General features: G+C 58.5%; 48 protein-coding genes (2 of these 48 running past the window's edge). 23 read left to right on the forward strand and 25 right to left on the reverse strand.

Annotation, left to right across the window (positions count from 1 at the left end; all coding sequences use genetic code 11):
* From R84865_RS08990 to R84865_RS09030, 9 genes are all read right to left on the reverse strand, one after another.
* Positions 1-751: the 5' portion of a MetQ/NlpA family ABC transporter substrate-binding protein gene (locus R84865_RS08990; protein WP_435639440.1), read on the reverse strand. It extends 107 nt beyond the left edge of the window; the window shows 751 of its 858 coding nt (coding positions 1-751); its start codon is at positions 749-751; its stop codon lies beyond the left edge, outside the window.
* Positions 748-2,127, reverse strand: coding sequence for an LLM class flavin-dependent oxidoreductase (locus R84865_RS08995; RefSeq protein WP_435639441.1), 1,380 nt, complete (start codon positions 2,125-2,127; stop codon positions 748-750). Before R84865_RS08995 ends, R84865_RS08990 begins: the two co-directional genes overlap by 4 nt.
* Before the next feature lie 84 nt (positions 2,128-2,211).
* The gene (locus tag R84865_RS09000; RefSeq protein WP_435639442.1) at positions 2,212-3,450 is read right to left on the reverse strand and encodes an SfnB family sulfur acquisition oxidoreductase; all 1,239 of its coding nucleotides are present in this window, start codon (positions 3,448-3,450) and stop codon (positions 2,212-2,214) included.
* Between the two features lie 377 nt (positions 3,451-3,827).
* Positions 3,828-4,982 carry a sigma-54 interaction domain-containing protein gene (locus R84865_RS09005; protein ID WP_435639443.1) on the reverse strand — a complete coding sequence of 385 codons (1,155 nt, stop codon included), beginning with the start codon at positions 4,980-4,982 and terminating at the stop codon, positions 3,828-3,830.
* A gap of 125 nt (positions 4,983-5,107) precedes the next feature.
* A complete protein-coding gene (gene pdxY / locus R84865_RS09010) occupies positions 5,108-5,995 on the reverse strand; it encodes a pyridoxal kinase PdxY (protein ID WP_435639444.1) in 888 nt (295 codons plus the stop codon).
* A 100-nt stretch (positions 5,996-6,095) separates the two neighbouring features.
* Positions 6,096-7,508: a sugar porter family MFS transporter gene (locus R84865_RS09015; protein WP_435631256.1), complete on the reverse strand. Its 1,413-nt coding sequence runs from the start codon at positions 7,506-7,508 to the stop codon at positions 6,096-6,098.
* Positions 7,509-7,956: 448 nt separating this feature from the next.
* Positions 7,957-8,907 carry a transaldolase gene (gene tal / locus R84865_RS09020; protein WP_435631255.1) on the reverse strand — a complete coding sequence of 317 codons (951 nt, stop codon included), beginning with the start codon at positions 8,905-8,907 and terminating at the stop codon, positions 7,957-7,959.
* Positions 8,908-9,454: 547 nt separating this feature from the next.
* Positions 9,455-10,954 (reverse strand): xylulokinase, encoded by a 1,500-nt coding sequence (gene xylB, locus R84865_RS09025; protein ID WP_435639445.1) that lies wholly within the window; start codon positions 10,952-10,954, stop codon positions 9,455-9,457.
* Positions 10,955-11,203: 249 nt separating this feature from the next.
* The gene (locus tag R84865_RS09030) at positions 11,204-12,691 is read right to left on the reverse strand and encodes a mannitol dehydrogenase family protein (RefSeq protein WP_435631253.1); all 1,488 of its coding nucleotides are present in this window, start codon (positions 12,689-12,691) and stop codon (positions 11,204-11,206) included.
* A gap of 447 nt (positions 12,692-13,138) precedes the next feature.
* On the opposite strand from R84865_RS09030, the gene R84865_RS09035 reads away from it, so the two are divergent.
* The 3 genes from R84865_RS09035 (at position 13,139) to R84865_RS09045 (ending at position 15,603) form a co-directional block, all read left to right on the forward strand.
* Positions 13,139-13,384 (forward strand): hypothetical protein, encoded by a 246-nt coding sequence (locus tag R84865_RS09035; RefSeq protein ID WP_435639446.1) that lies wholly within the window; start codon positions 13,139-13,141, stop codon positions 13,382-13,384.
* A gap of 267 nt (positions 13,385-13,651) precedes the next feature.
* Positions 13,652-14,362 carry an MgtC/SapB family protein gene (locus R84865_RS09040; protein ID WP_435631251.1) on the forward strand — a complete coding sequence of 237 codons (711 nt, stop codon included), beginning with the start codon at positions 13,652-13,654 and terminating at the stop codon, positions 14,360-14,362.
* A 239-nt stretch (positions 14,363-14,601) separates the two neighbouring features.
* Positions 14,602-15,603 (forward strand): LLM class flavin-dependent oxidoreductase, encoded by a 1,002-nt coding sequence (locus R84865_RS09045; RefSeq protein WP_435639447.1) that lies wholly within the window; start codon positions 14,602-14,604, stop codon positions 15,601-15,603.
* 166 nt (positions 15,604-15,769) lie between these two features.
* Here the strand turns inward: R84865_RS09045 and glnE are convergent, their stop codons facing one another.
* The gene (gene glnE / locus R84865_RS09050) at positions 15,770-18,796 is read right to left on the reverse strand and encodes a bifunctional [glutamate--ammonia ligase]-adenylyl-L-tyrosine phosphorylase/[glutamate--ammonia-ligase] adenylyltransferase (RefSeq protein ID WP_435639448.1); all 3,027 of its coding nucleotides are present in this window, start codon (positions 18,794-18,796) and stop codon (positions 15,770-15,772) included.
* Between the two features lie 287 nt (positions 18,797-19,083).
* Here glnE and R84865_RS09055 point away from each other — a divergent pair, with 287 nt between their 5' ends.
* The 11 genes from R84865_RS09055 (at position 19,084) to R84865_RS09105 (ending at position 32,135) form a co-directional block, all read left to right on the forward strand.
* On the forward strand, positions 19,084-19,317 hold the full coding sequence (locus tag R84865_RS09055) for a hypothetical protein (RefSeq protein ID WP_435631248.1): 234 nt from the start codon (positions 19,084-19,086) through the stop codon (positions 19,315-19,317).
* 470 nt (positions 19,318-19,787) lie between these two features.
* Positions 19,788-22,160, forward strand: coding sequence for a 3-hydroxyacyl-CoA dehydrogenase/enoyl-CoA hydratase family protein (locus R84865_RS09060; RefSeq protein WP_435639449.1), 2,373 nt, complete (start codon positions 19,788-19,790; stop codon positions 22,158-22,160).
* A 24-nt stretch (positions 22,161-22,184) separates the two neighbouring features.
* Positions 22,185-23,393: an acetyl-CoA C-acyltransferase gene (locus R84865_RS09065; RefSeq protein ID WP_435639450.1), complete on the forward strand. Its 1,209-nt coding sequence runs from the start codon at positions 22,185-22,187 to the stop codon at positions 23,391-23,393.
* 23 nt (positions 23,394-23,416) lie between these two features.
* The gene (locus tag R84865_RS09070) at positions 23,417-25,894 is read left to right on the forward strand and encodes an acyl-CoA dehydrogenase (protein WP_435639451.1); all 2,478 of its coding nucleotides are present in this window, start codon (positions 23,417-23,419) and stop codon (positions 25,892-25,894) included.
* A 356-nt stretch (positions 25,895-26,250) separates the two neighbouring features.
* Positions 26,251-26,514: a hypothetical protein gene (locus R84865_RS09075; RefSeq protein ID WP_435631244.1), complete on the forward strand. Its 264-nt coding sequence runs from the start codon at positions 26,251-26,253 to the stop codon at positions 26,512-26,514.
* Positions 26,515-26,872: 358 nt separating this feature from the next.
* Positions 26,873-27,346, forward strand: a complete 474-nt coding sequence (locus R84865_RS09080) for a nucleoside 2-deoxyribosyltransferase (RefSeq protein WP_435639452.1) — start codon at positions 26,873-26,875, stop codon at positions 27,344-27,346.
* A 130-nt stretch (positions 27,347-27,476) separates the two neighbouring features.
* Positions 27,477-28,553 carry an AbrB family transcriptional regulator gene (locus R84865_RS09085; protein WP_435637940.1) on the forward strand — a complete coding sequence of 359 codons (1,077 nt, stop codon included), beginning with the start codon at positions 27,477-27,479 and terminating at the stop codon, positions 28,551-28,553.
* Positions 28,554-28,779: 226 nt separating this feature from the next.
* Complete coding sequence (locus R84865_RS09090) at positions 28,780-29,559, forward strand: 3-oxoacyl-ACP reductase (protein WP_435639453.1); 780 nt, start codon at positions 28,780-28,782, stop codon at positions 29,557-29,559.
* A gap of 4 nt (positions 29,560-29,563) precedes the next feature.
* Entirely contained in the window at positions 29,564-30,871 is a 1,308-nt protein-coding gene (locus R84865_RS09095) for an LLM class flavin-dependent oxidoreductase (RefSeq protein WP_435639454.1), read from the forward strand.
* 59 nt (positions 30,872-30,930) lie between these two features.
* Positions 30,931-31,344, forward strand: coding sequence for an NUDIX hydrolase (locus tag R84865_RS09100; protein ID WP_435639455.1), 414 nt, complete (start codon positions 30,931-30,933; stop codon positions 31,342-31,344).
* 83 nt (positions 31,345-31,427) lie between these two features.
* Entirely contained in the window at positions 31,428-32,135 is a 708-nt protein-coding gene (locus R84865_RS09105; RefSeq protein ID WP_435639456.1) for an SMUG2 DNA glycosylase family protein, read from the forward strand.
* A gap of 361 nt (positions 32,136-32,496) precedes the next feature.
* On the opposite strand, the gene pdxT is transcribed toward R84865_RS09105, so the two are convergent.
* Together pdxT and pdxS are read right to left on the reverse strand one after the other, a co-directional pair.
* Complete coding sequence (gene pdxT, locus R84865_RS09110) at positions 32,497-33,069, reverse strand: pyridoxal 5'-phosphate synthase glutaminase subunit PdxT (RefSeq protein WP_435639457.1); 573 nt, start codon at positions 33,067-33,069, stop codon at positions 32,497-32,499.
* Positions 33,066-33,998, reverse strand: a complete 933-nt coding sequence (gene pdxS / locus R84865_RS09115) for a pyridoxal 5'-phosphate synthase lyase subunit PdxS (RefSeq protein ID WP_435639458.1) — start codon at positions 33,996-33,998, stop codon at positions 33,066-33,068. The genes pdxT and pdxS overlap by 4 nt, the downstream gene beginning before the upstream one ends.
* 163 nt (positions 33,999-34,161) lie before the next feature.
* Between pdxS and R84865_RS09120 the strand changes: the two genes are divergently transcribed.
* Entirely contained in the window at positions 34,162-35,571 is a 1,410-nt protein-coding gene (locus tag R84865_RS09120) for an aminotransferase-like domain-containing protein (protein WP_435639459.1), read from the forward strand.
* Between the two features lie 54 nt (positions 35,572-35,625).
* Here R84865_RS09120 and R84865_RS09125 read toward each other — a convergent pair whose 3' ends face one another.
* The 3 genes from R84865_RS09125 to trmB all read right to left on the reverse strand — a co-directional run bounded on the left by R84865_RS09125 (position 35,626) and on the right by trmB (position 38,538).
* A complete protein-coding gene (locus R84865_RS09125) occupies positions 35,626-36,012 on the reverse strand; it encodes a diacylglycerol kinase (RefSeq protein ID WP_435631234.1) in 387 nt (128 codons plus the stop codon).
* Between the two features lie 280 nt (positions 36,013-36,292).
* Positions 36,293-37,768, reverse strand: a complete 1,476-nt coding sequence (gene dacB / locus R84865_RS09130) for a D-alanyl-D-alanine carboxypeptidase/D-alanyl-D-alanine endopeptidase (RefSeq protein WP_435639460.1) — start codon at positions 37,766-37,768, stop codon at positions 36,293-36,295.
* A 95-nt stretch (positions 37,769-37,863) separates the two neighbouring features.
* On the reverse strand, positions 37,864-38,538 hold the full coding sequence (gene trmB, locus R84865_RS09135; protein ID WP_435637947.1) for a tRNA (guanine(46)-N(7))-methyltransferase TrmB: 675 nt from the start codon (positions 38,536-38,538) through the stop codon (positions 37,864-37,866).
* A 348-nt stretch (positions 38,539-38,886) separates the two neighbouring features.
* On the opposite strand from trmB, the gene R84865_RS09140 reads away from it, so the two are divergent.
* The 5 genes from R84865_RS09140 to R84865_RS09160 all read left to right on the forward strand — a co-directional run bounded on the left by R84865_RS09140 (position 38,887) and on the right by R84865_RS09160 (position 44,024).
* The gene (locus R84865_RS09140; RefSeq protein WP_435639485.1) at positions 38,887-40,764 is read left to right on the forward strand and encodes a beta-ketoacyl synthase; all 1,878 of its coding nucleotides are present in this window, start codon (positions 38,887-38,889) and stop codon (positions 40,762-40,764) included.
* Between the two features lie 104 nt (positions 40,765-40,868).
* Positions 40,869-41,354, forward strand: a complete 486-nt coding sequence (gene coaD / locus R84865_RS09145; RefSeq protein ID WP_435631231.1) for a pantetheine-phosphate adenylyltransferase — start codon at positions 40,869-40,871, stop codon at positions 41,352-41,354.
* Complete coding sequence (locus R84865_RS09150; RefSeq protein ID WP_435631230.1) at positions 41,355-41,606, forward strand: YfhL family 4Fe-4S dicluster ferredoxin; 252 nt, start codon at positions 41,355-41,357, stop codon at positions 41,604-41,606.
* 24 nt (positions 41,607-41,630) lie between these two features.
* The gene (locus tag R84865_RS09155; RefSeq protein WP_435639461.1) at positions 41,631-42,986 is read left to right on the forward strand and encodes an MATE family efflux transporter; all 1,356 of its coding nucleotides are present in this window, start codon (positions 41,631-41,633) and stop codon (positions 42,984-42,986) included.
* 27 nt (positions 42,987-43,013) lie between these two features.
* Entirely contained in the window at positions 43,014-44,024 is a 1,011-nt protein-coding gene (locus tag R84865_RS09160; RefSeq protein ID WP_435639462.1) for an ion transporter, read from the forward strand.
* A gap of 127 nt (positions 44,025-44,151) precedes the next feature.
* Here R84865_RS09160 and R84865_RS09165 read toward each other — a convergent pair whose 3' ends face one another.
* Together R84865_RS09165 and R84865_RS09170 are read right to left on the reverse strand one after the other, a co-directional pair.
* Entirely contained in the window at positions 44,152-44,886 is a 735-nt protein-coding gene (locus R84865_RS09165; RefSeq protein ID WP_435631227.1) for an alpha/beta hydrolase, read from the reverse strand.
* A 148-nt stretch (positions 44,887-45,034) separates the two neighbouring features.
* A complete protein-coding gene (locus tag R84865_RS09170) occupies positions 45,035-45,529 on the reverse strand; it encodes a hypothetical protein (protein WP_435639463.1) in 495 nt (164 codons plus the stop codon).
* 508 nt (positions 45,530-46,037) lie between these two features.
* Here R84865_RS09170 and R84865_RS09175 point away from each other — a divergent pair.
* Positions 46,038-47,111 carry an acyltransferase family protein gene (locus tag R84865_RS09175; protein WP_435631225.1) on the forward strand — a complete coding sequence of 358 codons (1,074 nt, stop codon included), beginning with the start codon at positions 46,038-46,040 and terminating at the stop codon, positions 47,109-47,111.
* Positions 47,112-47,188: 77 nt separating this feature from the next.
* Here the strand turns inward: R84865_RS09175 and R84865_RS09180 are convergent, their stop codons facing one another.
* From R84865_RS09180 to trpB, 3 genes are read right to left on the reverse strand one after another with little or no spacing between them, the layout of a single operon-like run.
* On the reverse strand, positions 47,189-47,674 hold the full coding sequence (locus tag R84865_RS09180; RefSeq protein WP_435631224.1) for an I78 family peptidase inhibitor: 486 nt from the start codon (positions 47,672-47,674) through the stop codon (positions 47,189-47,191).
* A gap of 22 nt (positions 47,675-47,696) precedes the next feature.
* Positions 47,697-48,521 carry a tryptophan synthase subunit alpha gene (gene trpA / locus R84865_RS09185; protein WP_435631223.1) on the reverse strand — a complete coding sequence of 275 codons (825 nt, stop codon included), beginning with the start codon at positions 48,519-48,521 and terminating at the stop codon, positions 47,697-47,699.
* On the reverse strand, positions 48,521-49,798 hold the full coding sequence (trpB, locus tag R84865_RS09190; RefSeq protein ID WP_435637952.1) for a tryptophan synthase subunit beta: 1,278 nt from the start codon (positions 49,796-49,798) through the stop codon (positions 48,521-48,523). Before trpB ends, trpA begins: the two co-directional genes overlap by 1 nt.
* Before the next feature lie 343 nt (positions 49,799-50,141).
* Here trpB and R84865_RS09195 point away from each other — a divergent pair, with 343 nt between their 5' ends.
* Complete coding sequence (locus R84865_RS09195) at positions 50,142-51,071, forward strand: LysR family transcriptional regulator (protein WP_435639464.1); 930 nt, start codon at positions 50,142-50,144, stop codon at positions 51,069-51,071.
* 68 nt (positions 51,072-51,139) lie between these two features.
* On the opposite strand, the gene R84865_RS09200 is transcribed toward R84865_RS09195, so the two are convergent.
* The 3 genes from R84865_RS09200 to R84865_RS09210 all read right to left on the reverse strand — a co-directional run bounded on the left by R84865_RS09200 (position 51,140) and on the right by R84865_RS09210 (position 53,120).
* A complete protein-coding gene (locus tag R84865_RS09200; protein WP_435631220.1) occupies positions 51,140-51,358 on the reverse strand; it encodes a hypothetical protein in 219 nt (72 codons plus the stop codon).
* A gap of 327 nt (positions 51,359-51,685) precedes the next feature.
* Positions 51,686-52,450, reverse strand: coding sequence for a formate dehydrogenase accessory sulfurtransferase FdhD (locus R84865_RS09205; RefSeq protein ID WP_435639465.1), 765 nt, complete (start codon positions 52,448-52,450; stop codon positions 51,686-51,688).
* Positions 52,443-53,120, reverse strand: coding sequence for an HAD family hydrolase (locus R84865_RS09210; protein ID WP_435631218.1), 678 nt, complete (start codon positions 53,118-53,120; stop codon positions 52,443-52,445). Before R84865_RS09210 ends, R84865_RS09205 begins: the two co-directional genes overlap by 8 nt.
* Before the next feature lie 199 nt (positions 53,121-53,319).
* Between R84865_RS09210 and R84865_RS09215 the strand changes: the two genes are divergently transcribed.
* Positions 53,320-54,168, forward strand: a complete 849-nt coding sequence (locus R84865_RS09215) for a siderophore-interacting protein (protein WP_435639466.1) — start codon at positions 53,320-53,322, stop codon at positions 54,166-54,168.
* A 127-nt stretch (positions 54,169-54,295) separates the two neighbouring features.
* Here the strand turns inward: R84865_RS09215 and R84865_RS09220 are convergent, their stop codons facing one another.
* Entirely contained in the window at positions 54,296-56,533 is a 2,238-nt protein-coding gene (locus R84865_RS09220; RefSeq protein ID WP_435639467.1) for a TonB-dependent siderophore receptor, read from the reverse strand.
* Positions 56,534-56,909: 376 nt separating this feature from the next.
* Positions 56,910-57,671: the 3' portion of a nickel/cobalt transporter gene (locus R84865_RS09225; RefSeq protein WP_435639468.1), read on the reverse strand. It continues 261 nt past the right edge of the window; only the last 762 of its 1,023 coding nucleotides appear in the window; the start codon falls outside the window, past its right edge; it ends in the stop codon at positions 56,910-56,912.

Genomic DNA, 57,671 nt, shown 5'->3' on the forward strand with positions numbered 1-57,671 from the left:
CCGGCGCTGTCTGATAGATATGAATGAATTTTTCGATGCGCGGGTCGTCGCGATTGTCGCGGCGCGTCACGAAGGCTAGCGCGTACTTGCCGCTGGTATCGCCATTGCAGGTCAAATAGTGCTGAGGGTCGATCGTGTGGGCGGCGCGAACGTGAATGGAGTAGCTTTGTGCCACGTCGACATCGGGAATGGCGCGCGCCAGCTGCGGCCCTTGCATCTCGACAAACGACAGCCGCCGAGGATTCTCAGCAACATCGAGCAGTGTGCCTTGATCACCCACGCCGTCGCGCAGCTTGATCAGGCCAGCCTGCTGATACAGCAGTAGACCACGCCCCTGATTAACCGGATCGTCGGCCACCGCTGCCTTGCCGCCTTCAGGAATCTGCGCCAGCGAAGCGTGGCGCGTCGAATACAGGCAGGTTTTATCTTCGATACCCAAAGCGATGGGCACTAGCGACAGACCCTGCTGCTGGTTGGCGTTAGCCAGAAACGGCCGATGCTGGAAGTAGTTCAGGTCAACGTCATCGTTGGCGAGCGCGGTGTTAGGCGTTATCCAATCGGTGAATTCGACGACCTTGACGTCGAGACCTTCGCGCTTGGCTACGTCGACAGCGGCATACACGGAATCTGCCTTGGGATCACTGTTGATGGCAATCCGCAGCGGTGCCGCCAGCGCTTGGGAGACGCTCAAAACGCCGCTGAGCGCCATCAGCGTGAAGGCCATAGCGACGTTACGTAATCGACGCCTCATGACACTGCCCCCGCACGCTGAAACGCGGCGCCCGGATGCGGCGCGCTGAGTCGATCACCTGCGCCGAACAGCTTGTGACGCAGGCTGCCTTGACGATACTGGCGTTTATAGCGGCCGCGTTTGGTCAGCTCTGGCACCAGCAGATCACTCACCGCTCCGAAGGTTTCGGGCGTCACCGCATAGGCAAGATTGAAACCATCGATACCGGTTTCCTCGACCCACTCCTCCAGCTCATCCGCGACATGCTCGGCACTGCCCACCGTGACCGGCCCCTGTCCGCCAATGCCTACCCAGCGAGCGATTTCAGCGGGCGTCCAGACCTTGTCGGGGTCCGCTGTCGAATAGGCTTCTACCGCCGACTGAATCGCGTTGGTATGCACATGGGTTAGCGCTGAATCCGGCTGATACTGCGACATATCCAGCCCCGTCCAGCCTGAGAACAGCGTGAGTGCGGCGTCTTCATCGATATAGCGCTGGTAGTCGTGCAACCGCGCCTGCGCCTCAGCATCGCTGTCATCGACGATCACCGTGTGCAGGTTGTATATCTTCAGCGCGGCAGGATCGCGTCCGGCGTGCTGTGCTTCTTGGCGAAGCCCTTCAACTACCTTGCGCAATACGGTTTTCGACGGCGCGGCGGTAAACACGCACTCGGCATTACGCGCGGCGAAGGCGATACCGCGACGCGATGCTCCGGCCTGAAACAGCAGCGGCGTGCGCTGCGGGGATGGCTCCCCTAAGTGAAACCCGGGCACGTCGAAAAAGCGCCCGTGATGCGCAATGTCATGCACTCGAGAAGGATCGGTATAAATGCCGCGCGCGGCATCGTTGATGACTGCATTGTCTTGCCAGCTGCCTTCCCACAGTTTGTAGCAAACCTCCAGATACTCCTCGGCAAGGTCGTAGCGCTGATCGTGATCGAGTTGCCGTTGCTCACCGAGATTGCGCGCGCCGCTCTCGAGATAGGAAGTGACGATATTCCACGCGATGCGGCCCTCGGTGAGGTGATCAAGCGTAGTGATGCGACGCGCGAAGGGATAGGGATGCTCAAATGACAGCGACGCGGTCAGGCCAAATCCCAAATGCTCGGTCACGGTCGCCATCGCTGACACCAGCGGCAGCGGATCATTGACCGGCACCTGCACTGCGCCCCGCAATGCTGCTTCCGGGCCATGGCGAAACACGTCGTAAACGCCCAATACATCAGCAATAAACAGCGCATCGAAGCGCCCTCGCTCGAGGGTTTTCGCCAAATTCAGCCAATAATCCAGACGTTTGTAGTCGCGCGACTTGTCACGCGGATGGCGCCACAATCCCGGTGACTGATGCACGATGCAGTTCATGTCGAACGCGTTAAACCCTATCTCCGAACCCGCCATGTCTTCTCCGTTTGATCAACCGACCAATGGTCGGCTTAGGCTTGGTACCTGCCTAGCGCGGCGCTCTCTTGATGGGAGCGCTGATCAGTTCCACGCGTGGCGGTTAGGCGGTGTGCCATTCAGCGAATAATTTCCTACCAAATGCAGCTTCCAGCGCACCGGGTCATGCAGGGTATGCACTCGCGCATTGCGCCAATGACGGTCGTAACCGAACTCGTCGAGCGTCGAGCTGGTTCCGCTTAACTCAAACAGCCGATTGGCCGCCTCCAGCGCAAACTCGGTGGTCGCGATCTTGGCTTTCGCCACCGTCACCGACGCCTTGTCGACGCTTGCGTCTGATCCTTCGTGCTCGGCTAGCTGAATCGCTAATGCCGCTCGCTCAAGCAAAGCGTCGGCTGCTTCATGCTGGGTTTCCAAACGGCCCACCCGCAATAAGGTAAGCGGATCGTCCGTCGCCTTCTCCACTCCGCTATCGACCCAAGGCCGAGCGCGATGACGCAGATAGTCCAGCGTATCGGCCAATGCTGCTTCGCCAATCCCCAGGTCGATGGCGGCCTGCAGCAGCTGCGAGACTGCGCCATTGGGCGACGCTGCGCCGGGAATCTCAGCGGCCAGTACCCGCGAGCGCGGCAAGATAGCGCCGTCGATTTCCACCGTACCGCTGAAGGTGGTGCGCTGCCCGAAGCTGCTCCAGTCATTGATTACCGTTAAGCCGTCGGTGTCGCGGTCAAAAATGGCAACCTCAACACCTCCCACTTCGTTGGTGGCCATCACCGGAATCAAATCGGCGAACAGCGCACCGGTCGAATAAAACTTGGTTCCATCCACGCGTGCACGTTTCGAATCCAGCACGGTAATCAGCGTTTTGAACACGCCAACATGTTCACGCTGCGTCTGATCACGCTGATTGCGTTTTTCGCTAAGGGCATTGCCGATTCGCGCCCCGTTCAAGATCAGCTCGAAGAGTTCGCGCTTATGCGCTTCGTTACCGTTGCGCGCAATCACATCGACGAAGCCAAAGTGGTTCTGCGCCAATTGACCAAGCGATGGATCGGCTTGGCTAATCACCGTAAACAGCCGCGCGACCGTGAGCCAGGAAGCGCCAATGCCTCCGTACTCGCGTGGCACAGTAATCGCCCATAAACCGCTGCCTGAGTAGGCATCCAGTTCTTCCAGCGGCGCTTCGCGCTGCCGATCTCGCTGCGCAGCGCCTTGCGCGAACTGCTGGGCTAACGTACGAGCAACCTCGAGCGCTTGCTGCTCGGACTCGATACGCTGAGCGGTGGTATGACGAGGGGAAGAAGCGGCTGATATCGTGGACATGGAACACTCCTGCCAAAGTCGAATTCGATAAACAACGTTATCTGCTATTACGCAAAACACGCGCCAACACCCAAGACACTGATTTAAAAGGATTAATGTGCAGGAAACACTGATCGAATGTCGGAATACCGCCTTTCACATGGGTAGACCGTTGGTTATCCAGCAGCGAGACAGTAGCGTTTCAGGCAATGGATGGCGTGGGCGGTTTGGGCGGTTTGGGCGGTTTGGGCGGTTTGGGCGGTTTGGGCGGTTTGGGCGGTTTGGGCGATCCAGTGTGACTGCCGCATAAACGAAAACACCAGCCGCGAGGGCTGGTGTGGCATTGGAGGGACACGCTGAGAAACAGTCGAACGCCAGCGCCGAACGGGGCCGAAACGCTACAGGTAACCGAAGTGGCTAAGCTGAGTGCGCAGCGTGTTGCGACTGATACCAAGCAGTTTGGCGGCCTGCACCTGATTATTGCCGGTTCGCTGCATGGCAAGGCTGACCAGTTGGTGAAGTACCTGAGCAAACACGCCTTCTGTACCACCATCGCCGCCGCTATCCGACGCGCTAGAAGATGCGTTGAGCAGCTGCCCAAGCGCGTTTTCAAGCTGGGCACCAGGGGTACTGGTGTCTTCTCCCTGGTGGCTTGTGCCCGCCAGCATCAGGTCTTCTGCTTCAATTACACCGTCGCGGGCCAGCAGCACCCCGTGATGAATTGCGTTTTCCAGCTCGCGAATGTTGCCGGGCCATCCATACAGGTGGAGCCTTTGCCGCGCGGCTTTGCTCAGACGAGTGGGCGGAAGGTTGCTGCGCTGCACGTAGAGCTGCAGGAAGTGTTCTACCAGCGGATCGATATCGCCGGGGCGTTTGCTAAGCGGCAGCACATCCAGACGCGCCACATTAAGACGGAAATAGAGGTCTTCACGAAAACGCCCCGCCGCAACTGCACGCTCAAGATCCACGTTGGTAGCAGCGACAATACGCACGTCCAGTTGACGCGGTGCACGGGCGCCCAAACGCACCACTGAACGTTCCTGAAGCACCCGCAGCAGCTTGATCTGCATGGGCAGGCTTAGATCACCAATTTCATCGAGAAATAGCGTGCCTTTATGTGCCGTTTCGAAATAGCCAGCGCGCGCCTCGTTTGCACCGGTAAAAGCACCGCGTTCGTGACCGAACAGCTCGGCGTCGGCAAGTGATTCAGGCAGCGCCGCACAGTTGATCGCCACGAAAGGGCCACTGGCACGGCGTGAGCACGCATGTACGTGACGTGCCACCAGCTCTTTGCCGGTGCCTGTCTGCCCGACAATCAGCACGCTGGCTTCGCTCTGCGCAAAACGTTGGATACGCTCTTCCAGTGCCTGTGAACGCGGGTCATTGAAGACCAGCGCTGTAGCACGAATGCTGGGGGGTGCCAGGCCATCAGGGCTGCGTTTGAGCTCTAGCACTTCGCCACGTCCGCGCGCCGGAGTCGAGGGCGCAGCGGAGTCTAGCGCCAGCGATGCTCCGTCCATGCCAAAATAATGATCGTCGCGGGTGTAGGCCATGATCCTCTCACTGTTGGATTCTCAACACCCGTCTATTAGAACTGTCTGCGACCTATTTATTAAGAAATAAAAAACGATGGCTTTATTCCACTGAAACATATGCCACCTTTATCTCTCTCCTTGCCCTACTCGGCCAGCTTGAAGTGATAGCGTCCACTCGGCGCTACTAGCTGCTGCTGGGCCGCAATCAGCGGTAGATCGCGCATGCCCGCGCGGGTGTGCTGCAACAACTCCGTTAAGGTGCCCGTCGCATGTACCAAGGCCTGCCCAATATCCTGATGCCGCAGGTAGTCGCCCAGCAACACTGCCGAAAAGGTATCGCCCATGCCATTGGGAAGCGGCTCGAGCACAATGCGCGGGGCTTCTACATAGCCCGCCTGATCACGCGACACCGCCAGCGTACGCAACCGGCTATCAGCAACATCCGGCGTTACCAGACTGGTGATCACTACGTGCCTAAGCTGCTGTTCGCGCTGTAGCAAGTCGCGCGCAGCGGCAATGGCATCGCCGGTATCGGCCAGCGAACGACCGATCAGGTATTCGAATTCGAACTGGTTAGGCGTAATGATATCGGCGCAAGGCACTGCGCGACGCTGCATGAATTCGGGGATTCCCGGACGCACGAACATGCCACGCCCGACATCGCCCATCACTGGGTCGCACAGATAGAGCGCGGCCGGCTGGCTGCGGCGAATTTCAGCGACAACGTCGAGAATAGCCTCGCCAGTGCCCGCATCGCCCTGATACCCCGACAGCACCGCACTGCACTGCTCCAGCACGCCGCGTGCGCGCAAGCCTTCGAGTACATCCTCGATATGCGAGGCCGCAAATACCTGACCGCGAAACTCGCCATAGCCAGTATGGTTGGAGAACTGCACCGTGTTGACCGCCACCACTTCGATGCCCAGCCGCTGCAGCGTAAACACCGCCGCCGAATTACCGACGTGACCGTAGGCCACATGCGACTGGATCGATAGCACCACGGGCGTAGACGGCGCGCTTGCATCACTCACGATGATTCTCCCTGAAAAACGAAAAACGGTCGCAGCCATAAGGCTGCGACCGTCGAGTATAGCCCTCGAGAGGCGCTGGAAACACTGCTTACACAAGCGATCAGTGCGTACGTTTTTTGCTCGAAGGGAAGAAACGATGGTGGCGTAGGTCATTCTCAATTTCTTCCAGAGAACGGCCCGAGGTTTCTGGCACCATAAAGATGACGAACAGCACCGCCAGTACCGATATAACCGCATACACCCACATCGCGTAGCTAAGCCCGATATGCGCAATCATCGACAGCGTGGTAAGACTGACAATCAGGTTGAATGCCCAGTGGCTGAAGGCACCGATGCTGGCCCCCTTGCTGCGCACGTACAGCGGGAAAACTTCCGAGATAATCAGCCAGATGCACACCCCGAAACCGCCACAGTTAAGCGCCAGATAGGCAATCAGACAGACCACGATCAGCGACTGTTGCGCGGTGCTGAAGTCGCCGGTACTGCCGTGGAATAGCCAGCCCAGAATCACCAGCGCGATCACCGAGCCAGGAATCATCGTCAGCAGATAGCGGCGACGCCCTACCTTATCGATAATCAGCGATCCCACCAACGTGGTGATGGTAATCAACACTGCGCCACCAGCCGGCGCCAGTACCGAGGCCGTATCGCTGAAGCCTGCATCATGAAGAATGGTAGGCGCGTAGTAGATAATCGCGTTGTTACCGGTAATCTGCGAAAACATCGCGATACCGAAACCGACGATGACCGCCGGACGCAGCCATTTGGTCGATAGCAGGTCCTTCCAGCTGCCCTGCGGCTGGTTGGCGACTTGTTCGATTTCCTTTAACTCGTCGCGCGCCGATGCCTCTTCGCCACGGACACGCGTCAGAATCCCAAGCGCTTCTTCATTACGCTTTTTGCTGACCAGCCAGCGCGGGCTTTCCGGCAGCACAATCATGCCGATCATCAGAATGGCCGCAGGGATCACGCCAAGAAAGAACATCCAGCGCCACGCGTGGCCCAGAATATAGCCCCATAGATAAGCGAAGCAGATGCCCAGCACCACCATGAACTGGAACATCACCACCATGGTGCCGCGATACTTGGGCGGCGTTACCTCGGCGATATACACCGGAATGATCTGACTGGCGCTACCGGTGGCAAGCCCTAGCAGGAAGCGCGCGAAGATCAGCACCGCAATGGAGGGCGTTGCCGCTGACAGCAGCGAGCCGATTACAAACACCAGCCCTACCAGCATCGTAGCGCGGCGGCGACCTAAACGGTCGGAGATAGGCCCAGTGCCGATACAGCCCACCAGCGCCCCGGCGACGATGGCGGAAGTGACCAGTTCCTTGCTTTGCGCGCCAATCTGAAAATCATCGCCCAGTCCCAGCAGCGCCACCCCGATAATGCCCGTGTCGTAGCCAAACAGCAGACCACCCAGCGCGGCGATCACCGAAATGACGGCCACCAGCGCTCCGCCCGTTAGCCCTTTGCGGGCAGAGGCAGAAGAAACAGAATTCGTATTCATAGTAAGACGACCTTTACCGACCACCTGCCTACGTCGGGTCAGGTGCGAAATGTACTTATGCTTATGCAATTGAACGAGCGCAGCATGCTACAGGCCGTGACGGCGAGATATACAACCAAAGTTCAAGTACGTAAGTTTACTTATATAAGTGGCTGTTTTGTCCGCTAGATACTGGCAGAACACCTCTATAACTCACTGTTTATTCATAACTAATAACGTGTCACCAAAATACCGGTGAAAAAGTAGTAAACCTTCGTTAGTCGAGCGGGAAATAACGTTGATATAGATCATCACGCCAGACCGCCACGCTTAATAAACGCCGAGCATCCACCTATTCTGGGTACGCAGCGCGCACAAAAAAACGGCCCCTGAGTCATCTCAGGGGCCGTTGCGTTAGCCGTGATGCAAGGCGACCTCTGCCGCCAAAATGGCGACAGGGCCTCAAGCGTTACAGCTTCTGGCGGATCAGCTCAGCCAGTTTTTCGGTATCTTTGGCGAAGTTGCGGATACCTTCGGCGAGCTTGTCGTTCGCCATCGGATCAGCGCTGTGCTGCCAGCGGAACTCGGCTTCAGTGATGCGATCGCCGCGCTCTACTTTCTGCACGTCAGTGGCGATACCGGATTCAACCTCACCTTCGGTATTGCTCATTTCTTCGAGCAGCGCAGGAGAGATGGTCAGACGGTTCAGACCGGCCAGCGCCAGAATCTCGTCGGTGTTACGGAAGCTGGCGCCCATCACGATAGTTTCGTAACCACGCTCGGAGGCGTATTTAGCGACACCGCGCACGAACTTCACGCCCGGATCTTCGTCAGCGCTGTAGGACTCGGTGCCGGTTTCCTTCTTGTACCAGTCGAGTACGCGGCCAACGAACGGCGAGATCAGGAAAACGCCGGCTTCGAAACAGGCGCGCGCCTGAGCGTCGCTGAACAACAGCGTGAGGTTACACTGAATGCCTTCCTTCTCGAGGATTTCGGCAGCCTGAATACCTTCCCAGGTAGACGCCAGCTTGATCAACACCTTGTCAGACGAAACGCCGGCTTTCTTGTACAGATCGATCAGCTTGCGCGCTTTAGCGATACTAGCGTCCTTGTCGTAGGACAGTTTCGCTGCCACCTCGGTAGAGACACGGCCAGGCACGATCTTGGAGATTTCAGTACCCATTGCCACCGAGAGACGATCGATAATGTGGTCGATCTGGCCTTCACCGGTTTCTTCAGCAGCCGCTTCCTTCACAACAGTGTCGATCAGCTCTTTATAGCCGGGAAGATCGAAGGCTTTGAGAATCAGTGACGGGTTGGTGGTGGCATCAACCGGCTGATATTTCTTAATCGCTTCAAGATCGCCGGTGTCGGCAACCACTTTAGAGAACTTCTTGAGTCCTTCCAGCTGCGTCGTCATATCTGTCTCCTGTTTAAGGTACGAATACCTGTTCGGCCCGAGAGGCCTAGTACTCTCGGCTGCCTAATGCGAGTTGCGCTTCGAGCTGAGTGTCGGCAAATCAGGTCAAATGGCCCTATACCGACGCGAAACAGGAAGCACTGCAAAAGAGGATTCTCATCCTACCGCATCAGCGGCGATGTTGCTCGCTCTGTGCAACGCTTTGCCACTATTTGTGTATTTTTACCACGTTCTTTTACCACCTCCGCATCAACACCCTGGCTGCCACCCCTCTGAAGACACGCCGTGCGCTTGCATCGGCGCTGCCGCTTCAGCAACACTCAATGGCAATTACTCCTATCACTGCGGGCGATACCCACGATAATCAACACCTGCCCCGCAATTAAGTGATACAGCGTTATTACCATAAGCGCGAACCTGTGCCACAAGCCCTCCGCTGCCTGAATACGCGCCCCCAAGAACTAACCACAAGAAGCATAGCGCACCGCCACCACAACATCCCGATAGAGAACACCGCATCGCCCCACGCGCTACCATCAGCGCTCAATCATGGCACGTCGGGATAGCGCTGGCGCAGCACCTTCAGATAACGCTGGTAGAGCTCACGATAGCGCGCGCTGTGCTCGGCGTGCGGTACGCTGCGGGTCGATTCGTCGAGGCGCACCGCTTCACCACATAGCGCCTCCAGCGACACCGTGGCACCCGCTAGGCGACCACGACACCACTGCGCTTGCAGCGCAGCACCCAGCGCTGCTGCTTCAGGGCTTTGCGGACACACCAACTCGCAGTTCATCACATCGCTGACCATCTGACGCCACAGCGCACTTTTCGCTCCACCGCCAACCAGACGAATATGCTGCGGCGCCTCCTGCTCGGCGGGAAGCAGTGCGTCCAGGCCGTAGCGTAGCCCAAAGGTCGCTCCTTCCATGACCGCGCGAGCAACGTTAGACGGCGATGCGTTAAAGCTCGACATGCCATCGAAGCTGGCCGTCGCATTAGGCAGCGCAGGAACACGCTCACCATTGAAGAACGGCAGGCAGGTAATGTCTCCCGCTCCCGGCTCGGCAGTCGCGGCCGCCTGATTGAATTCGCTGAGCGACATACCTAGCATGGTGCGAATTTGGGTGGTGGCCGAGGTCACGTTCATGGTGCATACCAGCGGCAGCCAACCGCCGCTCGACGAGCAGAAATTGGCGGCCAAACCGTTGCGGGTAATCACCGGCTGATCGCTGTAGCCAAACAGCGTTCCCGACGTTCCTAAACTAACGGTGGTAATACCGGCGCTAATCGCTCCGGTGCCGATGGCAGCCATCATGTTATCGCCGCCGCCGCTTGAGACCACCACGTCGCGCGGTAAGCCCAAGCGGTCAGCGATATCGGGCAGCACATAGCCGGCAGGCTGATGCGATTCGATCAGCTTGGGCAACACCTTCGCGCTATCCAATTCTGGCGCAACCAGCGTGAACACGCGCTCTGACCATTGCCGCGAACGCGTATCGAAGTAGCCTGTTCCCGAGGCATCCCCCGCTTCCGTGACACGTTCGCCGGTCAGATAGAAGTTCAGATAGTCATGCGGCAATAAGATCGTGCGAATGCGGTCGTAAGCAGCGCGGTGATGGCGGCGCAGCCAAGCAATCTTGGACGCCGTGTAGCCGGTTTGCAGCACCACGCCCAGCTTATCCAGCGCGCCCTCTGGTCCGCCGAGCTGTTCGAGCAATTCGGCGTTTTCAGCCGCGGACTCGGTATCGCACCACAGTTTGGCCGGATATACCGGCTGCCCTTCGGCATCAAGCGCTACCATGCCGTGCTGCTGACCGGATACTCCCATGCCCTTTATCTGCTTGCCCGACACACCGGCAGCGTCGAGTGCCTGTGCCAGCGCTTGCTCGAAGGCGCTTACCCACTGCGCAGGCTGCTGCTCTCTGCGCCCATTGTCGGCCTGCACCAGCGAGTGAGCTACCGCTGATGTGCCTAAAATCGACAACGAATCGGCGCTCATTATCACTACCTTGGTACTTTGCGTACCGCAGTCCACACCGACGTACATGTTGCCTTCCTTCGCGTTATGTTGTGGTTATGCCATGCGCCAACCTGCGCCAGATCCGGGCACTATCAGCTAAATGGAATATGCCGGCAAAGCGCCAGCGGTTGGGCCTGTCTGACGAGGCGCTAGCGAGGCAGTGCGGATGGACGCCGAAGCATCCTCCGACAGGCGCGCATCAGTCAGCGCTGTTCTGAGCATTATCGATAAGCGATGTACCGGCGCGCGCCCGAACGCCGAGCGCGCGCTGCAAGGTTACTGGTCGCGATACACGTAGGCTTCCAGGGTCGCTCGCGCGCCCTTGCTGTGCAGCGACTCAAGCATCTCGAGATAAAGCGAATGGAAGCGTTCGTATTCGGCTAGATCACCGAACCAATGCACGTTTTTAAGGAAGGCGTCAGGCTTGGACTCGTTCAGACCAGCCATCGCCGAGACCATGTCGCTCTGACGATCGACAATCTCGTACTGCTCGCCCTGATCATCAACACCTTCGGCATAGCGCGCCCAGCCCGCCACAATAATGGCGCACATCTCCAACTCGCCATCGGACGCCAGTTGATCGCGAATCACCGGCACCAGCCACTTGGGCAGCTTCTCCGATGACTCGGCGCACAGCCGCGCCAGGGTGTCGCGAATCTGAGGGTTGGCGAAGCGCTCAATCAACTCATTGCGGTAATCATTCAGATCAATGCCGGGCACCGGTGCCAGCGTCGGCGACGCCTCGCGCTCCATGTAGCGCTTCAGAAAATCAACAAACAGGGTGTCATCGCACACATCGTGGACATAGCGGAATCCCGCCAGATAGCCCAGCAGGCCAATCGCCAGATGGCCGCAGTTCAGCAGTCGCAGCTTCATTAGCTCGTAGGGCACCACGTCATCGACGTACTGCACGCCCACCTGCTCAAGGGCCGGTCGCCCTTGAGTGAAGCTGTCCTCGACCACCCACTGCTTGAACGGCTCACACACCACCGGCCAGGCGTCTTCGATACCGAACTTGTCGCGCACCAGCCGACGGTCCTCGTCAGTGGTTGCGGGGGTAATGCGGTCGACCATCGCGTTGGGGAACTTCACGTGCCGTTCCATCCACTCGGCCAGCGCTTTCGATTTTCGCTCGGCGAAGGCCAGAAATGTTTTGCGCGCGATATCACCATTGTTGTGGATGTTGTCACACGACATCACGGTGAAGGGCTCCAACCCCGCTTGGCGCCGAATATCCAGTGCCGAGCAGATCAACCCGAAGGTAGTGCGCTGCGGATACCCGTCGAGATCGCTGATCACGTTGGGATTATCGAAATCGAACTGCGCCGTCGCCGGATCGAAGTTATAGCCACCCTCGGTAATGGTCAGCGACACAATGCGGGTACTCGGGTGTGCCATACGCTTGACCACCGCGAAGGGGTCATCAGGCGCGTAGAGATACTCGCACAGGCTGCCAATCACGCGTGCATCGATATCACCGTCAGGCTTTTTGATCAGCAGCGTGTAAAGCCCCTGCTGGTGATCAAGCACCTCTTGCATGCGGCGATCGTTTTCCATCAGCCCGACCCCGCAAATGCCCCACTGCAGCGCTTCTTCGCTCTGACACATCAGGGTATCCAGATACATCGCCTGATGGGAGCGATGGAATCCGCCTACCCCAAAGTGAACAATCGAGACTTCGAGCTTGGTGCGATCATAGGTAGGAAGCTGTACATCGGGATGGTTGGCGAGCGTGGCGAGAATATCGTTGTTCAGATAGCGCATGAATGACCTCTCCAAAATCCCGTAGCGGGTGCGGTTGCCTAGCACTGGCAAGCCTTATCATCGAGCTTGCCAGCGTAAGTATGAATGCGCGTAAACCGCGCCGCTGAGTCTGCCAGCGTTATTGGCGCTGCGTGACTTCACGCCCAAACAAGAATGGCGCGAAGACGTTGTCAGCTGCGCTGAGCAGGGTTACATGGTCATCATGCAGGCGCACAATGCAATGCAACCAATGGCGCATATGGCTGTTCTGCCATTTAACCGCGTATCATGAGCGATCGATCTATACGGTCTTGCGCACGCGCCCTGTTCATTCAGACGGAAAATTGTCATCATAGGCCCATCATGACTGCTGACGGCGCAGATACTCCTTAACACTGCGCGGCTCAGCCAACCGTTTGAATCGCCCGACGACAGAACCACACGCCGCCGGGCCACGAGGTAACCACCATGTTGATGCTTGATATCGAAAGCACCCTGATCTGCATCGCGGTAATGATTTTGCAGCTGGTGATACTGCGCTGGGTCGATAAGCGACTCGATTACGCGCAAATGAACCACGCTTACGCGTCGGACTGGGGCAACGGTGCAAGCTCTACCGCGCCAGGCGCTGCGGCAGTAGGTAGCGCGCTGCGCAAGCACCGCAAAAACGTCGGCGGTGCCGCCAACGACAGCAGCGAAGATCAACTGCCGTAATACGACTGTTACGCTGCTGACATTAAAAAAGCCGAACATTCACGTTCGGCTTTTTTATTGGGCTGAAACAGCGCCCCTTGAGAGCGCGCTTAAAATCTACAACACTGCTAACTATCTGAAGATATATGCTGAACGGTCATTCTGTTGCAGCCACCGCCGCCGCCCCTGACCGCCTGTCGCGAGGTCGTCTGATGGCATCAGTTAACATCACCGTCAGCACGATAGAAAGACAACATAACAACGTACACACCAAGGAACACGCACCTCATGCCAACGATTGAAGGCCAATTTGGCTTAGGAATACAGCTAGCCGCTTTAACACTCGCTTTTGTGCTCTCGGCATTAATCGGGCTGGAGCGAGAAATTCGTCACAAAAGCGCCGGGCTACGCACCTGTACGGTGGTGGGCTTCTCTTCTGCGTTGATTATGCTGGTGTCGAAATACGGCTTTAACGATATGATCGGCGATCCCAACGTGTCGATCGATCCCTCGCGTGTGGCAGCCCAGATTGTGTCCGGCATCGGCTTTATTGGCGGCGGCGTAATCTTCATGCGCCGCGACAACGTGCAGGGGCTGACCACCGCCGCGTCAGTGTGGCTTACCTCGGCCATCGGCATGGCCTGCGGCGCAGGACTATTCAGCATCGCGCTGTTCGTAACGGCCGGACACTTCGTCACCATGCTGCTGTTCCCACGGCTATTCCGCACCCTGCGCAATAACCAATTGCTACCGGTACGGCTTTCGATCTCCTACTACAACGACGCCGGAGTGCTTGGCAACATACTCGCCCGCTGCACCAACATGGGCTTCACCGTCGAACGCTTCAACGTCAATAAAGGCAGCGAGACCGATGGCAAACAGCGCGTACGCGTTACCCTCGATCTACGCGGTAAGCAACGGCTACCGAACCTGGTCGGCCAGCTTGGCGAAATCGACGGCGTGCTCAACGTTCACAGCGCCGAAGACGACGATATGTAGGGCGTTCAACGCCGCGTCACTGAGCGCAGCCCTTCCCAGGAAGGTCGCCGAGCGATAGTCAGGCAAGGCGAACTTCGACAAAAGAGCGGAGTTTACATGGGGTAAATGAGCATCTTGCGGAGATGTTCAACGCCGCATCACTGAGCGCAGGCACCTTCCAGCTTGCAGAGACCTCGAAACATCCCCACATGTAACAGCATACCCGCGCGTTTTACGCGCGAAGCTTCGAGGATTTTGTCATGTCACGTTTAACCAACACCCCGCTCTCTGTGCTCGATTTAGCGCCGATTCGAGACAGCGGCAGCGCGGCCGAGAGCTTCCAGAACTCGGTGGCGCTGGCACAGCGCGCTGAAACGCTTGGCTATAAGCGCCTGTGGATGGCTGAGCACCACAACATTGATGGCATCGCCAGTGCCGCCACTGCAGTGCTGCTGGGGCACGTTGCCGATCACACCGAGTCTATTCGGCTCGGCAGCGGCGGCATTATGCTGCCCAATCATGCGCCACTGGTGATCGCTGAGCAGTTCGGCACTCTGGCGACCCTTCACCCCGGCCGCATTGATCTTGGGCTGGGCCGCGCTCCCGGAACCGATGGCGCGACCCTACGCGCCTTACGCCGTGACTACAGCGCTGCCGACACCTTCCCCGATGATGTCATCGAGCTGCTTAACTATCTCGGTGAACCGCATCCGGCACAGCGCATTCGCGCCATTCCTGGGCAAGGCACGCAGGTACCGATCTGGCTGTTGGGCTCAAGCGGCTTCAGCGCACAGCTTGCCGCACGTCTGGGCCTGCCTTTTGCCTTCGCCAGCCACTTCGCCCCGGCCTATATGCATCAGGCGCTGCGCCTTTACCGCGAGCAGTTCACGCCTTCCGACTATTTGGCCGAACCCTACGCGATGCTATGCATTCCGGTGGTCGCTGCGGAGAGTGACGAACAGGCCGAGTACCATGCGAGCGTCGCGCAGCAGAAGTTTCTCAACCTGCGACGCGGCCGCTCGACGCGCGCACGCCCACCCGTTGCCTCATTGGACTGGTCACCCATCGAACGCGCACAGGTGCAGGAGCATCTTTCAGCGGCGGTGATTGGCGGCCCCGAGCGCGTGCGCGATGGACTGAATGAACTGCTCGAGCAAACCCAGGCCGATGAGCTCATGCTCAACGCCGACTTTTACGCTCTGGAAGATCGCCTGCGCTGCTACGACATCGTGGCGGATATCGCCAATTTGCAAGGAAGGTAAGCGCACAGCTCGCACCGCCGCTGCCACTGGTAATAAAGTGGCTGCTAGCGGCGTATGCGTATCCCAAAAAAAGCCCGCTCAATGCGGGCTATTTCGTTTTGCAACAAGGGGCACGGCGCGATGTAGAGCGCTCGGTCTCACACATGACCATGAAGGGTGTGAAATATCAGCGACACCCTGCCTCGACGCTGCCTTCTTCCATCCAGTGCTGCCAGCAGGCGGTAACGCGCTCGCGGTCCTTGGCAAACGCCGTGGCTGCCACCCGTGCGCCGCGCTTGGCTAGCGCATTCAAGTGATTGGCATCGCGATAGCGAAGATAGGCATCGTGCAGCGCCTCGATGGCGTCGCTGGGCCAGCAGCCGCACTCACTCAGCGTCTCAAGAATACGTACGTTATCGCTCCACTCGCACAATGCCGGATGTTCACTGGCGAAGGCCAACACCGCGTACTGATCGATAAATTCGATATCCACCATGCCGCCAGCGTCTTGTTTCAGATCGAAACCATCCGCGTGGGTTTTCGAGGAACTCAAGTGCTCGCGCATTTTGTGCCGCATGCTCACTACTTCCTGGCGCAGCGCCGAGCGATCACGCGGTTGCTGCAAAATATCGCGGCGTAGTTGCTCAAAGTCGCGCTGCAGCTGCGAATGACCGGCAATGGCGCGTGCCCGTACCAGCGCCTGATGCTCCCAGGTCCAGGCGTGCTGGCGCTGATAGTCGCCAAACGCGCTCAGCGATGACACCAGCAACCCCGAATTGCCCGAAGGCCGCAGCCGCATATCCACCTCATAGAGCACCCCGCTGGGGGTAACGACGGTCAGCATATGAATGATGCGCTGCCCAAGCCGAGTGAAGAACACGTTGTTATCAAGCTGACGTGGGCCATCGGTAACGCCACCGGCAGTGCCATTGTGGATAAACACCAGATCGAGATCCGAGCCATATCCCAACTCTATGCCGCCCAGCTTGCCATAGCCGATCACCGCCATACCCGGCGCATCGCCCGGCGCGTCTGACTGGACCAGCGCGGCCTGCGGCTGCCCATAGCGTCCCACCATGCGGCGCCAGGCGATCTGCACCACACGCTCGACAATCACTTCTGCAATCAGCGTTAGCGCGTCGCTCACCTGCATCAGTGGGCGTAGCCCGGCCAAATCAGACGCCGCCACCGACAGCACTTGAGCATGCTTAAACATGCGCAGCGCTTCGAGCTGCGCTTCCTCATCGTCTTCGGCAATCCGCAGCAGCGCCATATCCAGTGCGGTGGTCAGACTCTCGCGGTCGGGCGGGGTATAGAGCGTCTCGGGGGTCAGCAGCTCATCGAGCAGGTGGGGATAGCGTGCCAGCTCTTCGGCCACCCACGGGCTCGCTGCACATAGGCGAATCAACTGGGTGCGCGCGCCGTCGCTTTCACGCAGCAGCGACAGATACGCGGTGCGCCGTAGCACTGCTTCGATTAGCGGTAGAACACGCGCCAGCACCACGTCGGGAGGCTGATCACGATAGTGCACACGCAAGCGTGCGCTGCTAGGAGCATGCTCGGCGGGCTGGCTGTCGGCATCGATGGTTTGCCGATACTCGCTAACGATGGACGCCAGCAACAACGGCATCAGCGCATCCAGCCGCTGCTGGCCAATGCGCTGCATCGCGCGAGCCGCATGGGAGTTTGCCAGCCCCCTCAGCAGCGATAGCGACCGTGCCGGCTCTACAAAACCATACTGCGATAGCGTGGCGCAGGCTTCTTCATTGTCGAGATCGCCTTGCCACAGCGCATGCCACTCCGGCACATCAGGACCATTAGCATCGTCAGCCTGCGGCTCGTCGTCACTGGAAATAATCGCGTCGAACACGCTATGAATGCGCTGGCGCAGTGCGTCCAACTCAGCCTCCAGCTGCGGCCAACCAGCACGTCCTAGTGCCAGTGCCAGGCGCTCGCGGTCGGCATCATTATCAGGCAGGTCCTGGGTCTGACGGTCATCCATCGCTTGCAGTACATGCTCAACGTCACGCAACAGCAGGTAGTCGGACTCCAGCGCGGTGAGCTGCTCGCTTGGCAATAGCGCCAAAGCGCTCAGCGTCTCCATCGCACGTCTTAACGACGCGGTTTGCAGCTCGGTATCACGCCCGCCTCGCACCAATTGGAACACCTGCACGACGAATTCCGCTTCGCGAATACCGCCCGCGCCCAGCTTGATATTGTCGTGCAGGCCGCGCCGTCGCACCTCGCGATTAATCATCGCCTTGGTATCGCGCAGCGACTGAATGGCCCCGTAATCGATATAGCGCCGATAGATAAACGGCGCCAAACGCTCAAGCAGCGCTTCGCCTGCCTCGATATCGCCTGCAATCGGGCGAGCCTTGACCAGCGCAAAGCGCTCCCATTCGCGGCCCTGTTCGAGATAGTAACGATCCAGCGCCGCGAAACTCGCCACCAGCGGGCTACCTTCGCCCAGCGGCCGCAGTCGCATATCGACGCGAAAGACAAAGCCATCGACGGTGGTGCTATCAAGGGCACGAATCAGCTTCTGACCCATTCGAGTGAAATAATCGAGATGCGCCAGCGAGCGCTTACCGCCTTGAGTATCGCCGTCGTGGGTATAGGCGAAGATGAGGTCGATGTCGGACGACAAATTAAGTTCACCGGCGCCCAGCTTGCCCATGCCCAGCACAATCAGCGACATGGCACCGCCATCCTTGTACCAGGCGCGTCCCCAGCGCGGCGCCAGAAATTCTTCCAGCCAGCCTAGCGCCCCTTGCACCATCACTTCCGCTAACTGAGACACCGCCGCTGCGGTATCCCACGCGCTTTTCACGCTGCCTTCAGACGAAGCACACTGATCGCGACACAGATCGCGCCAAATAATACCGACCATCCACTCGCGGCGCAGAGTGCGCAGCGTCGTCGCAAGGGCTTCTTCACTGTTACACGCACTGAGCGCCTCATGCAGCCGCATATGCATCTGTTCGCGTGAAGGAGGACGCCGCAGTTCGTCATGCTCCGCCAAACGCTCGAGCAGCGCCGGATCGCGCTGTAGCGATTCGAGCACGAAGCGCGACACCGTTGTCACGTGCAGCAAACTGGGCAGTCCACGACACCGAGAGGCCAGCGGAATATCAGCAAGTGCATCACGCGCGGCGTCGATGAGCTGCTGACGCTGCGCACCAGATGCGCTGGAAGAAGGAGAAACGGACACCGCAAAAACCTCCGAAGACAAACCAGCCTGGAACAACGACCAGGAATACCGGCCCAGTGTAGCGAACCCGCCGCCATGCTGCTTGGCGCAATCGCCATAACGGCGCTTGATCACGCGAGCCGTTTTGGCCCGCTATAAGCGGGGACTATGGCGTACTGCTGTCACGATACGGTCATAGCGGCGCGCTAATGTACCCACCGTGACCGCGAGCGGCCCTACCGCACTCGCCCATTTTGTAAGGATACACAGCGCATCTTCGCCGCTGTCGAGCAACGAAGGAGCAATTCATGCCTCGTTTTCGTCATCTCCCAACGCCTGCGCATCGCGACACCCGCTACCGTATCGAAGTGTTTGAACGGCTTCCCGAAAAGAATACGTATCGTTTTCGCGCCTATATGGGTGAACGCTGCGTCTATACCCACCAGTTCTTGCCCGCCGTTGCTGCTGGTCGTACCCCTGAACAGCTCACCGAGCTGTTTATCAAGGCGGCCGAACGCGAAGCAGAAGCAGCGATCGCATAACGGCTGAACGGGCGGTGGTGTGCTTAACGCCACCGCCCGCGTGCTATTCATACGGACTGATCATTACTCAGCGGCTCATCGGCCCGCACCAGCGTCAATGCACGCTTCTGATCGAGTCCCCTGTGCCTGAGTAACCTCAGCAGCGCCCGGCCACCCGCACCCTCCTATCTCGTTTCTCTATCGCCCTTTCCGTCGCCAGTCGAATGCTCGCTACGCGTTTCGCGCCTGTAGCTGCTTATGCCGTTGTGGCACCTCGCGTGTTGGGCCCCAAAATGCCTGCGCTCATCACGCTTGCCGCACGTATTCGCTCGCCAGAATTGCCGAATATCAGCGCCGGGGCGGGGTTCAGGCCTCTACACCTTTCGGCTATTAGCCATAAGACCACTATCGCTTGAGAAGCCAACCGACTAGCTTTTAAACGATCGTTTGAATCTTTCCGTTTTCACTGTCCGATCGTTGTGGAGGCTTCTATGTCGGTGCCCCTTTCCATTCGCTCTGCTGCGGTTCTCGGTGCTGGCGTAATGGGCGCGCAAATTGCCGCGCACCTTGTTAATGCGGGTATTCCCACCCGGCTTTACGACCTTGCTGATCACGAAGGCAAAACGTCCAGCAAGATCGCCATCGCGGCGATCAAGCGGTTATCCAAGCTGTCGCCGAAACCGTTGGCTCTGGCGTCGCTGGCCGAGGCCATCGTCCCCGCCAACTATGATGATGACCTGGAGCAATTGCGCGACTGCGATCTGATTATCGAAGCGGTTGCCGAGCGCGCCGATATCAAGCACTCGCTCTATCAGAAGATCACGCCCTATATCAGCGATCACGCCATTGTGGCGTCGAATACCTCGGGGCTGTCGATCAACGACATGGCGCGAGGCCTACCGGAAAGCCTCAAGCCGCGCTTTTGCGGCGTGCACTTCTTCAATCCGCCGCGCTACATGACGCTGGTTGAGCTGATTGCGACCCACGACACCGACCCAGCGCTGTTGGACGCGCTGGAAAGCACCTTGGTCAGCACGCTTGGGAAAGGCGTGGTACGCGCACGCGACACGCCCAACTTCATTGGCAATCGCATCGGGGTTTTCTCGCTATTGTCGGTGGTGCACCACGCGCAACGTTTAGGCCTCGCATTCGATGAGGTCGATGCGCTGACCGGTAAGGCGCTTGGGCGTCCTAAATCCGCCACCTATCGCACCCTCGATGTGGTAGGGCTGGATACTACCAGCCACGTGATTGCGACCATGCGCGACGGCCTGCCGAACGATCCCTGGCATCGCTACTTCGTTACCCCCGACTGGGCGCAGAAACTCATCGATGCCGGCGCGATGGGGCAGAAAAGCGGCGCAGGCTGCTATCGCAAGCGCGGCAAAACCATCGAAGTGCTCAACCCGGCCACCTTCGATTACGCCGCAGGTGAGGGCAAGGTAGCGCCGCAAGTCGCTGAAATTCTGGCGATCAAATCGCCCCATGAACGGCTCGCAGCGCTGCGCAACAGCGACCAGCCGCAGGCGCAGTTGCTTTGGTCAAGCCTGCGCGATCTGTTTCATTACAGCGCGGTGCAGCTTGAACACATCGCGCACAGCGCCAGCGATCTTGATCTTGCTATACGCTGGGGTTACGGCTGGCAGCAGGGCCCTCTGGAAAGCTGGCAAGCCGCTGGCTGGCGTGAGGTTGCACAGTGGATTCGCGACGATATCGCTGCCGGCAACAGCATGAGCGATACCCCGTTGCCTGACTGGGTCGATGAGATAGACGGCGTTTACCAGCATGGCAACAGTTATGCCCCCGGCGAAGGAAACTACGTAAAACGTCAGCAGTTGCCGGTCTACCAACGCCAGCGCGCGCCTGAGCGACTGCTTGATGATCCGCTCAACGCAGGCGAGACGGTGTTCGACAACGGCGCAGTACGCGCCTGGCACGATGGCGACGACGTGCTGGTGGCCAGCTTCACCACCCATGGTCACGTGATTTCGCCGGACGTTCTTAAGGGCGTGGAAGAAGCGGTGGCGATTGCCGAGCAGCGCTTCAAGGCGCTGGTGATCTGGCACCCCACCGCGCCCTTCTCCTATGGCGCTGATCTGAAAAATGCGGTGAAAAGCCTGAGCAGCGGCGACCGCGACACCTTTAGCCATCTGGTCGCCAACTTCCAGAAAGCCAGTCACACCATCAAGTATTCCCAGGTGCCAGTGGTGTCGGCCATTCAGGGTGCCACGCTGGGCGGCGGCTGCGAAATTCAGATGCACTCAGCGCTGACGGTCGCCGCGCTGGAAAGCTATCCGGGGCTGGTGGAAGCAGGCGTAGGGCTGCTGCCCGCAGGCGGAGGGCTGAAGGAATTCGCGCTGCGCGCGGCACTTACTCAAGGCGACCAAGGTGACCTGATCGGCGAACTTAAACGCGCCTTCGAATGTACCGCGATGGCCAAGGTCGCTACCTCGGCGCGCGAGGCTCAGCAGCTTGGCCTGCTGCGCCATTCCGATACCGTGATTCTCAACCCCTTCGAGTTGCTCTACGTAGCTCGCCAGCAGGCACTAGCGCTGGCCGCTGCCAACTATCGCCCGCCGCTGCCAGCTCAGCGCATTCGCGTTGCGGGGCGCGACGGCATTGCGCTATTCGATGCACAGATCGTCAATCTGCTGGAAGGCCGCATGATCTCGGAACACGACGCCAACATTGCCCACCGCATTGCGACCGTTTTGTGCGGCGGCGATGTCGATGCCAACGAGCGCGTTGACGAGGCGTGGCTGCTGCGCCTTGAGCGTGAAAATTTCGTCGCGCTGGGAATGAGTGAGAAAACCATCGCCCGCATTCAGCACACGCTGACCACTGGCAAACCGCTGCGCAACTGATTGCCGCGATCAGGAGATATAAGCATGACTACTTCACTCAAGGACGTTTACATCGTCGCAGCGTGCCGCACACCAGTGGGCAAGGCGGGGCGCGGCGTATTCCGCAACGTGCGCTCGGACGATCTGCTCGCCCACTGCCTGCGTGGCGTTATCGAGCAGGCACCGGGCATTGATGCCGAGCGCATCGAAGACACCGTAATCGGCTGTGCGATGCCGGAGGCCTCGCAGGGCATGAACATCGCCCGCGTTGCACTGCTTAACGCGGGACTGCCGCAGCAGGTCAGCGGTCAAACCGTCAATCGCTTCTGCGCCTCAGGATTGCAGGCAATTGCGACGGCCGCGCAGCGCATTCAACTGGGCAGCGCCGATCTAATGCTGGCAGGCGGTGTCGAGAGCATGTCGCAGGTACCAATGATGGGCTTCCATCCCTCCTTCAGCCCGAAGCTGTTCGCCAACGGCTTTCACAGCGAAGAAGTGGCCGTGGCCTTCGGCATGGGCCTTACCGCTGAACGCGTGGCGGAGCGCTGGCAGGTCAGTCGCGAAGATCAGGACGCCTTCGCCTATCGCTCGCACCAACGCGCGCTGGCAGCGCTCAACAGCGGCGAGCTGATGGCGTCGGCACGCCCTTACGAGGTAGAGCAGCGCCTACCGATGCTGGCCGACGGCAGTATCGCCACGCGCAGTATCGAAGTGAGCACCGATGAAGGACCGCGCGCAGACACCAGCCTCGAAGCGCTGGCCAAGCTGCGCCCAGTATTCGCGCAGGGCGGCAGCGTTACTGCGGGCAATTCATCACAAACCTCGGATGGCGCGGCAGCACTGCTGCTGGCGTCGGAACAGGCGGTGAAGGATTACCAGCTAACGCCGCTGGCGCGCTTCTCGGGCTTTGCCGTGGCGGGCGTCGCGCCAGAAATCATGGGCATCGGACCGATTGCCGCGGTGCCGAAAGCGCTTCAGCAAGCCGGTGTTTCACAGCAGCAGCTTGATTGGATCGAGCTTAACGAGGCCTTCGCCGCGCAGTCGCTGGCGGTCATTCGCGAGCTCGATTTCGATCAGGAAAAAGTTAATCCGTTGGGCGGCGCCATTGCCTTGGGCCACCCGCTAGGCGCTACCGGCGCGATTCGCGCCGCCATGCTGGTACACGGCCTGAAGCAGCGCAAACTCAAACACGGCATGGTCACCATGTGCATTGGTACTGGAATGGGCGCTGCTGGCATCTTTGAGGCGGTATAGCCCCTGTACAAGGAGATAGAGCAATGATGACGTTACTTTCGTTAGTGCTGTTCGTGGCGCTGGCGGGCGCGCTCGCCTTCAAGGGGGTATCGCTCAAGGTCTGGCTAGGCAGTTGGGTGGTGCTTTGGCTAGTGTTAACGCTCAGCGGTGCAATGGCATGGTGGCTGGCAATCATTACCCTGATTGGCGCGGTGGCGATGGTGCTCGCGCTGATTCCCAGCGTGCGTCAGCGCTGGATATCGCAGCCGTTCATGCGCTATCTGAACAAGGCGCTGCCGCCGATGTCGGCCACCGAACGCGAAGCGCTGGAAGCCGGTGAGCCGTGGTGGGAAGCCCAGCTGTTCGCGGGCAAGCCCCAGTGGAACAAGCTGCTTTCCTTTAACTACACCACGCTGACCGAGCGTGAGCAGCAGTTTCTCGATAACGAAGTCGAAACCGTCTGCAACATGGTCAACGACTGGAAAATCGACTTCGAACTGATGGACCTGCCCGAAGACGTGTGGCGCTATCTGCGCGAAAATCGCTTCTTCGCGATGCTGATCGACGAAGATCACGGCGGGCTGGGCTTCTCTGCCTATGCGCAGTCGGCGGTCGTTACCAAGCTGGCAACCCACTCCGGTGCCCTTGCCACCACGGTGATGGTGCCCAATTCGCTTGGCCCGGGCGAGCTGCTGCTCAAGTACGGCACCGAAGCGCAGAAGGAAAAATGGCTGCCCGGTCTGGTGGACGGCAGCGAAATCCCCTGCTTCGGCCTGACCGGCCCCGAGGTCGGCTCCGATGCCACCGCATTGCCCGATACCGGCGTGGTGTGCAAGGGAGAATTCAACGGTGAGCAGGTGGTCGGCGTGCGGCTCAACTTCTCCAAACGCTGGATTACCCTTGCGCCGGTGGCCACCGTGATTGGCCTTGCCTTCAAGATGAGCGACCCCGATGGCTTGATCGATCCTGAGCGGCGCGATTACGGCATTACGTGTGCGTTGGTGCCCGCCGACACCCAGGGCATCTCGATTGGGCGTCGCCATTACCCCGGCAGTTCTTTCATGAATGGCCCGATTCTCGGTCAGGACGTGTTTATTCCGCTCGACTACCTGATTGGCGGTATCGATAAAGCGGGCCAAGGCTGGCGCATGCTGGTGGAATGTCTGTCAGCGGGACGCGGAATTTCGCTGCCGGCGCTTTCTACCGCCGCATCGCAGAAAAGCTACCGCGCGGTCACTGCCTATTCACGCATTCGCCGTCAATTCCGCATGCCGATCGGCCGCTTCGAAGGCGTTCAGGAAGCATTGGCACGCATTGCGGGCAATAGCTACCTGCTCGAATCGTGTCGCGCGCTTACCGCGTCAGCGGTGGACCATCTAATTCCTTCCGTGGTCACCACCATCGCCAAATATCACATGACCGAAATGATGCGCAGTGTCGTGAACGACAGCATGGACATCATGGGCGGACGCGCTGTGCAGCAGGGGCCACGCAACCCGATTGCGCTTGGCTACCGCGTGATCCCCGTGGCGATTACCGTGGAAGGTGCCAATATCCTGACCCGCAGCCTGATGATCTTCGGTCAGGGCGCGATTCGCTGCCATCCTTATTTGCTCAAGGAGATGGAAGCCGCTAACAGCCGCGATATCACTGCCTTCGATAAGCTGCTGAGCCAGCATATCGGCACCGCGGTGAATCGCGCTGGGCGCAGTCTAGTGCTAGGGCTATTCGGTAGCCGCTGGCTGAAAGCGCCGGTGCAGGGCCCTACCGCCCGCTACTTCCAGCAGATTGAGCAGCTGTCGTCGGCGCTGTTTATTGCCTCGGACGTTGCGATGGCGACCCTCGGCGGCTCGCTGAAACGCCGTGAGAAGCTCTCGGCACGCCTCGGTGATACGCTCAGCCATCTCTATCTTGCCTCTAGCGCGCTGAAGCATTACCACAGCGAAGGAGACGGCGATAAGGACGAACTGCTGCACCTTGACTGGGGGGTGCAGCACTCACTGGCTGAGGCCGCCAAGGGGCTCGAAGGCTTCATTCGCAATCATCCCTCCAAGGGTGTCGCGCTGCTGCTACGCGTGTTGATTTTCCCGCGTGGCAATCGCTATCAGCCGCCTTCCGACAAACTCGGCGGCAAGCTGGCGGAGAAGTCGATTAGTCAAAGCAGTTTCCGCGAGCGCCTGACTCACTTGACCTTCGCACCCGCCGAGCAGAGCGATCCGGTCAATCAGCTGGAACGCGCGTTTGGCTTATGTATCAAGGCGGAACCCGCCTACGAGCGGCTGCTCAAGGCCTTGGCAAAACAGCAGGTGAGCGGTGCCACCTTTATTGATCGCCTGCAGGATGCCGTGGCCAAGCAAGTGCTGACGCAGGAAGAGGCCACGCTAGTCGAGGAGTACGACAACGAACGCTTCGAAGCGTTGCTGACCGATGACTTCGACCCTGCCTATCTGAAAGGGGACTTCGGCGTCGAGAACACCGAACAACAATTGGCCAATACGTTGACCAGACAACGCGTTGAGTAGTCATTCCAAAGCCGCCCTTCGGGGCGGTTTTTTTCGCTCAGGGAGGTGGAAAAAGGCGACAACACAGCCACCCACCCCTCCCATTTCTTCGATTCCAATAAATTATTCAAAATGGTGATTTTCATGCTTTCTGAACAGAAAAGGCATCCCAGTCATTCTTTATAAACACAAAAATGCGCAATTTTATTTTCCCTTCGCGTTAAACGAAGGTAGTATTGGATTCGTTGCTTTGATTGACTAGCTTTTGAACATGGCTTCTTAACAGAAGCCTGAGTGATAGACGCCCCCGAACAGGGCACAGCAGTTCGCCCGGTCAGCGCACTATTGCTCAACCGTGCACTAAAGCGAGGAACACCATGAACTATCAGCAAATGGCCAGCCACTGGCGTGAACATCAGGCAGCCAATGCCAGCGCCGAGCAGCGCCAACACGCAGAAACCCGTCGCCATAGCGGCATTGTAATGATCTGGCACAACAGCGTACGCGGTTGGAATCAGGAACTGCGCGAAGCATCGCGGGTTCGCCCCAACACCGTGGCAGTCGCCCACGATGGCTCTATCCATGTCGCCAAGGGCGGCAACGACTGGGACGGCGCGCGTCGCTGGGTCTCGGTACTATAAACCTCACGAATACCTGTTCAGGACACCTACCCCATGGTCCGCATTAAGTAGCAGCACCGTTAACGCTTATGCAGGCGATCCCTGCTTCTCTCAGCGCTAGCGGTGCCACCCTCTTCCCCTACCCTCAGTTCCTTCCCCGTAAGTCCTGTTACGCACTTGGCTCCCAGCATTTCTCAGATTAAACGTTCCGTCACCATCCCCATGAGTGCCAAAGCGCCTTCATCGCAGTACCACGCTGTCTGCTAATCCATTGCCGTTACCTTCACCCATGAACAAAAGATCGAACCGCTGCTGAACGAATACCCCCAGGTGCCGTACACTGCTGTTATTGCAACCCTTCAGCCCAGGAGTCGATACGGTGGCGCAGCATGTCTATCTAGCAGGCCCAGATGTTTTTTATCCCAACGCAGCGGAGCACGCAGAACAAGGGCGTCAGCTTGCTCAGCGCTACGGCTTTGAGGCGCTTACGCCAATGGACAACCAGCTGCCATCGCTACCCGATGGACCTAGCATGGCAGCGTGGATATTCGCCAAGAATATCGAGCTGATTCAGCGCGCCGATTTCGTGATCGCCAATTTGTCACCGTTTCGCGGCCCTTCTGCGGATGCAGGAACGATATGGGAAGTCGGTTACGCGCGCGGGCGCGAGCTGCCGGTATGGGGCTACAGTAGCGATGCTAGCGAATACCGCGCCCGTGTCGTCGACGACGGCCTCGCGATCGAGGATTTCGGCGGTTACGATAATCTGATGATCACCGAAAGCGTGAAGCAACCGCTACATAGCTCGCTGGAGCAGGCGTTCGAGGCAGCAGCGCACTATTTCCAGCGCTGAGGTAATGCGCGACCCGTCGCACTAGATGCGACCGAGATTTGTTACACTCTCACGACAACGGCGAGACCGCCGCGTCGGCAAACATAGTCTTCCCCGCAGCGCACGCCTTAACCTCAGTGGAGTCAAACCAGTGCACCAACGCGGTACGCTTGCAGCTCTTCCCTTCACGCTACGATGGCTGATCCTGATTGTGCTGGCGGGCATCGCCAGCGTTACCATGAGCGCCATCGGACTGCCCGGCGGTCAATTCATCGGTCCCATGCTAGTGGCCATTGCACTGGCGCTGAGCGGCATTTCACTGACCATCCCTCGCCCCTGGTTCAACCTTGGGCAAGGGGCCATTGGCATCATGATCGCTCAGGCGATTTCCTTCAGCGTGCTTGCCACATTGGCCGATTATTGGCTGGCCATGTTGGTGCTCACCTTCCTGACACTGCTGATGAGCTTTCCGGTGGGCATTCTCAATGTGCGCTACGGAGGCATGCCAGGCAGTACCGCTGCTTACGGTACAACGCCGGGAGCTGCCTCGGTGATGGTGGCAATGGCCGAAGACAACGGCGGCGATCCGCGCGTGGTGGCCGCCATGCAGTACGTCAGGGTGGTGTGCGTGGTACTTACTGGCGCGGTTGCTGCTCACTACCTGCATAACGGCAGCGCATCTGCACACGCGTCCTCCCACGCCGACGAGCTTCAAACCGTTCACGTTATTATCACGCTGGTGCTACTGCTGGCAGGATCAGCCATTGGCCGTCGCTTGCTGCCCGGTGGAGCGCTACTGGGGCCGGTACTGCTAGCAACACCGCTGCATCTTGCGGGCTGGATCGATATCGATCTTCCAGCACCGCTGGTGTCGGTGGCTTACGCGGTGATTGGATGCTATGCGGGGTTGCGGTTCGACCGCGAAACATTGCTTTACGTGCTGCGCGCGATTCCGCTGATGATTATCTCGTCGCTATTGCTGATTTTGCTGTGCGCGCTATCCGCCGCGGTAATGCTCCACATCATGGATACCGATTACCTTAGCCTTTACCTCGCGAGTAGCCCCGGCGGCCTTGATTCGATGACCATCATTGCGATGGACACTCACGCTAACGTGGGGATCGTGGCGTCACTTCAGATATTGCGCTTGTTTGCGGTGGTATTCATTGGCCCATGGATGGCAACCCAGATTGCCAAATTCGCCAAACCGAGCGCGTCGGACGGATAGCTCGCGCCATTTCTGCCGCGGGGGCTTCGCTAATGCTCCCGCATCGGGGGAACGCTAATGCCATTATCGTGGAAGCACGCCGGCAGGTAGGTGCTATGCGGTTTGCTAACACGAGTCTCAAGCGGGAGCCGTCAGCAATGTTGTGGCCGCCACCGCGCCCTGCTAGCGTCGCGATAGCGACGCACCGCCTCGCTGCTTCTTTCCCTTCTTCATCAAGGACTACGCCATGAGCGCTGCTACCGCACTTCCCCTCGATCAACAATGCGTACTGGTGACCGGCGGTGCGCGCGGATTGGGCCGCGCTATCAGTCTCGCGTTTCTGCGTGAAGGGGCGCGGGTCGTCGTCAACTATCACCGCAGCGAAAGCGCCGCACAGCAGCTACAGAACGACTTCCCCGATCAGGTCCTCGCTGTGAAGGCGGACGTTACCCAACGCAGCCAAATTGACGCCCTCGTGGCACGGGCGCAGCAGCACTTCGGCGAGCCAATTAGCACGGTGATTAACAATGCGCTGATCGGCTTCAGCTTCAACGGCGATGCCCGTGCGACGCTTGATCAGATGACATGGCCCGCACTGAATCAGCAGTTTGAAGGCAGTATTCAGGGCGCCCTTAACTGCGTGCAGGCAACCCTCGACGGCATGCGCGCGCTGAGGTTCGGCCGCGTTATTTCGATCGGCACCAATCTGTTTCAGAACCCCGTAGTGCCCTACCACGACTACACCGCTGCCAAAGCGGCGCTGCTGTCGCTAACGCGCACCATGGCGCACGAGCTGGGGCCGGATAACATTACTGCCAACATGGTATCCGGCGGTTTGTTGCGCAGCACCGATGCGTCCAGTGCCACCCCCGCCGAAGTGTTCGAGATGATTGCCGCCAACACACCCCTGCGGCGCGTGACAACGCCGCAGGAATTCGCCGATGCGGTGTTGTTTTTCGCATCGCCTTGGGCGCGCTCCGTCAGCGGCCAGAATCTGGTCGTCGACGGCGGCCTGGTGAAGGACTAACGCCATGACAGCACCGCTGAAACAAGCGCATTTCAATGTCTTCCTGTTTGGTGTCGGGCACCATCGCGCGGCCTGGCGCCAGCCACATTCCCAGGTAGAGCGCTTGGGCGACGTCAGCTTCTACGAAGCGCTGGCCCAAACCGCCGAGCGTGGCAGGCTGGATGGCGTATTCTTCGCCGATGGTCACGCGGCTATCGAACTGAGTGACGGCCCGCGCTGGTTTCTAGAGCCGATTACCTTGCTGTCCGCCATGGCGCGCGCCACCGAGCGGGTTGGCCTGATTACCACCATCTCCAGCACCTTCGGCACCCCTTTCCATACCGCACGCCAATTGGCATCGCTTGATTACATTTCGCATGGGCGCGTGGGCTGGAATTTGGTGACCTCGATGTTCGATCCCGAAGCGCGCAATCACGGCTACGATAGAATGCCGCCTCACGCGGAGCGCTACGCCCGCGCCGAAGAGATGATTCAGGCAGTCGAGGCGTTGTGGGACAGCTGGGATGACGGCGAACCGAAGATGGATCGTAACGGCTGGTATGCTAACGCCGAGCGCGTACGCGCGGTGCAGCATCACGGTCGTTTCTTCGATACTGAAGGCCCGCTGACGGTACCGCGACCACCGCAAGGCCATCCCGTGCTGTTTCAGGCAGGTGCGTCCGAGCAAGGGCGCGAGCTGGCCGCCCGCTACGCCGAGGCAATCTATGCCGTGGCCTGGGACATCGAATCAGCCCAGCACTACTACCGTGACATCAAGCGCCGCGTCAGCGCCGCAGGCCGCACGGTCGATGTGCCGATCATGCCGGGGCTGGTCACCTACGTTGCCGCCACCGAAGCCGAGGCACGCCAGCAGCAGCAACAGCTCGACGATGCGCTGCCGGTGGCGTCATCGCTCAGCCAGTTGGAAGTGTTTATCGATCAGGACTGTTCGCAGTGGGCGCTAGACGCGCCGGTGCCAACGCTGCCGCCGCTCGAAGAATTCAACGGTCCCAAAGGCCGCTATGCCACCATTCTGCGGATTATCGAAGACGAGCAGCCCACCCTACGTCAACTGCTCGGTCGGCTGGCCGCTGGCGGTGGGCACTGCACGATGGTAGGCACGCCGGGGCAAATCGCTGACCGCATTGAGCATTGGCTCGACAACGACGCCGCCGACGGTTTCAACCTGATGCCGCCCACGCTGCCCGAAGGGTTGGACGACTTCGTCGATCATGTCATCCCTGAATTGCAGCGCCGCGGCCGCTTTCGCAGCGACTACCAAGGCACGACCCTGCGTGAGCACCTCGGCCTTGAGCGGCCAACACGCCGGTGAGCGAGAGCAATCATTCGCTGACACCATTTTTAACATTCGATATCGAGGCTCATATCGCCATGTCCACCGCGCTAATCCGTGTCGTTGCAGGCTGCTTGCTGGATGATCGCCGGCGCTTACTCGTTGTACGCAAACGGAATACCGAGCGATTCATGCTACCGGGCGGTAAACCAGATGCAGGAGAGTCACCGCTCACCACGCTTGCCAGAGAGTGGCAGGAAGAGCTTGGCGTGCAGCCTGCGGGGGCCATCGAACCGCTCGGCACCTTCGACGCAGCAGCTGCCAATGAAGCGGATAGTCAGGTCAGCGCAACGGTATTTTGCGTTGAGCGGATGACGGGGGAAGAGATTAACTGCACTGCTGAAATTGAAGAATTCCGCTGGCTTACGTTAGAGCATTCAGACTCGTTGGCATTGGCTCCCTTGCTTGAAACACGGGTCATTCCAGCACTGAAGGCGGCGCGCTCACTCTAATTCAAGCTATCGATCATGCCCCACTCAGACAAGCGCACGCCAGCACCAAGAACCACAGCGTGACATTCACAAGGCAGCCATCCATGAGTCAGTTCGAGCTATTGCAGGGAAACACGTTTGGCGAGCGGGTGGTCAATTTCAACCTTGGCCTACGCTACGACGGCCCCTTGCCGGAAGGGTTTCGGGTGATCAATCCCTTCCTCGATAATCCTGATACGCCCAGCGTTATGCGTCAGTTCTACGATCGCTTTTACGCGGATAACCAACAGCGCCGCATGCTGATTGGTATTAACCCAAGTCGCCACGGCGCAGCGGTTACCGGTGTTCCCTTTACCGATACCAAGCGTCTTGAGAGCGACTGCGGTATTAGCGTGTCATGGGCGCACACCCATGAAGTGTCGTCAGTCTTTGTCTACGACATGATTCGTGCCTACGGCGGCGCAGAGGCGTTCTATCGCGATATTTACATTAACTCGCCGTTCCCGCTGGCGATCGTTCGGGATAAAAACGGCAAGGAGGTAAACGCCAATTATTACGACGATAAAGCGCTGTTTGCCGATGTCGAAGACTTCATGATCGAGTCCATGCGAGCGCATATCGCGCTAGGCATCGATACCCGCAAAGGCTTTGTGCTCGGCAAGAAAAACCGCACCTTTCTCGACAAGCTCAACAAACGCGCGCAGCTGTTCGACGAGCTAATAACCCTCGAACACCCCCGCTATATCCAGCAGTACAAATCGAAAGACAAACCGTTTTATATCGATAAGTACATTAGAGAACTGCGGGGATAGTGAGAGCATTCAGACGCTAACGTTTAATGCAGCGCTGCGGGAATGCAACGGACCGGAGAAGCAGTTAACCCAACAACAAGGGCACTGGCACATCCTTCCCATACCGCTAAACAGTCAATTCAGGCTCGAAAAAGCGCCATGTAGCGAAGTCTCTTGACCAGCGTATAAGGCAGGGCTATGTTTCGCCCATAACGCCTCTGGCAGTAAGCCCTTCCATTTATTCCGGAAGGTGCCGAGCCCAGGGGCTTTCTTTTTTCTTGCAGGTGTTGAGGGCAATATCTACAGCGCTACTCAAGAAAACTTCATCGTAGAACAGTCGAACGGGGCTCTGCGAAAAAATCCACGCAGAGCCCCGTTTCCTCTACCCGCCCTCTTTCACACACTCCAGAAACCGCTGGTGCACGCGATTATCGCGGGACAGTTCGGGATGGAAGGCGCAGCCAAACAGGTGTCCTTGCTGCACTAACACGGGCTGACCGTCGCGCTCTGCGAGCACTGTGACGCCCTCCCCTACGCGCGTAATGGCAGGCGCTCGAATAAACACCATTTCGAGCGGGTCGTCGCCAAGCGCGGTGGGGGCGCTGATAATGGCAGAGTCGAGCTGCCGACCATAGGCGTTGCGCATCACGCTCACGTCTAATAGCCCAAGGCTTTGCTGCTGAGGCTCAACATCGCGGGCCAGCAGAATAAGGCCTGCGCAGGTTCCGAACACGGGGTGCTCAGCAGCGAAGTCGGTCAACGCTTGCAGCAGTTGGTCGCGCGCCAGAAAGCGCAGCATGGTGGTGGACTCACCGCCCGGCAGAATAATGCCGCGAATGTCGCTTAGCTCCGCGGCACTACGTACAAGCACCGGTTCGGCACCGAGCAGTCGCAGGCGCGCCGCGTGCGCCTGATAAGCGCCCTGAACGGCTAGTACACCTACCCGCATCATCATTCACCGCGTCCCTGCAGCAATTGGCTCTGCTCTAGTGCCGCTACCGCCAGCCCCTTCATGGCACCGGTGCACTCGGCGCTGCATGCCGCGACGATTTCCGGATCATCGTAGTGGGTGCAGGCCCGTACGATGGCACGCGCGCGCTGCTCGGCCTCGTCACGCGGTGCGTAGGTGTAGCCATCGCTCATGAAGATGCCGGAGCCGACAAAGATGGCTTCCGCGCCCAGGCTGCGCATTAGCGCGGCATCCGCAGGCGTTGCGATACCGCCCGCCGAGAAGTTGGGCACCGGTAGCTTGCCTTCCTTAGCAACCTGCTGGAGCAGCTCCACCGGGACGCGGTAATCACGTGCCGCCACATAAAGCTCGTCCTCGCGCAGCGACGCCACGCGGCGGATATCCGCCATGATCTGACGCATATGCTTCACCGCATGCACCACATCGCCGGTGCCCGCTTCGCCCTTGGTGCGAATCATTGCCGCGCCTTCCGCAACGCGTCTTAGCGCTTCACCGATATCACGTGCACCGCACACAAAGGGGGTGTCGAAGACGTGCTTATCGATATGGTGCACTTCGTCGGCGGGCGTCAGCACTTCGCTTTCATCGATAAAATCGACGCCCAGGCTTTGCAGCACCTGAGCTTCCGCAAAATGACCGATACGCGCTTTGGCCATCACCGGAATCGAGCTGACTTCCATGATTTCCTGAATCAAGCGCGGATTCGCCATGCGCGCCACGCCGCCTTCTGCGCGAATCTGGGCCGGTACACGCTCCAGCGCCATTACCGCTGTCGCGCCAGCAGCTTCAGCAATTTTTGCCTGTTCAGCGGTGCATACATCCATGATGACGCCGCCCTTGAGCATTTCTGCCAGACCGATTTTTAGGCGCATGCGCTCATCACGAGATGCATTGGAGGGAATTGTCGCTACCATTTGTCTGACTCCTGAACGAAACGGTCAACTACCTGCTCTACCAAGAGCGAAGTGAATAACGCGATGCTCGCTTAAGTCGAGAAGAAACAACAGATACAATAGCAGTACAATTCAACCGAACTGTATCATTAAAACGAGCAGTACAGCGGCCAGGAAAACCATCATGCAAACGCCAGGCAGCGGACGCGGCGAAGGCGCACTTATTAGCCGCGTCATGAACGACATTCGCGACAGGATTGAGCGTAGAGCGCTTAACAACGGCAGTCGCCTGCCATCAATCCGAGCGCAGGCAACGGCCATGGGCGTGTCCAAATCGACCGTTGTAGAAGCCTACGAACGGCTAGTTGCCGAAGGCTTGATCGAAGCGCGTCGCGGTTCAGGATTTTTCGTCAGCGACCGGCTACCACCGTTCAATATTGCTGAAACGGGCCCACGCATTGAACGCGATATCGACCCGGTGTGGGTCACGCGACAATCGTTGGACGCTGGCAGCGACACCCTGAAACCCGGCTGCGGCTGGCTTCCTGACAGCTGGATGCCTGACCACGATATCCGTCGCGGACTGCGCGCGCTGGCCCGCAAGCCGCTGGCACCATTAACCAGCTACGGCACCCCGCAAGGACTGCCAGCACTACGCCAATTGCTGGCTCGACGCATTTGCGAGCGAGGTATCAGCGCTTCACCAGCGCAGCTGATGCTCACCGAATCCAGTACCCAGGCCATCGATCTACTGTGCCGCTTCCTGCTTGAGCCAGGCGCCACGGTGCTGGTCGACGATCCCTGCTACTTCAGCCTGCAAGCGATGCTGCGCGCCCACCGCGTTAATATTGTCAGCGTTCCTTACACCCCGAACGGCCCTGACCTCAGCGCCTTCGAGCAGTGTCTGGTGCACCATCGGCCGCGTCTCTACATCACTAACGCCGCACCGCATAATCCGACAGGGGCGGCGCTCACCTTTGATACCGCCCATCGGGTGCTGCGTCTCGCTGAGCAGCACGATCTGACGATTATTGAGGACGATGTATTTGCCGACTTCGAGACCATACCCACCCCTCGCCTGGCCGCACTGGATGGGCTACAGCAGGTCATTCATATCGGTAGCTTCTCGAAAACACTGTCAGCATCGGTGCGCGTTGGCTACATTGCCGCGCGTGCCGACTGGCTTGAAGGGCTGGTGGATCTCAAGCTGGCCACGGCATTCGAATCGGGGCATTTTTCTGCCGAGCTACTGCTGATGCTGCTCAGTAACGGCACCTATCGCAAACACATGGAAGCCGTTCGGCGGCGCTTGGCAGAGGCCACCGCGCAAACGCTTGGCAATGTGCGGAAGCTTGGCATGACGCCATGGTTAGAGCCTAGCGGAGGAATGTTTCTATGGGTGGCGCTACCGCCGGAACTGGATGCTGCAGCAATCGCGCAGCAAGCTATCAAGCAGGATGTACTGATTGCACCAGGCAATGTATTCAGCTTGTCGCAAAGCGCCGGACGTTTTATGCGTTTTAACGTGGCGCAATCGCTGGAACCGCGTATTTATGAGGTGCTGGGGAAGATCATGCAGCAGCAGTTAGGCTAGGCCGAATCGCCATTGAAACGAAGGCCGCCAGGATAACCCGCACGGCCATAACCGCTAGCCTGCCACCGGTAAGATACCAAGACGCACTAACAGGCAGCCGCCCCACACCACTGCGGCAAAGATGGCGCTGACCAATACCGCCGCTGAGCCAAGGTCCTTGGCGCGTCCTGACAACTCGTGAAATTCACTGCCGATGCGATCAACGGTGGCTTCGATCGCCGAATTCATCAGTTCAGTAATGATCACCAGCAGCGCGCTGCCCAGCAGCATCAGCCAGCCCAAAAAGCTGCTGGCCAACCAGAAGGTGGCGGGAAAACATATGATCGCCAGCACTACTTCGAGGCGGAAGGCCTGCTCGGAGCGCCAACCGGAACATAGGCCGCGCCATGAGTAGTGCGCCGATTTTATCAACCGGGAAATGCCGGATTGTCTAGGTTTCATGACATAACGCTCATTGTCGAGTAACCGCACCACCGCTTCGAAAAGCCTTTGCGATGACTCGTAAAAGATACAGATAGCTCGCGCCTACGCACGCCACGGCGTTTTCATAAGCACGACGTGCTACTCAGCGCCAGCGCACGCCATCCACAGCAGGAAGACGCACCAACGATGCCGTGCTCGTTCTTCCGCCCCACCACCGTAGCGTGAGATCAGCCGCATGTGCCGAGCGGTGGTTTCCCACCGCCTGTTGGATAAACGCGAGCCCCCACAGTGGCCCGCGTTAGTTATGCTCGATAATAGTGCTCATATCGTCGGCCACCGCTTCCATCACCTTCGGCCATGTCAGGTAAGGGGTAGCGCCGCGTCCCTGTACCAATACCGCGAAGGTACCCCAGCGCCCTGACTTGCCACGGAAGTAGCCCGCAATGGTACGTACCGGCACCGGATCGTTAAGGGTGCCGGTTTTAACCATGACGTTGTTCTGGAAATTGATGGAGCCCTGCTGAATGTGATGTGCCACGCCGTTGCTGGGCGTTTGCATACCGGCCGAGAAGGTCGGGAACAGCTGCGGCTGGTGATACATGTAATCCATCAAGGCGGTCAAACCGCGCGCACTGGTATGGCTTTCTGGCGTTAGCCCGCTACCGCTGCCCAGCGCCAACGGGCCATGTCCAGGCACTTTATCGACAAAGCGCTTAAGCGCCGCAGTGCCGCTGGCAAGACTGGCCGGAGTCGCCGCCGACAGATCAACGGTCAGCATATCCGCCATGAAGTTGTTGGAATAATTGAGCATGTCCATCAACGCCATTTGCAGCGGCTGACTCTGCACCGAGGCCAACAACGATGCATTGCGCGGCGTTACCGTATTGCTAACGGTGAAGCCTTCCGCAACAGCCACGCCAGACTGCTGGAACAACTGGCGCAGCGTCGCAACGGTTTCCTGCGCGGGGTCGGATGCTGAGCGATAGACCGGCGTAGGCCCAGAGGACGTCGACACCTGTCCGGTAATCGTCAGGCTATCGTTGCCATTTGACGTAGTGCGGCGCGCGCTTAGCTGAGTGGGCTGGGAGCCGCCCACGGTCTTGACCTTGTTGTTGACCGGCAGCAGCGGCGAGGCACTGAAGCATCCCGCCACCCGCGCAGGACCACCCGGCGCGCCCGGGATCACCTGGGTACACCAGGCGGCGTAATCTACCGCCACTGGCGACAGCAGCGCATCATAGGAGCTCGACGAGGCGGAGCGCGCCTGACAGCGGTCCGTTACCACACATGGCGTTGGCCCGAACGGCCATTGCGACAGCACCACACGTCCATCGACCCGCTGAATGCCGCGCGCGCGCAGTTGCTGTACCAGCGTCCAATAGCGTTCAGTGGTCATTGCTGGATCACCACCGCCATCCACGATCAGGTCGCCGTGCAGCACATTGCCACGCACCTGCCCTGAGGAATAAAGGCTGGTGGTGAAACGATGCTGGGGGCCGTAGCGGTCGAGCGCCGCGCCAGCCACATAAAGCTTGGAGAGCGAAGCGGGCGTCAGCATGACACGCGGGCTTTGCTGCGCGACCACCTGACCGCTATCGAGCATTTTGACTTCAGCACTGATATCGAAATCATCACCGGCCAGATTGGACAAGGCCGGCAGGCCAACGGCGCGCGCCATCAGCGGTACCGAAAGTAACAACAGCGCGGCACACAGCGAAGCCATCGACTGCCAATATTTACCGCCTTTGGGATTATATGCGTTGCTCGCTGCCACCCGCGTGCTCCTCTCGTTGATCGATATGTTGCGTTGCATGGAAGTGGCGCACTCACCGCCTACCGTATCTGTTTGATTACCAGTCTAACCAATCCTCACTCACTTTGCCGGAGCAATTCGACCCGCAACCGCCACAACGAATGCCCACTGTGATGATACTTCTCTTCGAACGGCGTTAGCGCGGGCGTTGTCGGCACGAATGCCTCAACCTGCGGCGCTGTTCCAGTGACCAGTTGGATGGCCTGCGCGAATTCCTCGACATACAGGCGCCAATTCGAGCGCAGCTCGAGCCGTCCCCCAAGTTTCAGAATGGTGGGGAATACCGGATGGCCTTGCCAGCGCTGTTTCAGCAAGCCCGGTTTAGGATAAGGATTGGGATAAAGCAGGTAGTGCTGCACTGGCTGCCACCCAGCGGACAGAGCCAAGCGCCAGAAATCCACTAAGTCGGCACGTACCAGCAATGCGTTGTCAGGCAAACGCCCGTGATCTTTAGTGAGGCGAGCATCGCTGCGATCGATGCCAATCACCACCGCATCAGGATGCTGCTCGGCCAAGCGTCGGGTCGATAGTCCCACCCCACAGCCGGCATCGATAATCAGCGCTCTTTCGCTCAGCGGCGCACGCCACTGCTGCGCCCGCTCGAAGGCTTCGCGGCTGTGATCGGCCACTGGCCGCTGCCACGGATGTTGCAAAGCACGCTCAACGCGCTGCGCAAGACCTGAGTGCACGGTGCGTTGAGAGCTTTCAATAGGAGAGGAATTTGCCTGCATGAAAATAGGTCCGAGCGAAAAAATTCGGCTTACACGGTGAAGCAAGTACGCAACCAACGCACAAGTCGCTTCTAACCATATGACGGGGTGACAACGGCAATGTTATCATTACGCAACATTTAAGCGCGCCAACGGCTTACTCCAGCAGTAGCGCCGACTTCGCCACGCTCGCAGACCCAATATTTGCGACGCCTCGGCGCGATCTACCAGTTCATAACGGCCGCCGATAGCATTCCGGTGAAAGCTTTTATCGTGAAATTAAGCACCGATAAAGCTTACTGCACACCTATCGACACCGTAACGCAAGATGAGGATAGCGGCTTGTCATATTTACCAGTGATCGTTGGGATGGGAGGCATCAGTCCGGCGGGCAGAACATCTGGCCACCAAGCATACCGCCGCACGGTGCTGGAAGCTTTGCCTGAACAACAGCGACACCACACGCTGTTGGGGCTCGCTTCACTGATGGGGCTTGCGCAGCGCGACGATCAGGGCAACTGGGCCGACAGTGAGGGAAAGCCTTGCAGCGCTGCTGACATCATTACGCAGCACAGCGACTACATTTCCCGCCACACGCTGATTCGTCGCACCGAAGAGCCCGCCTTTGGCGATGCCGGTATTCCGGCCAACCGCGCCACAACGCTAAACCTTGCCGAGCCGATCGAATTTACCCTGCGCAAGCGCGATTTTCCTGAAACACCGCCTGCTGAGTGGGAAGTCAGCGAGGTCGACAGCCGTCACGTGAAAGTGCGCGTACCGGCCGGCGATTTTTCAGTGCTGCTGCCCGATCACCGCAAGCCGCTGGTCAATAGTGCCGCCCAACTGCCCACAGGCTTCGAGCCGACCGCTTTCTATCGCAGCGTGCACCATCCGCGCGCGCTGGCAATGACGGTATTCGGCGCATCTGACTGCATTGGCCAAAGCGGGCTCGAGTGGCAGCACATCCTTGATCGTCTATCCCCCGATCAGGTAGCGGTATACGCCAGTAATTCGACCGGCCAGCTCGACCAGCAAGGCTGGGGCGGGCTGCTGAAAAGCTACGTTACCGGCAGCCGCGTAACGTCCAAGCAAATGCCGCTGGGCTATGGGCAAATGCCCGCCGATTTCCTCAATGCTTACGTGTTGGGCAATGTCGGTGCTACGGCAGGCCAACTGGGCGCCTGCGCCACCTTCCTCTACAACCTGCGGTTGGCGGTCGAAGAAATTCGCAGCGGGCGTCGTCGTGTGGTCATGGTGGGTACCGCTGACGCGCCGGTCACGCCAGAAGTTATCGAGGGATTCCGCGCCATGAGCGCGCTGGCCGACGATAACAGCCTTAAGGCGCTTGATGCGCTGGAGCTGCTGACCGACAGCGACTACCAGCGCGCTTGTCGGCCGTTCGCCGAGAACTGTGGTTTCACGATTGGCGAATCCGCTCAGTTTGTGCTGCTGATGGACGATCACCTGGCGCTGGAGCTGGGCGCGGAAGTACTCGGCTCGGTACCCGATGTGTACGTGAACGCCGACGGCTGGAAGCGTTCGATTTCAGCGCCCGGTATCGGCAACTACATCACGCTTGCCAAAAGCGTTAGCCTGGCAACGTCCATTCTGGGTGAAGAAGCAGTGCGCCAGCGCAGTTTCGTTCATGCGCACGGCACCAGCACGCCGAAAAACCGCACCACTGAGTCGCACGTGCTGCATCAGGTGGCCGGTGCCTTCGGCATTGAGCAATGGCCCGTTGCCGCCATCAAGGCCTACATCGGGCACTCCCAGGGCACGGCGGCCGGCGATCAGATCACCAGTGCGCTCAGCACCTTCCAGCATCATTTGCTGCCCGGCATCGCCAATCTGAACAAGGTGGCGGACGACGTGTACGCCGAGCGCCTGACGCTACAGCGTAATGCCAGCGAGTGCCATGCAGATGTCAGCTTTATTAACGCCAAGGGCTTTGGTGGCAACAACGCCACCGCCCCGCTGCTTTCGCCGGAAGTCACCGAAAAGCTGCTGCTCAATCGTCATGGCGAACGAGCCATCAGCGAATGGAAGCGCAAGCGCGAAGCCGTCCGCGAAGCCTCGCATGCGTTCGAGGAGCGCTCGCAGTCAGGCCATTTCGATCCGCGCTACGTATTCGGTGAAAATGTGCTGGATGGCGCCGAACTGGAAATCACCAGTACCTCAGTAACGCTACCGGGCTACGCCAACAGCATCTCGCTGAAGGTCGATAACCCCTTCGGCACGCTTGGCTAAGCCAGGCAATATGCAGACTATCTTTGTAGAAAGGTAGACATCCTCTCAACGGTGGCGCACATTCATGCGTCACCGTTGCTATTTTCACAATGTCACTGTGCGCCATGCCAATCATTGTATATCCGGGTACCTTTGACCCGATCACACTCGGCCATCTCGACCTGATCACACGGGCAGCACCGCTGTTCGAGCGCTTGATCGTGGCCGTTGCCGACAGCCGTGCCAAACAGCCAATGTTCAATCTCGATCAACGCATCGCGCTGGTCAGGGAAGTAGTCGATGGACAAGGCAATATCGATGTCATCGGTTTTGACACCCTAACGACCGAACTGCTGGATTCGCTGGGCGCAAACCTGATGCTGCGCGGGCTACGTACCGGCACCGATTTCGATTATGAATGGCAGTTGGCGCGCATGAATCAACTGCAGCGCCCCGGCACCGACAATCTGTTCATGATGCCATCACCGTCGGTATCAGCGGTTTCCTCAAGCTTTGTGCGCGAAATTGCCAAAATGGGCGGTGATACCTCGCAGTTGGTGCCAACCGCCGTGCAGCGCGCGATCGAAAAGCTTCAGCAAGAGGAGCGATAAATGGCGCTAATGATCACTGACGAATGCATTAACTGCGACGTCTGCGAGCCAGAGTGCCCCAACGAGGCCATTTACCCGGGCGATGAAATCTACGAAATCGATCCTTCCTTGTGCACCGAATGCGTCGGACATTTCGACGAGCCGCAGTGTCAGCAAGTCTGCCCCGTCGACTGCATCCCCCATGATCCGCAGCATGCGGAAAGCCGCGATCAGTTGCTGTCGAAGTACCAGCTGATTACCTCGCAAGCCTAGTGATTGTTTCCAGCGTGACATGCCTTGACTGATTCCAGCCATCGCCCCGTGAAGGTGCCTGGGCGCCAAGTCTGGCGACTGGCGTGGCCGATCATCCTATCGAATATCAGCGTACCGCTATTGGGCCTGGTCGGCACCGCGGTAATTGGGCACCTGCCCGACGCTCGCTACCTTGGCGCTGTTACCCTCGCCACCACGCTGTTCAATATGCTGTTTTGGGCGTTTGGCTTTCTGCGCATGGGGACCACCGGACTGACCTCGCAGGCCCACGGACGCCAGCACGACGAAGAAGCCCGCGCGCTGCTGCTGCAATCACTGGCCCTGGCGGGCGCATTAGGCATCGTGCTGATAGCGCTATCGCCCTGGCTAGTACCGGCGGCCGTGCAGTTGATTGGCGGCGCGGCTGATGTGCAAGCGTTAGCCATCCGTTTTGCCCATATTCGCATATTCTCCGCGCCGGCCGTGTTGTCGAACTACGTGATTCTCGGCTGGTTTTTAGGCCAGCAGCGCACACGCACCACCCTACTGCTTACCGTTACCAGCAACACTGCTAACGTGGTACTCACCCTTGTGCTGGTACTGGGCGCGGCGCTACATAGCGACGGCGTTGCCTGGGCCGCATTGGTCGCCGATTATCTGGCACTGGGATTAGGCATTGCGCTGGTGATGCGCCGCTCAAAGGCCTTGAGCGGCCGCTTTGCACTGAGCATGCTCGCCAATACCAAGCGCTATCGGGCGCTGTTTCAGGTGAATAAGCACCTGTTCATTCGGACCTTGGCACTGCTGTTCGTCAATTCCTTTTTTACCTCACGCGGCGCGGCCTCAGGCACCACCATATTGGCGGCCAATGCGGTATTGCTCGAATTCATTATGCTTACCTCCTACGCACTGGATGGCTTCGCTCAAGCCTGTGAAGCCCTGACCGGGCGCGCAGCGGGCGCACAACGCTTCGATCAGTTTGGCGCCGCCGTACGCGCCTGTGCCAAATTTTCGCTGTATACCTCGCTCGGGGCAGCGCTGATATTTGCGGTGTTCGGCCCGGCGATGATTGATGTGCTAACCAGTATCGATGCAGTGCGCCAAACCGCGCGCGACTACCTGCCGTGGCTGGTAGCGATGCCGCTGATTGCCGTTTGGAGCTATTTGATGGATGGCGTGTTCGTGGGCGCCGTTGCCACCCGCCCAATGCGCGACACCTTGCTGCTGTCGGTCGCGGTATTTCTGCCGGTCTGGTATTTGACGCAAGGCTTAGGCAACCATGGACTATGGCTTTCATTCGCGCTATTCATGTTGGTACGTTCAACCAGTCTAAGCGCCATCTATCTGCGCCGCCGTCACGGCATCTGGGCAGACAACGTCTCTCATCGCGCGCCGCACTGAAGGAAGGAAACCAACAAGGAGCGCCTTTTGCTAACCGAATCTAGCCACACGGCCCGCAACGCCCCCCGCCGCCAGCGAATCTTCGAAGCGTGGGACGCGATTATTCTAGTGCTGGTCGTCCTAAGCCTGGTGCTAATTCTGTTCGACTCGTTCTATCGCTACACACCGCTGCCCTGGCTGCTCAACCTTGTTTGGCCCGCCCTCGATCATCAGGCGCACTGGCTCTCTGAGCACGCCAGCCAAATCGACCTATGGTTTCTGAGCGTCTTCTGGATCGACATTATTGCTGGCTGGTTAGTGGCGATTGCCCAGCATCGCTACCATCGCTGGTTCTTCTATCCCTTTGTGCATTGGTACGACGTGCTCGGCTCGCTGCCTATTACCAACTTCCGCTGGTTCCGCATTTTGCGCGTTATCGGGCTGATGGTGCGGCTACAAAAGAGCGGCTGCGTCAACTTCACTCAATGGCGGTTCTTTCTGTTCTTCCAGAAGTATTACAACATTGTCATGGAAGAAATCTCTGATCGCGTTGCGGTCAAGCTGCTCACCACGGTTCAGGACGACATTCGTCACGACGGTGATATTGGTACCAGCATCAAGGAAAGTGTGATTGAACCGCAGCGTGTGCAACTGTCCGAACAGATCGCCACGCGCGCCGCCGCGCTGATTAACGAAGTGCGCACCCACACCAGCACCAACGTGGAGGGCTATCTGGTCGACTCTACGCGCAAGGTATTGGAGAACAATGCCAACATCCGCATGCTGAAAAGCCTGCCGCTCGGTAAGCAGCTGTCGAACACGCTCGAAAGCGCCATGATTGACGTGCTTACACAGTTGCTGCGGGAAACCAACAAGGGGCTTGATTCGGCGGAGTTCACATCGTCGGTAGAGCGCATTGTCGGACATTGCGTTAGCGATGTGCTGGCCCACCCCACGCTGGACGAGGGCCAGTTTGAAACGATGATGGTAGACACGCTGGAAATGCTGAAAGCCAGGGTCGAGAAAAAGCGTTGGAAAACGCTCTACGACGACCTCTAGCCGCTCTAACAGGGGCGAGCACAGGCTGCGAGGGCGCAGCGAATGGCCGCCCCACCGCCGTACACGCCTCTGCCTTCTGATGTCGCAGGGCACACGCCCTGATGTGCTGAACTACGCCACCATTGCGCTATAGCGGCAGCCAGTCGATGACTCGCGCAATCTGTGCATCCCAATAGCGCCATTGATGATCACCAGGCCCTTCGCTGTAATCGACGCCAACGCCGGCGGCGCGAGCGGCACTCAGAAAGTCCTGATTGGGCTGATAGAGGAAATCCTCGGTACCGCACCACTGGTAGAGTTTGGGGACGGTATCCGGCGCGGCAGAGAATTGCTTCACCAGCGTTAACAGATCGTCATCACTGCCCTTGGGAGACTGGCCGCCAAAGATCAACTGAGCATCGGGCGGAGGATCAGCGCGCTCGGTCATCGCGGCTATGTCCAGCGAGCCTGACAAGCTGGCGGCAGCGGCAAAACGATGTGGCTCACGCAGCGCCCATTTGAAAGCACCGTAGCCTCCCATCGAAAGCCCTGCCACGAAGTTGCCTTCGCGCTTATCGGACAGCGGAAACAGCCGACCCGCAACGCTAGGCAGATCGCTGGTAAGAAAATCAAACCAACGTGGCCCGTACACCATATTGCAGTAAAAACTTCTGCCGCAAGAAGGCATGATAACGGCTAGCCCGCGCTCGTTGGCATAGCGCTCGATGGAACTGTAGCGACACCACGCAGCGTCGTCGTCCGCCAAACCATGCAGCAAATAGAGCGTTGGCCACGGCCCTCGCTGATGTTCAGGGATGATGGCTTGAAGGGAAGTATCGATATCAAGCACGTTCGACCTGAACCTGCATTTCAGCCACGCCATGATTGTCTCCGTGATAGATGTACTAATGACCCTACCATCACACGCCCAATGACGCAGCACGGCAGTACCCGCCGCTACGGCCACCCCCAACGCCTCGTCCACTGAGATAGCTCAGCCTTTCCTTATCCTGGCCCACGCCAGAACCGGCTCAGGACGCATCACGCACAATCGGATCAGGCGACTGACCGTTCCTCATCATCAGATAACGCCGCCCATAAGCTTCCTGATGTTCCCAATCCGGTACCTGTAAGGCGGCATCGCGGCTGAGGATCAGCGATTCCAGCGCTTGGTGATCCCCAACCAACGGCAGCAGTTCGCTGATAGGAATGGCGTAATCGTCATCGGAAATTTCACGGGAGACGAGTTGCCCCATTTCCGTGAACCACAGATGGTAAGTACCCGCGCTAAACTCATCGAAACTTTCCCAGCGCAGACGCAAAGCAATGCCTTGCGCCGCAAGGTCGCTGACATCGAGCATACCTCGCGGGATATTCATAAACGTGAAACAGCTAATAAGGAAGGTACGCCCGTAGCGGCTAGTATCGAGATCGTCCCATCGCTCAGCGATATTATCGAAACGCTTGAGCACATCGGCTGTATGCTCACGCAAAACGGTCAAGGTCACATCGGTGCAACTAGACATCGATATATCCTCCGGCCGAGCGCAAAGGCACGGATAGACCTATGGTCAGCTGCTGCAAGGCCGCTGCTGCCGTTTGAACCCTGGTGTTGCGCGGCAATCGCGATGCCGTCTTATGATATCTATTCACTTTCTCTACTTCTCCTACCCAACACTGCCAATCGCCTGCTCGCGAGACATCGCTCGATACAATCAATGCCCAGCGCATGCGTTAATAACGATTGGTTAATTTGCTAGTTGGCGCCTACTGGCCAACAAATTTCCTCCCTGATGCCTCCAACACGGGCTAAGCGAAAGCGTCCTTCAGCGGTGGTGCATGATGTGCCCCGCTAGTCCCCCCTTGGACTGAGCGGCTACCACCAATGAAAGAACCTGTACGGTTAATCAATTAATGAAAGGCGTTATATGAAGCTTGCACCTATGATCACTGCCATTTAAGGATAAATTTTGAATTTCTATGGTCTCATTGCTTAACTACAGCGGTTCACGCTTTACCCAAAAGGCTAATCACATGCTTATTTCGGTTCAGGCGCTTCGCGCAGCAGCGGCCTGGCTGGTGGTTTTTCACCATTTCATGCAGGTTTTCTTTAACTTCAATGCGCATACGGTGACTGGCTATCTGCTTTCCACTCGCGGCCAGGTAGGCGTCGATGTGTTCTTCATTGTCAGTGGCTTTGTCATCTATCTATCGAGCGCCAACAAACGCCCGAATTCGCCACGCTTCATGTTGGAGCGCGTGGTCCGCATCGCCCCTGCTTACTGGCTGTTTACGCTGTTAACCGCCGCCATTATTTACTACAACGCCAGTGTAATGCCTCCCTACGGGCTCGACGCTGGCGCGCTGCTCAAATCGCTGTTGTTCATTCCAACGCAGAATCCGGCTCACTTTGGCTACTACCCTATTCTACCTGTCGGATGGACGCTTAACTTCGAGATGATGTTCTATCTGCTGTTCGCATTATCGCTTTTGGCAGGCAAGAAATACCGCGGCTTCATTACCGCCGGGCTGGTAATTGCGGTAAGCGGCTGGGCAGCGCAAACCACGTGGATATCGACGTTCTATGCCCAGCCGGTCATCTACGAATTTCTGCTCGGCATGGCGCTGGCGTTCGCGTTTCAGCGCAACTGGCTGCCAGCGCTTCATGGCAAATGGCTACTGCTGCCCGTTGCCATCACCGTCGCTTCGCTGGCCACCATCCTCTGCTTTGACGATCAAAGCCCCTATCGACTGTTCACCTGGGGCATCCCGGCCGTCATGCTGGTCGCTTCCTTCATTACGATGGAGCCGTTGTTCAAGCATCAGCGCTGGCTAAAACACTTGGGCGACTGGTCCTACTCGGTGTACCTGGTACATGTGATCATTTTGTGGAGCGGTGCCCAATTGCTGCATCAGCAGCTCGGCTTCTCTCCACGTCAAACCCTGCTGGTGTGCCTGCCGATTATACTGCTGCTGTCGTGGGGCAGCTTTACCTTCATCGAGATAGGACTATCGCGCCTGCTGAAGCAGCTGTTGGGCCTTTCTTCGGCGGCAGGAAAGTCGACCACCGTACCGAAACAGGCCATCGAGACAAAAAGCGCTCGCTAACGCCTGCCAGTACACACAACAACGCCCGCGGAGATATTCCCCACGGGCGTTCTCGTTACCTTAGGGGAGCGACCCGATCAGCCGCAGCTGAGCTGGGTAATCTTGCCGCTACCATCGACGTGGATATCAACCCGCTCGGCGCGATAATCCATGGTGGTAATCGATTGCGGCGAAAGCACGCGCTGGATGCTGGCGCCGCTGCGCTGAAGAATTTCCTCGAACACCTGCTGATTGCCAGGTTTGCCGGTGTAGCCTTTCAGCTCGCTAACGTCGCACTTATCGCTCTGCACGTTATCCCCGGCCAACGGCGTTACCTGAGCATCTTCGCTGCCTGCATTACTGCCATTTTGCGGCGCACGCTGCGGAGCGGCTTGACTGCCCTGCCCGGCGGCCGATGCCGCGTTGCCGTTAGCAGCTGCGGCAGTGTTCTTTTGGATCGCGTTCGAATACGCACCCGCACCTTCCGGCGCTCCTACAATCTGTTCGGTCTGGTTGTCGGCACAGCCGCTCAGCATTACGCCAGCAACCAACGCTACGACAGGTACAAGATGGCTTCCCTTCACGACATTGCTCCCGAATTTACAATTATTGAGTGGTTACGGCACGCGCTGAGCGAACGCCTTCGGCCAATTCACGGGTGAGCTGTGCGACGCGTTGCGCGGCCTCGTCGGTAGAAGCTGCCTTTTCAACGCACTCAACCAATGCTGAGCCTACCACGACTGCATCACTGAAACTCGCAATGGCACGCGCTTGTTCGGCGGTACGGATACCAAAGCCCACCGCCACCGGCAATGCGGTATGCGTTTTGATCCGTTCTACCGCGCCCTCTACGTCGGTCGGCGTTGGAGCACGCACGCCCGTTACGCCTGCTACCGATACGTAGTATAGGAAACCAGAGGTATTTTCGAGCACCTTCGGCAAGCGCTTGGCGTCGGTGGTAGGTGTTGCCAAACGAATGAAGTCGATATCAGCCTCGCGCGCCGGCAGACATAGCTCGTTATCGTGCTCGGGGGGAAGATCGACCACAATCAGGCCATCAACGCCCGCTTGCTTGGCATCGCGCAGAAATGCATCGACACCATAGCGATAAATCGGGTTGTAGTACCCCATCAGCACAATTGGCGTGGTGTTGTTTTCGGCGCGAAAGCGACGCACCAATTCGAGCGTTTTACGCTGCGTTTGCCCGCCCTGCAGCGCACGCAGCGCCGCTTTCTGAATGGCCGGACCGTCCGCCATCGGATCGGTGAACGGCATGCCCAGTTCGATGACATCGGCGCCGTTATCAGCCAATGCTTTCAATACCTGATAGGCACCTTCAGGATCAGGATCACCGGCCATCGTGAAGGTCACCAAGGCAGAGCGGTTCTGCTGTTGGAGCGCCTCAAAGCGCTGCGTGATACGAGTCGCCATCAGTGAGTCTCCCCTGTGCTGTGCTGTTCAGCGCTACCTTCCTTGCCAGGCACGCCTACATATTCGCCCTTGCGCTGTAAATACTCGGCAACGCTCGACATGTCCTTATCGCCGCGACCGCTCAGGTTAATCACCATCAGGTGATCGCTGGGCAGCTGTGGGGCAATCTTGATCGCATGAGCGATGGCGTGAGCCGATTCAAGCGCGGGAATAATGCCCTCAAGATGACAGCAGCGCTTGAAGCCTTCGATGGCTTCTTCATCGGTGATCGAGACGTACTCTACCCGCCCTGTGGTGGACAGGTAGGCGTGTTCAGGGCCGATTCCGGGATAATCGAGCCCCGCCGATACCGAGTGCGCATCCTTGATCTGACCATCTTCACTTTGCAGCAAATAGGTACGGTTACCGTGCAGCACGCCCGGTTCGCCGCCGTTAAGGCTGGCCGCGTGTTCGCCGGTATCAATGCCATGCCCGCCAGCTTCAACGCCGATCATTGCCACGCTACTGTCGTTAAGCATGGGACCAAACAATCCCATCGCGTTGGAGCCACCACCGATGCAAGCCACCAGCGAGTCGGGCAGGCGGCCCTCCTTCTCAAGCATCTGTTCGCGCGTTTCACGACCAATCACCGCCTGAAAATCACGCACCATTACCGGATAAGGATGCGGCCCCGCGACAGTACCAATAATGTAGAAGGTGTCGTCGACGTTGGTGACCCAATCGCGCAGCGCCTCGTTCATGGCATCCTTCAGCGTGCCAGTCCCCGACGTGACTGGAATAACCTCCGCACCCAGCAGACGCATGCGGAACACATTGGGCTCCTGACGTTCGATGTCGGTAGCGCCCATGTAGATAACGCATTTCATGCCGAAACGCGCGGCAACAGTAGCGGTAGCAACGCCGTGCATACCGGCGCCAGTCTCCGCGATAATGCGCTTTTTGCCCATTTTGCGCGCCAGCAAAATTTGCCCGATGCAGTTGTTTATCTTGTGCGCACCGGTGTGATTCAAGTCTTCGCGCTTGAAGTATATTTTGGCACCGCCCAGTGCCTCGGTAAGGCGCTCAGCGTAATAAAGCGGGTTGGGGCGCCCAATGTAGTCGCTCTGGTAGTAGGCCAACTCATCGCGAAACGCTTTATCCTCAAGCGAATCCTGATACGCCTTCTCCAGCTCAAGAATCAGCGGCATCAGCGTTTCAGCAACAAAGCGACCGCCAAAATCGCCGTAAAATCCGTAAGGATCCGGGCCATTGGCGTAATGGGGAGCAGATGACGTCATGGCAACTATCCTCGGTAAACGATGAATGTCCTAAAGTTGTGCGTACTCTAACCCACCATTTGCACAACAAAAAACGATAAAAAAGCATCTCCATGTGAGATAAACTCACAAGCAAGCGATCTTCTCTTGAAGGTATCCAGCGTCGGCGAGCGGCCCTTGGCTTTGCAATCGCGATGCTCATCACAGCCGCGCCGAATTGGCCTGGATGTTCGGTTATCCTGCAGGCAGTCCGCAGCATGTGCGCTGCAAGCGAAGCGCCGCGGCCGCGAGCACGCAGGTCGCTTCGCTAGTAAGGTCATGATCGCATCAACCAACATTGCCTTATCACCAGCCAGGAGCTCCGATGACATCTGATTCGCTGCCTTCGCTTACGGCACTGCGCGCGTTCGAAGCCACCGCACGACTGGGATCAGCCAGCGCGGCCGCTGATGCTCTTCATCTCACTCATGGCGCCATCAGTCGCCAAATCAAAGCGCTTGAGAGTGAACTGAAGCACCCTCTCTTTGCACGGCATGGGCGACGTTTGGTGCTCACCGCTGAAGGTCGGGCCTTTGCGGATAGCTGCACTCAGGCCTTCGATATGATGAAAGCCGCACGACGCACCTTCGAGCGCGCGCATGAGGGAGCGCCGCTAGTACTCACCTGCACCGGTAGCCTGCTGGCGCGCTGGCTGATTCCTCGTCTGCCGCGCCTTAATCGCGAGCTTCCCGAGCTTCGTTTGCGTTGGGTACCCAACGACCACGATAGCGCGGCCGCTACGCAGGACATCGATGCGCAACTGGTATTCAGCGACAATCTTCAAGCGCCCGCTAAGCAGCGCGTTTTAGCGGTGGAGCGCATAGGCCCCGTGCTTGCGCCACAGCTAGCGGCGCAGCTTGGTGTGAGCGCCACCAGTAGCGCCGACACCGTGCTTGCCCAACCGCTGCTGCATACGCTATCGCGTCCGCAGGCGTGGCCCCAATGGGCGCGACGCAGCGCGATTGACGAGCAGCTGCTACAGCTCGGCCAAGGGTTTGAGCACCTTTATTATTTGCTGGAAGCCGCGGAAGCGGGGTTGGGTATTGCCATTGCGCCACAGCTATTGGTGGAGGATGCCATCGAAAGCGGACGTTTGATTGCGCCGTGGGGCTTCGTAGCAACCGATGCAACGCTAGCGCTCATCAGCCGCGAGGGGCTGGGGGCGAGAGAACAGCGTCATATCCACGAGCTCGGCGACTGGTTGGAAACGACGCTGGATTCTTCTGCTAACCCAGCCGCTGATCGCACTTCCTAGCCACAAAAAATCCGCCGCGTGGTCATGCCAACGCGGCGGATCTGTAGATTATTTGCTGCCATTCTTTCTTAGCCGTGCTTTTTATGGCACGCGGTGTACAGCTTCATTTGATCCATTTGACGCTGAATACACTGACTATCGGTACCTGCACAGCGCACGCGCGTCCAGGTTGACGGGCAGTTATCGTTCGACGCTACTGCGTTGGCCCTTACCGATGCGGGATGCCCGCCATCGCTTGAACAGCCCACCAATGCCAGCACTGCTGCGCACGCAAACCAAGCTTTCATTTACTCTCCCCACTCTATTTCGTCTATGTGCGTTTTAGCCAATCGTGTCGGATGCCTTGCAACAAAGCCCCAACGCACCACTTGTCAAAAGCTGTACTGCTTACCAGTGACACGATAACCGTTGACCGGCATACCCGTATGTTGTGAATTGGTAAGCTGTCGTGCGAGGAGCGCTATCCAGCGCGACGGAAAAACCTCCCCCGCCAGCCTGTTATCGATCAACAGACCCAGCGCACTAATTAAAGTTCAATTAAATCAAGCATAGTCAGCCATATCGTCTCTGTCACGCACGGCCACCGCTGCCGCAAACGATAGCAACCAACGTGCTTATAGCGCCTCGCTACCGCCACTGAGCAGTTCGATAGGAGCAGCACGGCGGCAGTAAAAAAGCTGCAGCCGACACAGCCGCGCAATTTCGACCGATAGAGCCGACGGCACCGAGACGCACGCCAGCGCCGCCACACCGGCGCGCACGGCCTTCTGCACCAGCTCAACGCTGCAACGGCTGGACACCACCAATAGCGACGGCATGGCGCCGGAGGCTAGCCCTGCGCCGACCACCTTATCGATCGCGTTATGACGGCCGATGTCATGCGCGCAACTGAGCTGCTGCCCATGGCTATCGATACCCAGCGCGGTGTGTAGGCCTACCTGACGCTGTTGCTGCAGCCATGCCAAGGCACCTTGCAGATGCTCTGCCGACATCAGCGGGCGCTCTGGCAACTGCTGTAAACCGTACATCAGCAGTGCTTCGGAAGCCGTTCCACAGCGCCCACAGCTGCTCATCGAGGTGCCCACCCGGCGCTGCTCTTGCGCCATCAGCGCAATTCGCGCATCGACTTGCGCGCGCAGCAGCAGCCCGTGGCGTAGAGGTTCAGTGGTAAAAGCATGAATATCAGCAGCGCGCTCAATCAGTCCTTCGGCAAAGCAAAAACCCAGCGCCCACTCTTTCAGGTGATCGGGCGTTGCGAGCACCGTCGCGTAGTCGGTCTGGTTCAGCGCCAGCGTAATCGGCAATTCGCGCGGCCCCGACAACGCCTCGATCGGCACTTCACGCCGATCCAGCACAGCCGCAGCAGGCACTTCAGGCATTGCTATCCGACTCAAGCCAATGGGTCTTGATCCATCCAATTGCGTCGAGCAGGCCATTGGCTTCGTGGCTGGCTGCGCCGAAATCCTGACCCCGCGATTGCTCATGCGGTACCGCTACTACCTCAAGCTGCGCAGCATCAGCGGCGAGCACGCCGAAGGAGGTATCCTCTACCGCCACCGCCTCATACGCCTCCAATTCCATCAACGCCAGTGCTTTCAGATAGCACTCGGGATCAGGCTTGGAATGCGTGACATCGTTGCGGGTAACGCTATGCTCGAAGAAACGGTAAAGATCATAGGCGTTACACACTGCATCGAGCTCACCACGACTGGAGCCCGTGACGATGGACATGCGCAGCCCAGCCGCCTCTGCCCACTCCAGTGCTTCAATAACATGAGGCATAAGCGCCGGCGGCTCTTTGCCAAACACATCGATGGTGGCATTAACCTTCTGCTGCACCAGTTCTTCAACACCTACCGGCAATTGAAACTGCCCAATCAGTTTTTCTACGGTGGCGTACACTGGCAGACCGGTGTAATTCGCGGCGAAATCATCAGCGCCCAACGCACTGTCGTAGCGCCCCAGCAGTTTATTCCACACGCGCCAATGGGCCTCTTCGGTGTTAGCGAGAGTACCGTCAAAATCAAACAAGATTGCTTTAAGCGCCATTCGAACTCCTGACTCTGCGATTAGTGTCGGCTATCCACTGCATAAAAAGAGATTTCTCTCGTCATTCAACCACATCCGCACGGTGCTTTAGGGGCCCTATGGGTAAAAATGCGAGAAACTACTTTTGATAACCGTTCTCAACAATAGTACCCTTTAGCGCCAGTACATTTTACTTGAGACTCTTTCTCGGAGCCCGCCCATGGATCAGGCCACGACTGTCCGCAAGGCCGCACCCACCCCGCCGAAGCGCAAGCGGGCTGCCCGACTGATGACAGTCGTTGACAAGCATCGCATTACGCCACAAATGATGCGCGTGGTGCTGACCGCGCCGTCGCTTGAGGGTTACGACGAACACAGCTATGGCGCGCATATCAAGCTGATGTTGCCCCACGCCAACGAGTCCGAGCCTACCCTGCCCACCTTGACCGACAAGGGGCCCGTATGGCCCGAAGGCAAGAAGAAACCGATCGTACGTACCTATACGGTACGCCATCTTCGCGATGGTCAGCTAGCCATTGATTTCGTGCTGCATGCCGATCACGGTCCCGCTTCTCACTGGGCATTGCACTGTAGCGCTGGTGATCAGGTGGGCGTAGTCGGTCCCGCTGGCCCGCTGCCGATGATTAAAGACGCTGACTATATGCTGCTGGCGGGCGATACCAGCGCGCTGCCAGGCATCGCTGCGATTCTTGAAAATCTTGCCGAAGACGCCCAAGGCCACGCGTTTATCGAAATACCCAACGAAAGCGAGCAGCAGGCGTTGCGCCATCCCGAAGGGGTAGGCATTACCTGGCTGATTCGCGGAGCGGATGCCCCTAGCCAGTCACATCGGATGTACAACGCCTTGAGCGCGCTGGACATCCCCGATACGGCCTCGCTACAAGCGTGGGTGGCGGGCGAGAACAGCGTGGTGATTGAGCTGCGCAAACTACTGCGCGAGCGCTACGGTTTGACCAAGCCCATGCTGTACGCAGTGCCCTACTGGAAGGAAAGCCTGAACGAAGAGGCATACCACAGCGAACGCCATCGCGTGATGGACGAGCTATAGCGCTGTCAGGCAGCGGTCTACCCTCTGCTTGCCGCATTCGCTTCCCATAGAAAACGCCCCGCTGAGGCTATCCCAGCGGGGCGTTTTCTATTCAAGCCGGGCCGCCATCGCGGCCTGACCAGGTCACTTAGAAGCTATAGCTCAGTGACGCTACCGCGCTGCGTGGTGCACCATAGATGTTGAAGGTATTGGGGCCACCGACGCGCTCGTAATATTTTCTATCGAAGATATTGTTAACGTTCAGCTGTCCGCGCAGTTTGGACGTGAAGTCATAGGCGACCATCGCATCGACGGTTGCATAGCCAGGCGCGTGCACGCCCTGCGCCGAGTGGAAGCTGCTCATGCCATTGATACCACCACCTACCGTAAAGTGATTCAGCCAACCGCTGTCGAAGGCATACTGGGTCCACAGGTTATAGGTACTCTTCGGCATCAGCAGGAAGGTATTCTCATCATCCCCCGACTCCACTTTGGTATCTAGATAGCTGTAACCCGCGATCACGTCCCACTGCGAAGTGATACTGCCGATCACTTCCACTTCCACCCCTTGGTTACGCGTTTTGCCCAGCGCCGCAGAGTAGCTAGCCGAAGTGTCCTTCACCGCAGTAGCACGGTTTTTGTCATACATACGGTAGAGGCTAACACGCGCATTCAGCTTATCGTCGAGATAGCTGCCCTTAACGCCGACCTCGTACTGCTCGCCCTTACGCGGCTCGATCATATGACCGTTTTTATCGGTGTCGGTCTGAGGATCAAACACTTGCGAGTAGCTGGCATAGAGCGACTGATGATCGCCTAGATCGAGCACAAACCCCGCATAGGGCGTGAATTTGGCATCGTCCTTGCGATGCGTGTTAACTGACCCACCTGGAATATCGGTATCGTTGTAAATTCTCGAGTTGACGCGATATGAGCTCAAACGACCACCGGCAATCAGCGCGAGCGGCTCAACTGGACGGAACGTCAGCTTGCCGTACAGGCCGTACTCTTCATGGGTTTCGCGACCGTTGTGGTATTTATAACCGGGCGCTCCCTTGCGCGCTGAATCGAGAATATTAACGTAGCCAATGTCCTCAAAGTTGTCGGCATCCACCATTCCCGCAGGGCCTTTGCCATAAAGACTCTGCGACTTGCCGGTCTCTGTTTCGGTGGCATAGCGCTTGTAGTCGGTGCCCAGCACAAATTCGCTGACATTGCCGAAGGTGCCGAATGGCTGGCTATAGCTAGCATCCAACGATAGCGCGTGCTGGCTAAATGAGCCTGCGTTACCGCCCACCGTTAATTGGTCGTTAGCATCCAGCCCTTTACCACCACCGAAGGCGTAGTTGTAATCGGCATTACGGTTGGAATAACGCCCCGCCACGCGACCTACCCCACCATTCTCGAAGTAGTGCGTCAGCTCACCCACCCAGTCGTTCTGCTGACTGCCGAAGTCGTTCCACTTGGCACCGAAGAATTTATGACGCGAGAAGTTAACCAGGTCGCCGTTGCGGGTCGGATTACCGTTATTGGGGCTAATGTCACGCTGGTTGCGCAGAAAGCTCACGCGCGCCGTAGTGGCATCGTCCAGATCCGCTTCCAGCGTGCCAAAGAAGTTATTCGAGGTATTGTCGTTATGCTCGGCGAAACCGTCGGTCTTGTGGTTGGACACCACCATGCGGCCGCGCACGCTACCCGATTTGTTCAAGGGGCCGGAAAGATCGGTTTCCAGATAGCGCTGATTCCAGCTGCCGTAGCTGCCGGTCACCTTGCCCTGAAACTTATCGGTAGGACGCTTGAGCACCATGTTTACGATACCGCCCAGCTCGCTGGTGCTGTTGAAGAGTCCTGAAGGACCGCGCAAGATTTCGACGCGGTCATACACACCGACATCGGGCAGCGTGCCGTAGATACTCGCCATCGGCGCGGGCAAGCCATCAATGTCGTATTCGTTGAATTCATAACCGCGCGAGTAGATGGAAGAACGCCCCGCATCGTTGGGCAGGATACGCAGCCCAGGCGTTTTACGCGCCACCTCATCAAGCGAATGGAAGTTCTGATCTTCGATCGCGTCACTCGTCACCACGCTAATGGATTGCGGAATATCACGCAGAGCCGCAGGGGTTTTGGTGCCCACCGTGGCTCCACTGACTGAATAACCTTTGGTCTGCTCACTGGGCAGCATGCGGTAAAGATGGTTGCCGGTAACGGTAATAGTGTCGAGGCGCGTTGAGTTGGCATCGGCGTCATCTGCAGGGCTGGCGGTCGAGGCGTTGGGGGGCACGTCGGCTTGCTGAGCCAGTACCAACGGCGAGGCGTAAACATTCACTGCACCGAGAACAACGCACGAAAGCGTGCGCAGACACTGGCAACGGAGGTTATCCATTGAGATTGATCCCTTGAAGCGTGTGTATTGAGTAGCGTGGTGGTCTGAAATGCCGAGCCGCCAGATCGGTGGCCGATATTGTTGTGTCAGGCAATTAAACAATAGATGAGAACGTTTATCAATTTTATTGAGCTTAGACCTATCGCTTATATTCAGCTTAGGATCTTCCCCAATCCGCCGGCAAAAGTTGCCTCGACAGCGCTGTTAGCGCCTTTCTGAAACCCGCGCGAGCGCTGGCCGATTTTTCCAAAACAAACCTGAACCTGATGTTCCTAAACATGCGCTGCTATTAGCGCAGCGCTTCCTTGCCATGTTCATCAACAACCCATCCGCCGATGAACGCCTGCCGACGGCCATCTAAGCGCACCGCAGCCGTTCAGGATGTCTGGAAACCAAGCACCGAACCCGCTGCGCTAGCATGCCACGCAGCCCACACCAGCGACCCTCCTACCAGCACCAGCACCGCGCCGCCGGCCAAGGCTACCCAGCATCCAGCCATCGCCCACTGCTGCTGTCGCGGGGCTGCTTTGCCTGCCATCAAACGAAGCACCAGCGTGCGTGCGAACACCGTCAGTACCGCCAACAGCGACACAGTAAGGCCGGTACCCACCGCCATCGCTAGCACCGCCAGCACGCCTATCAGCCACTGTCCCATCAGTGCCGCGACGCCCAGTACCAACAGCGCCCCGCTGCAAGGGCGCATGCCCATTGCCAGCACCGCGAGCAAGTCGTCGCGCCAACTCACGCCGAGCTCGGTGGTATCAACATGATGCCCACCGCAGCAGTGGCACGCTTCCCCCGCAATAGGCATCGCGCTGCCCTGCGCTAGCGGAGCATTAAGGCCTGCCGGCCGGGCCTGCCATTGCAGCCCCGCAAAGCGCGCTGGCGGCTGCTTCAAGCGCTGCAGCTTGCGCCATGCGCGCACCATGAGCCAAAGCCCCAAGGCCATGACTAGCGCGAAGCTCAGCAGCTCCAGATAGCGCGTGCTCGCGACAGCGCGCAAGGTTGCGAACCCGAGTCCCAGCACCAGCACCGACACCACCGCAATGGCGACTACGCCCTGCAACAGCGCAGCCAGCATCGAGAGTGCTACGCCTCTACCCACATGGCGCTGCTGCGTGGCCAGATAGCTGGTGAT

The organism is Carnimonas bestiolae (assembly GCF_051251145.1).
Taxonomy (GTDB): Bacteria; Pseudomonadota; Gammaproteobacteria; order Pseudomonadales; family Halomonadaceae; genus Carnimonas; species Carnimonas bestiolae.

Bases quoted from the DNA above. Each gene is read 5' to 3' on its own strand.
- R84865_RS08995 (WP_435639441.1), bottom strand. From the start codon at position 2,127: ATGGCGGGTTCGGAGATAGGGTTTAACGCGTTCGACATGAACTGCATC.
- R84865_RS09000 (WP_435639442.1), bottom strand. From the start codon at position 3,450: ATGTCCACGATATCAGCCGCTTCTTCCCCTCGTCATACCACCGCTCAG.
- R84865_RS09005 (WP_435639443.1), bottom strand. From the start codon at position 4,982: ATGGCCTACACCCGCGACGATCATTATTTTGGCATGGACGGAGCATCG.
- R84865_RS09015 (WP_435631256.1), bottom strand. From the start codon at position 7,508: ATGAATACGAATTCTGTTTCTTCTGCCTCTGCCCGCAAAGGGCTAACG.
- tal (WP_435631255.1), bottom strand. From the start codon at position 8,907: ATGACGACGCAGCTGGAAGGACTCAAGAAGTTCTCTAAAGTGGTTGCC.
- xylB (WP_435639445.1), bottom strand. From the start codon at position 10,954: ATGTACGTCGGTGTGGACTGCGGTACGCAAAGTACCAAGGTAGTGATA.
- R84865_RS09030 (WP_435631253.1), bottom strand. From the start codon at position 12,691: ATGCGCTATCTGAACAACGATATTCTCGCCACGCTCGCCAACCATCCC.
- R84865_RS09035 (WP_435639446.1), top strand. From the start codon at position 13,139: ATGTTGATGCTTGATATCGAAAGCACCCTGATCTGCATCGCGGTAATG.
- R84865_RS09040 (WP_435631251.1), top strand. From the start codon at position 13,652: ATGCCAACGATTGAAGGCCAATTTGGCTTAGGAATACAGCTAGCCGCT.
- R84865_RS09045 (WP_435639447.1), top strand. From the start codon at position 14,602: ATGTCACGTTTAACCAACACCCCGCTCTCTGTGCTCGATTTAGCGCCG.
- R84865_RS09055 (WP_435631248.1), top strand. From the start codon at position 19,084: ATGCCTCGTTTTCGTCATCTCCCAACGCCTGCGCATCGCGACACCCGC.
- R84865_RS09060 (WP_435639449.1), top strand. From the start codon at position 19,788: ATGTCGGTGCCCCTTTCCATTCGCTCTGCTGCGGTTCTCGGTGCTGGC.
- R84865_RS09065 (WP_435639450.1), top strand. From the start codon at position 22,185: ATGACTACTTCACTCAAGGACGTTTACATCGTCGCAGCGTGCCGCACA.
- R84865_RS09070 (WP_435639451.1), top strand. From the start codon at position 23,417: ATGATGACGTTACTTTCGTTAGTGCTGTTCGTGGCGCTGGCGGGCGCG.
- R84865_RS09075 (WP_435631244.1), top strand. From the start codon at position 26,251: ATGAACTATCAGCAAATGGCCAGCCACTGGCGTGAACATCAGGCAGCC.
- R84865_RS09090 (WP_435639453.1), top strand. From the start codon at position 28,780: ATGAGCGCTGCTACCGCACTTCCCCTCGATCAACAATGCGTACTGGTG.
- R84865_RS09095 (WP_435639454.1), top strand. From the start codon at position 29,564: ATGACAGCACCGCTGAAACAAGCGCATTTCAATGTCTTCCTGTTTGGT.
- R84865_RS09100 (WP_435639455.1), top strand. From the start codon at position 30,931: ATGTCCACCGCGCTAATCCGTGTCGTTGCAGGCTGCTTGCTGGATGAT.
- R84865_RS09105 (WP_435639456.1), top strand. From the start codon at position 31,428: ATGAGTCAGTTCGAGCTATTGCAGGGAAACACGTTTGGCGAGCGGGTG.
- pdxT (WP_435639457.1), bottom strand. From the start codon at position 33,069: ATGATGATGCGGGTAGGTGTACTAGCCGTTCAGGGCGCTTATCAGGCG.
- pdxS (WP_435639458.1), bottom strand. From the start codon at position 33,998: ATGGTAGCGACAATTCCCTCCAATGCATCTCGTGATGAGCGCATGCGC.
- R84865_RS09120 (WP_435639459.1), top strand. From the start codon at position 34,162: ATGCAAACGCCAGGCAGCGGACGCGGCGAAGGCGCACTTATTAGCCGC.
- R84865_RS09125 (WP_435631234.1), bottom strand. From the start codon at position 36,012: ATGAAACCTAGACAATCCGGCATTTCCCGGTTGATAAAATCGGCGCAC.
- trmB (WP_435637947.1), bottom strand. From the start codon at position 38,538: ATGCAGGCAAATTCCTCTCCTATTGAAAGCTCTCAACGCACCGTGCAC.
- R84865_RS09140 (WP_435639485.1), top strand. From the start codon at position 38,887: ATGGGAGGCATCAGTCCGGCGGGCAGAACATCTGGCCACCAAGCATAC.
- coaD (WP_435631231.1), top strand. From the start codon at position 40,869: ATGCCAATCATTGTATATCCGGGTACCTTTGACCCGATCACACTCGGC.
- R84865_RS09150 (WP_435631230.1), top strand. From the start codon at position 41,355: ATGGCGCTAATGATCACTGACGAATGCATTAACTGCGACGTCTGCGAG.
- R84865_RS09165 (WP_435631227.1), bottom strand. From the start codon at position 44,886: ATGGCGTGGCTGAAATGCAGGTTCAGGTCGAACGTGCTTGATATCGAT.
- R84865_RS09170 (WP_435639463.1), bottom strand. From the start codon at position 45,529: ATGTCTAGTTGCACCGATGTGACCTTGACCGTTTTGCGTGAGCATACA.
- R84865_RS09175 (WP_435631225.1), top strand. From the start codon at position 46,038: ATGCTTATTTCGGTTCAGGCGCTTCGCGCAGCAGCGGCCTGGCTGGTG.
- trpA (WP_435631223.1), bottom strand. From the start codon at position 48,521: ATGGCGACTCGTATCACGCAGCGCTTTGAGGCGCTCCAACAGCAGAAC.
- trpB (WP_435637952.1), bottom strand. From the start codon at position 49,798: ATGACGTCATCTGCTCCCCATTACGCCAATGGCCCGGATCCTTACGGA.
- R84865_RS09195 (WP_435639464.1), top strand. From the start codon at position 50,142: ATGACATCTGATTCGCTGCCTTCGCTTACGGCACTGCGCGCGTTCGAA.
- R84865_RS09200 (WP_435631220.1), bottom strand. From the start codon at position 51,358: ATGAAAGCTTGGTTTGCGTGCGCAGCAGTGCTGGCATTGGTGGGCTGT.
- R84865_RS09205 (WP_435639465.1), bottom strand. From the start codon at position 52,450: ATGCCTGAAGTGCCTGCTGCGGCTGTGCTGGATCGGCGTGAAGTGCCG.
- R84865_RS09210 (WP_435631218.1), bottom strand. From the start codon at position 53,120: ATGGCGCTTAAAGCAATCTTGTTTGATTTTGACGGTACTCTCGCTAAC.
- R84865_RS09215 (WP_435639466.1), top strand. From the start codon at position 53,320: ATGGATCAGGCCACGACTGTCCGCAAGGCCGCACCCACCCCGCCGAAG.
- R84865_RS09220 (WP_435639467.1), bottom strand. From the start codon at position 56,533: ATGGATAACCTCCGTTGCCAGTGTCTGCGCACGCTTTCGTGCGTTGTT.